This window comes from Rhodococcus sp. 05-2255-3B1, from assembly GCF_002258545.1.
Taxonomy (GTDB): Bacteria; Actinomycetota; Actinomycetes; order Mycobacteriales; family Mycobacteriaceae; genus Rhodococcoides.
This window is the reverse complement of the sequence record NZ_NOZC01000007.1, coordinates 571,034-628,704: the sequence shown is the minus strand read 5'-3', so window position 1 is coordinate 628,704 and position 57,671 is coordinate 571,034. Positions and strand designations below refer to the sequence as shown.

Genomic DNA, 57,671 nt, shown 5'->3' with positions numbered 1-57,671 from the left:
GACTTCCTCTACTACGACGGCCAGCGTGATCGCGGTCCGGTGATGAGCTTCATCCGCTGCGATCGTGGCAACACTCCGGCCGATCATCACACTCTCGCAATGACTCTCGGTCCGTCCAACCGGTACGTACACTCGGCCTACCAGGTGTCGGATCTCGATGCCATCGCCGCGGGCGGGGAGTACCTGACCCAGCGCGGGTACCGGCATTCGTGGGGTATCGGCAGGCACATCCAGGGCAGCCAGATCTTCGACTACTGGCGGGATCCCGACGGTTTCCTGGTGGAACATTTCAGCGACGGCGATATGTTCGACAGCTCCCTCGAGCCCGGCTGGGCACCGATGACCGCATCCGGCCTGGCTCAGTGGGGGCCGCCTGCGTCCAAGGACTTCCTCGGGATCGCGCCGAGCAAAGCGTCTCTGCACGAGCTCAAATCGATCATCTCCTCGCTACGCACCGACAACGAATTCGACACCGAACGCCTTCGCGGCCTGATGAAAGTGGCTTCCTCATGAGCATCGCTGTACTGCGCACCGCCGACGCCTGGTGGGTGGAGACCCCGGCCGGGGCGTCCCGAATCGACACCTCGGCCACCACCACCGCCGAGCTACTCGCCGATCGAGCGGCCATCGAGTCGGCGCGCGAGTCCACCGATGTCGTTGCCGTGGAGACATTGTCGCCGATCTCGCCGGTCACCGCGCCCTGCCGAATCATGGCGAACATGACGAACTTCGTCTCGCATGTGAAGGACTCGGGAATGAACCCCGAGACGGTGCCGCTGACGTTCTTCCGCAAGACCTCGGGCTCCATCAGTGGACCCACCGACGACGTGATCAAGCCCGCGCACGTCAAACTGCTGGACTACGAGATCGAGATCGGCTTGGTCTTCGGCAAGACCCTCACCGTCGGCACCAAGATCGACGCGTCCAACGTGGCCGAGTACGTGGCCGGGCTCGTGATCACCAACGACGTCTCGGCGCGCGATGTCCAGTTGCCCAAAACTCAGTTCTACGAGGGCAAGTCGTACCCCACCTTCACGCCGGTCGGGCCGCGCCTCGTACTGCTCGAGGCCGGCGAGTTCGACCGGTTCGGAGACCTCGCATTGACCTTGCGCGTCAACGGCTCGGTCCGACAGGACAGTACGGTCGCCGACATGATCTACCGTCCGGTCGAATCACTGAAGGCGCTGAGCAAGTTTCAGCGGATCGATCCGGGCGATCTACTGCTCACCGGTACGCCGGGGGGCACCGCACTGAAGGCCCCCGCCAAGCCGATCGAAATGATCGGATCGCTGGTTCCGCCGTCGGTCAAGTGGAAGGTCTTCTTCAAGAAGCAGGCCAAGAATCCGGCGTTTCTGAAGGACGGTGACGTGCTCGAACTGACGTGCTCCACTCCCGACGGAGCCCTCGATCTGGGAGTCCAGCGCACCCGGGTCTCCTACCGATGACCGAAAACACGTCCGACGGTCGCCACTTTCCCGTGGTGATCGTCGGCGCCGGTCCGACGGGCATGACCGCTGCGTTGCTGCTGGGTCGGTACGGCGTGCCCTGCCTCGTGTTGGACAGGTGGGAGGACGTCTACCCACAGCCTCGCGCGGTCCATCTCGACGACGAGGTGTTCCGCATTCTCGGCGATATCGGCCTGGCCGATGACTTCGCGGGAATCTCGCGCCCCGGTCGCGGACTGCGATTGTGCGACAAGCAGATCCGCACGCTTGCCGAGTTCGAGCGGGATCCCGACGATCGACCGCACGGGTATCCGCAGGCCAACATGTTCGATCAGCCCGATCTCGAACAGCTGATGCGCAAACACATCTCACAATTCGAGTGCGTGGAGATGCGCGGCAATTGCGAGATCACCGACGTCCAGAATCTGAAGAATTCGGTGCGGGTCCGGTACGACTCGACCGTGGACGGGACCCCACACTGGGTGACCGCCGACTACGTACTCGGCTGCGACGGGGCCAACAGCATCGTTCGAGCCTCCATCGGTTCGAAGATGCACGATCTCGGCTTCGCACAGCGATGGTTGGTGGTCGACATCGCCACCGATGCGGACCTCGATCAGTGGGACGGCGTGCACCAGGTATGCGATTCCGAGCGATCGGCGACCTACATGCGCATCGGCCCGACCCGCTATCGCTGGGAATTCCGTCTGCACGACGACGAGACCATGGACGCCTTCACCGACCTGGCGTCGATCGGTCCACTGATCGCGCCGTGGCTGGAGTCTGTGGACGAGCCCGAGATGGAGCTGATTCGCTGCGCCGAGTACACCTTTCGGGCACAGGTGGCCGACCGGTGGCGTGATCGCCGGGTTTTCCTCCTGGGCGATTCCGCGCATCTGACGCCGCCCTTCATCGGGCAGGGGATGGGCGCTGGGCTCCGAGATGCGCGCAACCTGGTCTGGAAGATCGTCGGCGTGCTCGACGGGCATCTGAAGGAAACCTCGCTCGACAGCTACGAGACGGAACGAAAGACGCACGCCAAGCAGATGATCGAGTTGGCGGTCGCGATCGGATGGGCCATGACCGGCGGCAGCCGACTCACCGGCATCATGCGCACGAACATCGCACCCGCTCTGGGGTATCTGCCGTTCATCGGCGCGAAGGTCACCGCCAGCACCACGCCGTCACTCGGCCGATCGCAGTACGTGTTGCGTTCGCCCGTGCCGGTTCGCACTCTGGCCGGAAAGCTCTGCCCCAACAGCACATTGGACAATGGAATGCGCCTGGACGACCTCGCGCCCGGCCAATTCCTGTTCGTCTCGTCGACGCCCTTGTCCATCGGGCACCGTCGAGAGGTCGAACGTCGCGGAGCCGTCGTCGTCGAGGTGGCGGCGTCGTCGGATCTCGGGGCCTGGCTGCGCAGCGGGCATGCTGTCGCTGCCATAGTCCGACCGGACCGCACCGTCATGGCGTCGGGCACCTCGGTACCTTCCCTGCACACCAAGGTACCGACCACCGCTTTTCGTCGGCAAGACTGCCCGGCACACGTTGCGACGAAGCCGAGACCTACCCGCACAGCAACAAAGAGGCGTAGATGAACACTGCACTTGTCACCGGAGCGACGTCGGGAATCGGCGAGGCCGTCGCCGAAACTCTCATCGCCCGCGGCTATCACGTCATCGGCACCAGCCGTAACAGCTCGAAGGTGGCCGCCCCGATCCCGGGCGTCGACTACCGCGATCTGGACCTGACGGATCCGCAATCGATCCGTGCGTTCGTGGACGAACTCGGCGACTCCCCGATCGATGTGCTGATCAACAACGCAGGCGAAAGCCAGTGCGGCCCACTCGAAGAACTCCCCATCGAGGCGATCACTCGGTTGTTTCAGCTCAACGTGTTCGGCGCGATCGAGTTGACCCAGGCCGTATTGCCGGCCATGCGTGAGCGCGGCCGCGGCAGAATCGTCAACATCGGCTCGATGCTCGCGAGCTTCCCCCTGGCCTACCGTTCCTCGTACGCCGCAACCAAGGCCGCGATCAAGGGCTTCAGCACGGCGGCACGGTTCGAGCTCGAACCGTACGGAATCGACATCACCACAGTCGAACCCGGCTCGATCGCCACCGGCCTGTCCGCCCGTCGCACCAAGTACTGCGGACCGCATTCGCCCTACCTACGCGATTTCACCACGGTGATCGCGAAGCTCGACGCCAAGGAGGCACAGGGCATCACGGCCGAGACGGTCGCGAAGACCGTGCTGAGAGCGGTCGAGGACAAGAAGACCCTCCCGATCTACGCCGTCGGCAGCAATGCGCCCGCAGTGTTTCTCGCCAAGCGGTTGTTACCACGCACCGTGCTCGAGAAGTTCACGGCCCGCGCATACGGATTGCCCGGCAAACGCCCGGTCGGCTAGCGAAGCAGTCCTGCGACGAACGGGATCGTGTCGGCCTGTGACTGGACGAGGGCTCCACTGTGGTCGGTGTTGTAGGCCCGGAACGTCACCGGCTGACCGTTGGCGGTCAGACGCGCGACGTAGGCCGCGGTGGTCGGAAACGGAACGTCGATGTCCTGGAGACCGTTTCCCATGAAGAAGGGCTTGTCGAATCCTGTTTCGGGCATCGCCATGTAATCGTCGAGCACGGCCGTGAAATTGGGCAGGCTCGTCAGTGGCGCGGTGAAGAAGTCGCCGATCGTCACACCGTCGAGTTGTTCCTCGAAGTCCGATACGCACTCCGTCTCGGCCAGGTCTGCGTACTTCTTTCCGAGCGGGGTCAGGATGTTGTCCAGTCCGAGCTCGGGATGCGCGTAGCGCAGTGATGCGCCGATGTACGCGACGTAGGCGGTCAGTCCCGACGGCAGCTCCACCGGCGGAACGCCCGGTGCACCGATCGAGACCAATTTCTCGATGTACGCGGGAGTACCGGTGCCGACCGCCCCTCGGTAGTCGAGCTCGGGGCCGCCGAATTCCGTTGCGTACCGCGCGGTGTAGATCGCTGCTCCGCCGCCCTGCGATTGGCCGACGGCCACCCAGGATCGCGACAGGGCTTCGCTGTGGTTGCGGCCCGCCTTGACCATGTCCACGACGTTGTGTGCCGTGGTTCGACCGTCGAGATACGTCGGCAAGCCGGGTGTTCCGAGGCCGGCATAGTCGCTGGCCACGATGGCGTAACCCTGCGCGAGCCAGTTTCCCAGGTACGGCAGATCGCGCTCGGCGTACGCCGGACCGATCATCGACGGCGCACACGAATCCCCAAGACCGGATGTGCCGTGGGCCCACGAGATCACCGGCCAACCACCCGCGGGCGGCGTGCCGGGCGGCAGGAAGACGGTGCCGGTGCTCAGCGCTTTGTCGCCGAACGTGTCGGTGGTGACGTAGGTGAGCACTTCGGCCGAGGCCGCGCCGGGAACCCACAGTTCCTGCGGCAGATCACGAGTCGAGACGACGTCGCCGATCTCCTGAGTGATCGCCGGTGCTGCGGAAGCAGGTGCGGCCAGCAGCACCGTCACCATGCTCGACGCGACAGTCGCGGCAACTGCGAGAGCACCGATCCGACGACGAGAGGTCACTGGGTCTCCATTCCGTTCGAGTGCGCGAAGCCACCGCGTTCGTCGATGCGCGCCACCTTGTAATACACGACCGCACCGATCCACACGACGAAGAACGTGCCGACGACGAGTTGGCCGGCCAGATTGAGATCGATGACGGCCAGCGCGTCCCACAGGCCGCCGGTCAGCTCGAACTGCTCGGCGAGCAGCGACAACAACTGCACCGTGCCGATCACCAATGCCACGAAGACGGACAGTCCCGTCATCGTCATGTTGTAGTAGATCTTGCGCACCGGCGTCACGAACGCCCATCCGTACGCCTTGGACATGAAGATGCCGTCGATGGTGTCCATCGTGGTCATGCCCGCGGCGAACAGAACCGGCAGCGCGATGATCGCCATCGGCGGAAGTCCGCCTGCCATGGCCGTCGTGCCTGCGATCGCAAGCAGACCGACCTGAGTGGCGGTGTCGAATCCCAGCCCGAACAGCAGACCCAGCGGGTACATCTGCCACGAGTGGTTGATCAGCTTGTCGTAGCGGCCGCGGAACAGTCGATTCATCAGCCCACGCTTGGCCAGCAACTCGTCGAGGCCGGCTTCGGTGAACTCACCTCGTTTCGCGCGTCGCCAGACTCCGACGATTCCCGCGAGCACGGCGATGTTCAACGCTGCGATGAGATACAGGAACGTTCCGGACACGAGCGTGCCGATGATGCCGCCGACTCCGGCGAATGCGTCCTGGAACGCCGTGGCCTGGGACGCGACGAAGGCGATAGCGGCGACGAAGACGAACACGACCGTCGAATGACCGAGTGAGAAGAAGAGCCCGACGGCCAACGGCCGCTTGCCCTTCTGCAGCAGAAAGCGGGTGGTGTCGTCGATGGCCGCGATGTGATCGGCGTCGAAGGCGTGCCTGAGCCCGAGTGTGTACGCCAACACGCCTGCTCCGGCGTACACGAGGGTGCCGTCGGCCCCGGTCAGTCCATGGATGCTCGGGATGGAGTCGTAGTGCGTGAACAACCCCCATCCGATCACGTGCAGAGCGGCTACGAAGCCGGCCATCGCCAACAGGCGGGGAATCTCGTCGAGAGTGAATCGACTCTGCCGTCGGCCGACCTCGGCGCGCGAAAGCTCAATCGTCATGGAGACATTGTGGCCGACGACAACGAATTACTCTTCCTGCGCGGCCGCGGCCAGGACGCGTCTCGCATCGGGTTCGACGGACCAGTAGGCAAGGAGAGCCAAGATCCCGCCGACGGCCAACAGCGGTAGCAGCGGAACCAGGCCGACGGTGAGTGAATCGGCCGCGTCGGACACCACGCCGACCAGAAGCGGCCCGACGGCACCGCCCGCGGTCGCGGCGATCTGAAGCATGCCGAATCCCAGACCCCGATCCCGGGCCGGGACCACGTCGGCGACACATGCGGTGAGCGTGGGGAGGGCAAAAGCCGAGAAGAAGGCGAAGACGGTGAGAAGTACGACGAACACCACCATGGCGTTCATGCCGAGCGCAATCGACATGAACACACTGCCGAGGAGAATTCCGCCACCACCCAGCACTACTCGCCACTGGGCGAGGCTGGTCCCGATCACGGCCCTTCGGGTTGCCATCGCCGCGACGAGCGTGCCGAGAACGATTCCTACAAGCGTCATTCCACCGCCCGCCGTCGCGGCTGCCGATTCGGACAGGCCGTACCGGCGTTGCAGCAGACTCGGAAGCCAGAAGGTCAGGCCACCGATCGACAGGCTCATGACCGTCAGAGCCGCACCGGTGAACCACAGCGTTCGGATGGGCAGAAGTCGGCGGAGCTGGGCGGCAAGCGGGCCGGACGGCGTGGGAGCCTCCAGGCTCGGGTCCGCGCGGGCCGCCAACCTGTCGGCGTATCCGCGTTCCGGTTCCTTCAGACGTGAGACGAGCACTGCGACAAGCAGTCCCGGGATCGTCATGACCATGAACGCCCCGCGCCAGCCCAGCCAGTCCGCCAGCACACCACCCAGAACGATGCCGGCACCGCCCAGATACGCCGAGGTTCGCCACCAACCGAACGCGGTGGATCGTGTTGCGGGCGGATAGAAGTCGGCAAGCAGGCTCGCGCTCGCCGGGTTGTCCACCGCCTCCGCGGCGGCAAGACCGACCCGCACGAGGTAGAAGATCAGGAACGTGGGCGCAAGCGCGGAACCCAGCGTCGCCAGAGACCACAGAACGACCACCCAGGTCACGATCCTGCCGCGATCGTGACGATCGGCGAAATACGCAGCCGGTATCGCCAGAACGCCCGCGGCGATCGCAGATGCACTGGGCAGCGATCCCGCCACTGCGTCGCCGAAACCCCATTCGGCCTGAAGCTGAGGGAGAACGGCGGCAACGAGGCTGAATTCGATCCGGTCCACGAAGGCCACGAGGACCAACACGATCGCCGGTCCCCAGCCGAAGGGAAGAAGAGCAGACCCGGGCCCGGACCGCAGCGTCCCGATGGTTCGCCAACGGCTGCCGCGATCGACCACTGGGCCTGGATCGATACCGGTCGCCATGCGTCGTCCCTCGATTCAGCGTCGTTCGAAACCAGTGTGCACCGCCGGGCACAATCTCAACATCGGTTGATGTCTCTGTCATTTCCCTCGAACGTGCTGACAGGTCACAACGCGGAAGCGGACATTCGACGCTTTCGTCACGGCAGGATGAGAAGGCCGAAGTCGAAAACAGTGGGGACGAAGTTCATGTCACGGGTGAGAATCGCGATGTGCCTGCTCGCAGGTCTGGGATCCTTCGCGATCGTCGTTGCGCTTCTGCTGCCCACCCTCGTGTACGACCGTCTGGCGGTCACTCCCCTCGACATCGCCGCCACGACAGTGGCCACCACGGCAGACGGAGCGGGCGGCGAGGTCCTCGACTCGAAGACGATCGCCGGCCCGGGGCCCTTGTCGATCGCAACCGATGTTCCCCTCGTTCTCCAGCGGTACATCACCGTGGAGGATCCCTCCGACGCAGACCGCGTCACCTTCCAGGTCGGAGCCACGGTGCGACGCGCCGACCGCGACGGCGATGAAGGCCTGCTGACCGCCTCGGTGGATCGAGTGACCAGCGACCGACGCACCGGCCTACCCGTCGAGCCGGCGGGATCATTGCAGACCACCGTCGATTCACCTGCTATTCCGCTGCCGCGCAATGGATTACAGCATCGCTTCCCCTTCGATACCCAGCCGATCACGTACACGGTCTACGACTCGACGGCGTGGACGAGCTTCGAGGCGAACTTCGTCGAGGAGATCACCATGGAAGGTCTGCCGATCTATCACTTCCGATCGATCGTGACCGAAGCCGACCTGTCGACCACGACGCAGTCACCGATCAACTCGGTCACCCTCCCGGCATCGAAGCGGGGACTGGGCGACGGGGACGAACCGATCACGATGAAGCGGTGGTACTCCAACGTTCGCGACATCTACGTCGAACCCAGAAGCGGAAGCCTGGTGTGGGGCAGAGAAACCCCGTACCAGTACTTCGCGAGAGATCCGCAGATCCCCGAGGTCACCATCTTCAAGGCGTCACTCGCTCTGAACGAGACGGGTCGCCTGGAGCAGGTGAACTCCGCACGCGACGCTGCGAACAGCCTGGCCTGGTTGACTTCTCGCGGACCACTCCTGGGATACGCGGTCGGTGGAGCCTGTCTCGTCGGTGCCGTCGCCGCCGGAGTGATCGGATCCCGTCGCGCGCGTTCGCCCGAGCCCACCCCACAGCAGGCGGACGAATCCGAGCGCGCGTCGGTGTAGGTGCGCTCGGCGTCCACAATTCGGATCCGAAAGCGGGATCGCGATCGTGTGGGCACATTGTGGACACTCAGGTCGGTGCGTCAGGCAGGAAGCCCCAACGCCCTCAGCGCCATTGCTCGCAAGACGGGCCTGGCAGTACGTGACGGACTGCGTCCCGCGCTGTAAGGCGTCGAATTGATCAGACCGAACACGCCGTGTGCCGCTGTGCGAGCGTCGGCTTCGTTCGACGTCGGGTCGACGGCGCACAGGACCTCGACCCACAGTTCGACGTACTCGCGCTGCATCCGGCGTACCTTGCGTCGAGCGCCCTCGGGCAGACTCTGCAGGTCGCGATCCTGGATTCTGATGAAGGCCGGTGTGTCGAAGGCGAAGTCGAGGTGGAACTCGACCAACGCGGACAACGCGTCCACGGCAGCCCCACCACGATGGACCACCGCACGGCCACCGTCGAGCAGATACCCCGAGATCCCGACCATCAGCTCGACGAGCACGGCCTCCTTGTTCGGGAAGTGACGGTAGACGGCGGGTCCGCTGACACCGACTGCCGCGCCCAGATCCTCGAGGCGCACCGAGGTGAATCCGCGTTCGGCGAACAGTGACGCCGCGGCGTCGAGCAACTGCTGCCGACGCTCGGCCTTGCGCTGCTCACGCACCGTGGTGGGCTTCGCCTCCAACTCCTGCACTGACTCCCCCTCGACCCTGGACTCTCGGTTAATCGTAGTTTACTATGATGTCAGTTATCAACCATTAACTGAACTCCTGTGACACCGGCGTCCAACCCCTAAGGCGTGCACCTCATGGCAATCGATATTGCTGCCAACCGGGCAGATCACGAGCTGCTCACCAGCGAGCTGGCCGAACGGCTCGCCGCGGCGGCGCTCGGCGGTAGCGAGAAATCCCGGGAACGACACATCGCGCGCGGCAAACTGCTCCCCCGCGACCGCGTCGACGAGCTGCTCGATCCAGGCAGCCCGTTCTTGGAGATCGCACCACTGGCTGCCAACGGTCTCTACGAAGACGAGTGCCCCGGCGCGGGAGTGATCGCCGGCATCGGACGCGTTTCCGGTCGCGAATGTGTGATCGTCGCCAACGACGCCACCGTCAAGGGCGGCACCTACTACCCCATGACGGTCAAGAAGCACCTGCGCGCGCAGGAGATCGCACTGCAGAACACCCTGCCGTGCATCTACCTCGTCGACTCGGGCGGCGCGTTCCTGCCACGCCAGGACGAGGTGTTCCCCGATCGCGATCACTTCGGCCGCATCTTCTTCAACCAGGCGACCATGAGCGCCAAAGGAATTGCGCAGATCGCCGCCGTCATGGGCTCGTGTACAGCAGGCGGCGCCTACGTGCCGGCGATGAGCGACGAGGCCATCATCGTCAAGAACCAGGGCACCATTTTCCTCGGTGGACCGCCACTGGTGAAGGCAGCGACCGGCGAGGTCGTCACGGCAGAGGAACTCGGCGGTGGTGATCTGCATTCGAAGATTTCCGGCGTCACCGACCACCTCGCCGAGGACGATCGAGACGCACTACACCGGGTCCGCCGAATCGTGTCGACGCTGGGGCCCCGCACTCCACGGCCGTGGGACGTCGTCACGACGCGTGACCCGGTAGCCGACCAGACCGAGCTCTACGACGTCGTACCCACCGATCCTCGCACGCCGTACGACGTGCGTGAGGTGATCACCCGGGTGGTCGACGGCGGCGAATTCGACGAGTTCAAGGCCGAATACGGCAAGACACTCGTCACCGGGTTCGCCCACCTTCACGGTCATCCCGTCGGCATCATCGCCAACAACGGTGTGCTGTTCGCCGAATCTGCCATGAAGGGCGCACATTTCATCGAACTGTGCGACAAGCGCAGTATCCCGCTCGTCTTCCTGCAGAACATCTCGGGCTTCATGGTCGGCCGCGACTACGAGGCAGGCGGCATCGCAAAACACGGCGCGAAGATGGTCACCGCGGTGGCGTGTGCCCGCGTCCCCAAGATCACCGTCGTCATCGGCGGTTCCTACGGTGCAGGGAACTACTCGATGTGCGGCAGAGCGTATTCACCGCGCTTCCTGTTCATGTGGCCCAACGCGCGAATCTCGGTGATGGGCGGCGAGCAGGCGGCGTCGGTGCTCGCGACGGTGCGCAGCGAACAACTCGATGCGGCGGGAAAACCGTGGAGCGACGAGGACCAGGAATCGTTCAAGGCTCCGATACGCGAGCAGTACGAGAGCCAGGGCAACCCCTACTATTCGACGGCCCGCCTGTGGGACGACGGCATCATCGACCCGGCCGATACCAGGCAGGTACTCGGACTGGCCCTCGCAGCGTGCGCCAATGCACCGCTCGAGCCGGTCTCCTACGGCGTTTTCAGGATGTGACGGACATGACCACGATAGACACCGTTCTGATCGCCAATCGCGGCGAGATCGCCGTGCGGGTGGCGCGAACGCTGCGCCGCATGGGGATTCGCACCGTTGCCGTCTACAGCGACGCCGACGTCGACGCCCGTCACGTCCACGAGGCCGATACCGCGGTACGCCTCGGTCCCGCCAACGCTCGCGAGAGCTACCTCGACATCGCCAAGGTGATCGCGGCCGCGAAAGCCACAGGAGCGCAGGGCATTCATCCGGGATACGGATTTCTCTCCGAGAACTCCGAGTTCGCATCCGCCTGTGCCGAAGCCGGAATCGCCTTTCTGGGGCCGCCGGCGAAAGCCATCGAAGTGATGGGCGACAAGATCGCCGCCAAGGCCGCGGTCAGCGCCTTCGGGGTCCCCGTCGTCCCCGGTATCTCCCGTCCCGGCCTCACCGACGCCGACCTCATCGCCGGCGCTCCCGACGTCGGATTCCCGGTGCTGGTCAAACCCTCCGCCGGTGGCGGCGGAAAAGGTATGCGTCTGGTCGAGCGTGCCGAGGACCTACCCGCCGCATTGACCAGCGCCCGCCGGGAAGCGGCGTCGTCGTTCGGCGACGACACCCTCTTCCTCGAGCGATTCGTGTTGCGGCCTCGGCACATCGAGGTGCAGATTCTCGCCGACGAACACGGCAACGTCATCCACCTCGGCGAACGCGAATGCAGCCTGCAGCGCAGGCACCAGAAGGTCATCGAGGAGGCACCGTCCCCCTTGCTCGACGAAGCAGCCCGTGCACGCATCGGTGAGGCGGCCTGCAACACCGCCCGCAGTGTCGACTACTCCGGTGCCGGCACAGTCGAATTCATCGTCTCGGCCGACCGCCCCGACGAGTTCTTCTTCATGGAGATGAACACTCGCCTGCAGGTCGAGCACCCGGTCACCGAGATGGTCACCGGCCTCGACCTGGTCGAATGGCAGGTGCGGGTGGCATCGGGCGAGCCCCTGACTCTCGCGCAGGACGACATCACGCTCACCGGACATGCGATCGAGGCCCGCGTCTACGCCGAGGATCCCGGCCGCGGATTCCTCCCCACCGGCGGCACCGTTGTCGGACTGCGCGAGCCGTCGGCGCCGGGGATTCGAGTCGACTCCGGTCTTGCCGTCGGCACGGAGGTGGGTAGCAACTACGACCCCATGCTCTCGAAGGTCATCGCTCACGGACCCGATCGAGCAACCGCACTGCGCAGCCTCGATCGTGCACTGGCCGACACCGCGGTACTCGGCGTCGTCACCAATATCGAGTTCGCCCGGTTCCTGCTCGCCGACAACGATGTTCGTGCCGGCAATCTCGATACCGGACTGCTCGACCGTCGCGTCGAGGACTTCGCAGCGGCCGAGGCGACCGACGAGGCGCTGATCGCCGCCACCGCCGTGCAGTGGCTCGACGCGTGGCAGGCTGCGGGACAGGATATCTGGGCAACACCATCGGGTTGGAGAGTCGGCGCGAAGGCTTCGTTCCACCGTCGCGTCGCGTCCGGAGGTCGGACGGCGCACGTGTCCATCGCCGGATCACTCGACGCGGCGACGGTCGTCGTCGACGACGGATTGCCGCGCACCCTCCGGGCAACGGCCACCGAGGATTCCGTGAATCTGGTGATCGACGGTCTACGCGAGTCGATGACCTTCGCCCGAAGCGGCTCGGCCACCTGGATTTCGAGTTCTCGCGGCACCTGGCGCATCGATCGGATTGCCGAGGCGAGCGTCCGCGAGGACGATGCGCACTCCGGTGACGCCGAAATCCTCTCGCCGATGCCGGGTTCGATCATCGCGATCGGAACGACCACCGGCAGTGCGGTCACCGCGGGCACCGCCGTGGTCGTCGTCGAGGCGATGAAGATGGAACACACTCTGACCACCCCGATCGACGGCACGGTCGAACTCACTGTCGCAGTGGGCGATCAGGTCCGCGTCGATCAGATCCTCGCCCGAATCGTTCCAACACCCACCGAAGAGGACCAGCCATGACCGATCACCTGTCATCCGCGAATCTGCCCGACGAGTACCAGCAACTGGTGAAGTCCGTCGCCGACTTCACCCGGACGGTCGTGGCCCCGGTCTCGGCGAAACACGATGCCGAGCACTCGTTCCCGTACGAGGTCGTCACCGGGATGGCCGAGATGGGCCTGTTCGGTCTGCCGTTTCCCGAGGAGTACGGCGGAATGGGCGGCGACTACTTCGCCCTCTGCCTGGCCCTCGAGGAGCTCGGCAAGGTCGACCAGAGCGTCGCGATGACGCTCGAAGCCGGCGTCTCGCTCGGTGCCATGCCGGTGTACCGCTTCGGCAACGACGCGCAGAAGGAGCAGTGGCTGCCCAAGCTCACCGCAGGCAAGGCCTTGGCCGCGTTCGGTCTGACCGAGCCGGGTGCCGGCAGCGACGCGGGCGGCACCAAGACCACCGCCAAGCGTGACGGCGGCGACTGGATCATCAACGGCAGCAAGCAATTCATCACCAACTCCGGCACCGATATCACCGAGCTCGTCACCGTCACCGCGGTGACCGGCGTCGACGAGGCGACCGGACGCAAGCAGATCTCGTCGATCCTCGTTCCCACGAACACCCCCGGGTTCGTCGCCGAAGCGGCATACAACAAGGTCGGCTGGAACGCCTCCGACACGCATCCGCTCAGCTTCACCGATGTGCGCGTACCCCAGGAGAACCTGCTCGGGCAGGAAGGTCGCGGGTACGCGAACTTCCTGCACATCCTCGACGAGGGTCGCATCGCGATCGCCGCGGTATCGGTCGGTGCCGCGCAGGGTTGCGTCGACGAGAGCGTGAAGTACGCCAAGGAACGTGAGGCGTTCGGCGCTCCGATCGCGCGCAATCAGGCGATCTCGTTCAAGATCGCGCGCATGGAGGCACGCGCCCACACCGCGCGCACCGCGTACTACGACGCGGCAGCACTGATGTTGGCGGGCAAGCCGTTCAAGAAGGCCGCATCCATCGCCAAGCTCGTCGCCTCCGAAGCGGCCATGGACAACGCGCGCGACGCCACGCAGATCCACGGCGGCTACGGTTTCATGAACGAATACGTCGTCGCCCGTCACTACCGCGACAGCAAGATCCTCGAAATCGGTGAGGGCACAACCGAGGTGCAGCTGATGCTGATCGCCCGGAGCCTGGGACTGTGAGCGACAAGCGGATTCGCCAGCGCGGCCTGTGGTTCGACGAGATGGAGCTCGGCACCGTCTACGAGCACCGGCCCGGCCGCACCATCACCGAGGCCGACAACACCCTGTTCACCACGCAGACGATGAACACTCAGGCCCTGCACCTCGACGCCGCCTACAGCGAGACGACAGCGTTCGGCCAGCGTCTGGTGAATTCGATGTTCACCGTCTCCACCCTTGTCGGACTGTCGGTGACGCAGTTGACCCAGGGCACCATCGTGGCGAACCTCGGCTTCTCGGAGGTGTCGTTTCCCAAGCCACTGTTCCACGGCGACACCCTGTACGCCGAGACCGTGATCTCGGACAAACGCGAATCGAAGTCCCGACCCGGCGAGGGCATCGTGACGTTCACGCACACCGGCCGTAATCAGCACGGGGACATCGTCGCAGTGGCGGTGCGCAAGACGCTCGTCCGCATGCAACCACCGGAGGACGCGTCGTGAGCTGGGTTCCGCCGGGGCCGGCGTGGCTGTTCTGCCCGGCCGACCGTCCCGAGCGCTACGAGAAGGCCGCAGCGCGAGCAGATGTGGTCATTCTCGATCTGGAGGATGCCGTCGGTGCAGCGGACAAAGCGGGTGCTCGTGAGTCCGTGGCCACTACCCCACTGGACCCGTCGCGCACTATCGTTCGAGTCAACGCACACGGCACCGACGAACAGGCTGCGGACCTCGAGGCGCTGACGCGCACCGGATACACGACCGTCATGCTCCCCAAATGTGAATCGGCCGAACAGATCGCGGCCCTGGCTCCGCTGAATGTCGTCGCGCTCATCGAGTCCCCGCTCGGTGCGATGACGGTGTTCGACGCCCTCTCCGCCGGCAATGCGATCGGTGTCATGTGGGGTGCCGAGGATCTGGTGGCCGCCATGGGCGGTAACTCGAGCAGGCAGGCCGACGGCTCGTACCGCGATGTCGCACAGCATGTTCGGTCGCAAACGCTACTGGCCGCGAAGGCACGCGGGGTGTTCGCGCTCGATTCGGTGTTCCTCGACATCCCCGACCTCGACGGGGTGCGCGCGGAGGCCGACGATGCCGTTGCCGTCGGCTTCGACGGAAAGGTGGCCATTCACCCGAGCCACATCCCCGTCATTCGCCAGGCCTATGCACCCACTGCCGAGGAACTCGACTGGGCCACCGCCGTGCTCGACGCCGTCTCCCGCAATCGCGGTGTCTTCACCTTCCGCGGCCGGATGGTCGATGCCCCGGTACTGGCGCATGCTCGACGCATCGTCGCGCGCAGTTCCCTCTCCTAGCCGAGTACTTGCACGCGCCGTTAATTGCCGGCGCGGTATGGTGGGTGGTCACGAGTACAGGTACCGAGAGGCACGACACATGAGCGCACACGACCCCGCCCTGACTGCCCTTGCGCAGAATTGGCTTGCGCTTTCCGTCCTGCACGGACGTATCGAAAGCCGCATCGAGCGTGCGCTACAGACCAACCACAATCTCAGCGCGCGCGAGTACTGGCTGCTCGACGTCCTGGGCAGACAGCACGACGGGGTCGGCGGCCACCTGCAAATGAAGCAGGTGGCCGATGCCGTCGTACTGAGCCAGAGCGCCACGACTCGCCTCGTCACTCGCCTCGAGGATCGGGGGCTGCTCACGCGATACCTGTGCCCCACCGATCGACGCGGCATCTACACCGACGTCAGCGAAGAAGGCCTGGCCCTGCTCGAGGCCGCGCGGCCGACCAACGATGCGGCGTTGCGCGAGGCTCTCGACGACGCATCCGACGAGCCGGATCTCGTTCCGTTGGTCGACGCCGTTCGACGCGCAGCAAGCTGATTCACTCCACCTGTTGCACGGCTGCTCTGGTCGCGTCGGCCACCAAGGGATTCATGGCCGGCGAGTCTTCCACCCCCGACGTCGTCGCACTGAGCACGACCAGCAGGATTCTCTGCCCGTCCGGCCCGAGCAGCAGTCCGGCGTCGTTGGATACGCCGTAGCTTCCGGTGCCGGTCTTGTCGGCCGAAGTCCATTGTGGCGCAATGCCCGCCCGGAACCGGGCGGCGGACGTCTCGGTGTCGCCCATCCACGCGAGTAGCTGCTTGCGCGAGGACTCGGTCAGAACGTCGCCGTCCAGCAGGGTTCGGTAGCCGGCGGCCAGCGAGTCGGGTGTTGTGGTGTCCCGTGGATCACCCGGGATCGCCGTGTTCAATTCCGGCTCGATGCGGTCGAGGCGAAACTCGGTGTCGCCGAGCGATCGTGCGAAGTCGGTGAGCGCCGCGGTGCCGCCTGCCTCGCGAATCAAGAGATTGCCGGATGTGTTGTCACTCTTGGTCAGTGCGGCCGCTGCCAAGTCTGCGATGGTGACGACCGAGCCGGGGTCCCAATCGACTGCGGATTCGGGCACCTTGTCCTCGGCGGTGATCGTTCGGGTATCGGTGAGCTGCAACCTGCCTGCATCGACGGCGGCGAGTACGGCACCGACGGCATACACCTTGAAGGTGGAGCAGAACGCGAAACGTTCGCCCCCGCGGTAACTCTGCGTGGAACCGGTCTCGAGATCGAGCACACTGACGCCGAGCCGCGCGGTATCCCTGGCCTCGAGCTCGAGATACGCCTGCTCGGCACTGGGCTGTTCGCTCGTGGACTGGGCACTGCCCGTGTCGGATCGCGGCGGTTCGGTGGAGGCCGTCGAGGAACAGGCCACGCCGGCGGTCAGCGTCGCCGCCGCAATCACGGTGATCAGTCGGGTGGATGTCGAGGTACGCATGGGGTCATGCGATCACACCCTCTTGCCTCCGGGCCAAGTCCCGAGGCATGGCATCGTCATTCCTCTTCGGTATCGCGGCTGGTGGACGTGTTTCAATAGGTCGATGGATCTTGTTCGCCATCTCGAGTATTTTGTCGCCGTCGCCGAGGAACGCCACTTCGGCCGCGCAGCGGCGACTCTGGGGGTGACGCAGCCACCCGTGTCTCGGGCGATCAAGACCTTGGAAAAGCACCTTGGTCTCGTACTCGTGGAGCGAACACCCGACGGTGCAGCCATCACCGAACACGGGGCTGCACTGTTGCCACGGGCTCGCTTGATCGTCGACGATGCACGCCGATTGACCACCACGGCAGAGTCGCTCACCGCGTCCGAGACGGTCCGCATCGGCCTCATTCCCCAACTGGACGATGCACTGGCCGCACGTATCGCCGCGTCCGTCGGAGTCCAAGCGCGGGTGGAGACAGGCGGAGCAGTGTCCTTGCTGGACCGTGTCAGATCACACGAACTCGATGTTGCCGTGATCGATCACCCGGTGGTACTCGATCGACTGGTGGCCGGACCAGTGATTGCGCTACCCCGGCGGGTCAGCGTTCCAGTCGGTCACAGGTCGGGCCGAGCGGCGCGGCCGCGACTGACCATGTTGTCCGACCTCGTCTTCGCCACCACACCGCGGGCTGCGAATCCACCTGCACACGACCTGCTGCTCGATGCGTTTCGGCGCCACGCCCTCGATCCAGAGGTGTTCGTTGCGAACACCTTTCGCGCCGCCACGATCGGGGTTGCGTCAGGTCGATGTTTCGGGCTCGTACCTGCCGGGAGTCCGGTACTGCCTGGCACCGAACATCTCGACCTCTCTTCCGACGACGTTGCCCTGCGGGTGCGTATCGTGCGCCGCAACGACGAGGCCGAGTCTCTGGTGAATCTCATCGACCGAATCCTGTTGCAGGCCGGCAAGTGACTACGACCGACGAACAGCTGCGCGCCGTATTCGCCGACGCAGGCTGTCGTGGTTGGGTGCGCGCCGAGCGGATCGACGGCCCGGGCACGGTCGTCGACTACGAGGGAGACGACCCCGTCGTCGCCGCGTCGGTGTGGAAGATCGTGCTGCTCGTTGCCACGGCCCGCGCATTCGACGAAGGATCCTTGACTGCAACCGATTCGGTGCGACTCGTTCCGGCACAGTGCAGTCCCGGGCCGACCGGTATCGCAAGTTTCGCGGATCCGGTGAGCATGAGTTGGCGAGACATCGCACGCTCGATGATCACCGTCTCCGACAACGCCGCTGCCGACGCACTTCTCGGCGCAGTGGGGCTCGATGCAGTTGCCCGAGTGATCGACGATCTCGGACTCGAACACACGCGCATCGTCGGTGGCACGAAACAACTGGGTGATCAGATCGTCCGTGATACCGGCCGGTTGAACGCGGACGAAGCGGTGGGTCTACTGGCCAGCAATTATACAGTGGTCGACAGCTCGGGCTTCGATCCGGCGTACACCTCCTGCACCACACCCCGTGACAGCAACACCGTTCTGCGCTCGGTCTGGCTGGGCACCGCGGCATCGCCGGCGCAGTGCCGGTACATGAAGGAGGTTCTGTCTCAGCAGGTATGGCCGCACAGGATTCGTAGCGGAATCCCGTACCCGGATGTGCAGGTCGCGGGCAAGACCGGCACCATCGGGCCCATTCGCAACGAGGTCGCCGTGGTGTCGTTTCCAGGCGAGACGCCCGTCGCGGTGTCGGTGTTCACCAGGGCAGCGCGGATGGACCTGAACCTCCCGCTGGTCGATCAGGCCATCGGCCATGCGGCCAGAATCGCAGTGACAGCAGTACGTCAGGCTTCGCGCTGAGTAGACCCCAGTGGTTCGCGGGTCCGAGCGGTCACTGCGCGGTCCATGTCGGATCGCGTTTCTGCAGGAATGCGGTGATTCCTTCGACGACGTCCTTCGTGGTGGCGAGTCGATCCAATTCCTGACGGTTCTGCTGCCACGATTGTTCCTCGTGCGCGATGGTGCCGTCGGAGATACGTCGAGCGAGCCGCTTGGATGCGCGCACCGCGAGCGGCGCACCCTCCGTGCACAGGTGAGCGAGACCGAGTGCCGTATCGAGGACGTCGTCGGGCGCGACCACCCGGTTGACCAACCCCCATCGCGCGGCTTCCTGCGCAGAGATCGGCTGGCCCGTCAGGATCATCTCCAGCGCAATGTGTTCCGGTACCGCAGTCATGAGCCTGAAGGCTCCCCCAGCACCGGCGACGAGTCCGCGGCGAATCTCGGGTAGGCCGAATACGGCCGTGTCCGAGGCGACGACCATATCCGAGACCAGAGCGATCTCGGTTCCACCTCCCATCGCCGACCCGTTCACCGCCGAGATGATCGGAACCGAAATCGGGTGTTGGACAATCCCGGCGAACCCCCAATGCTCGGTCTCGGGCGGGGTCACGGCGCCGGGGCCTCCGGCGCCGAGGGCTTTCAGATCGGCACCCCCGCAGAAGGTCGCCGATCCCGCACCGGTCAAGACGATGGCACGGATGTCGCGGTCGGCCTCGGCCGACTCCCAGGCCTGCCCGAGCAGCGTGTGCACGCGTGCGTCGATGCTGTTGGCAGCTTTCGGTCGGTTGATCGTGACGACGAGAACATGACCTTCACGCCTCGCCAGTACAACAGGTTCGATGCTATCGGCCTCGGACACGAATGTTCCCCTCGTTCGACTCGACACTGACTGTTGCTCCGATGATTTCGCGTGCAGGTTCGCTTCGATAGAGGGACAACGCATGCGCACTGGCCGTGTCTCCGGGTGCCGTCTGCGCGGCAACGCGTCGTCCGCGCTCGTCCCTCCCGACGAGGAAGGCCTGGTTCGGTTCCTGCTGCCGTGAATGCTCGACGGAGACAGTCTCCACCACGAGATCCCCGTCCTCGACAGGTGCTCGCGCTGGCGGATTCGATTTCAGCACTGCGGGTTCGGGATTTCCGGTGTAGCCGAGCGGATGTTGGTCGCCGGCCAACAGCACGGAGTGGTGGTAGGTCAGATACCCACCGTTCGCGTGCACCAGCGCAAGGCTCTTCCCGCCACGAATCTCCCGAACCGACGCGGTGATCGAATGCAGCGAATGACTGCTGAGCGGCCCGCCGAAAGAGGAGTGCCCGCCGGTCACGCTGGGAATCAACGACTTCGGCGTCCCGAGGTGGCGTGTTGCGAGGGTCGGCACGATCGGGAAGCAGCTGTAGACGTCCAACACGTCCAGTAGCTCGACCCCGATCTCCGCGCCGTGCAACGCCCGATCCATCGCATCTTCCATCGCTGCGGACCGGCCGAAACTACTGCGGTCGAGGATGTCGACCGTGTCCTCGGCACCGGCACCGCCCCAGACGTAGACGATGTCGCTCTCGGGCACGCCACGTTCGCGGGCTTCGGCCAAGCTCGTCACAACGATGCACGCCGCCTGGTCGACGAACGGCATGGCGTTCATCGACAGCGGATACGGCTCGCACACGATGCGGTTCTTCGGCGACGGCGCTCCGATGTCCACAGCCGTCCTCGCTCTTCCGTTCCACGAGTACGGATTCTTCTCGGAGACAACGGAGAATGTCGCATACAGCTCGCTGCACTCGGCCTGCCGCGTTACCGGATCCACGCCGGACTCGAAGCGAAATCGGCTCTCGAACAACGGATAGATCCGGACCGGTGAGATCAGACCGGCTTCTTGCATTGCAGCGCTGCCGAGTTGATCGAGGTCGAAGGTGGGCGGACCGCCCGGATCGGTGCTCCACCCGCCGTCGTCGACGGGGTCTCGACCTGCCTTGACCAGTGCGCTCATCGAGGCCTGGGCTTCACCGCCTGCGATCACCGCCACCGTCGAGTCTCCGGAAGCGATGCGTGCGGCCGCGCGATCGAGGAGTCGGGCCGGCCATTGTCCACCGATCGGAGCGTCGAACACGTCTGCTGGTGTGGCACCGAAGATACGTGCCAGCGCCGCGGCGGGACTGGCGTAGGCCCAGCTGGCGATATGGCAGAACGCGATGCTGTCCGCGCGGCGAATCCACGGCTCCGAGGTCGGCGAGTCCTGAACTGCCGCAGTCGCAGCGAGCGTGATCAGTTCCATGGGTTCGACGCCCACGGGTTCGCCGCGGCCGCTTGTTTCACCGACAGCCACGATCACCGGAATACGCGTCGGATCTACCGTCGACGCCTCCTGGCGCACAGCACTCATGGACGCAAACATATTACAGACAGAGATTGTCCGCAATGCCGCCAGGTGCGACAATCCGGGGGTGACCGACGAAGCCAAGAGCCGACGAGGACGTCCTCGCGATCCGCATCTGGAAGACCGCGTCTACGACGCGGTGCTCGAGGTGTACTGGGAAAAGGGTTGGTCCGGTTTCACACTCGACGCCGTTGCCCGCCGTGCTTCGGTCGGTAGAGCCGCGCTCTATCGTCGCTGGGAATCCAAGGGGGCCTTGGTCGTCGATGCGCTGGAAGCCAGGAGTCCACTCGCGACGCCGATCGACCTCGGCACGCTGCGGGCGGATCTCGTCGAACTGGCGGTGCAGCTTCTGCACGGTTACAGAGGGACAGCTGGTCTGGTCAGTCTGAGGGTCGCCCTCGATGCGCGGGTGCACCCCGATCTTCTCGGACACATGATCGACACTCTCAACCGGAGCCGACTGGTCGCAGCGCGCCTCATCGTTCACCGAGCTCAGGCTAGAGGTGAACTACCGGAGTCCGCCGATACCACCCGAATCCTCGAACTGGTGACCGGAGCGGTATTCAGCCATGTCATCTTCTCGCATCGCTCCGATGCCGACAGAGCCGAGACCGACTGCGCCTACGCCGAAAACCTGGTCGACGCGGTCCTGGATGGCATCGGCACGACATGACACGTACGGCCGCCGAGTCCGGTGGACTCGGCGGCAGCACATGAGCTGGTCTACTACTCGTTGTAACCGAAGATCGCGTTCCAGGCCTCCTGGTCGTCGGCGGAGTTCTCGATCGACTCGGACTGCGTGATTCGGTTGACCTTGGGGTCGGTGAACTTCGGCAGTTCGATTCCGCGGATCACCGGCGGGTCGATATCGTTGCGCACCGAGTACTCACCGAGATCACTGAAGACCTGCTGTCCCCTCTTGGAGAGGTTCCAGTTCATGAAGACCTGCGCGGCCGCAATGTTCTTCGCTGTGGATGCAACCCCGGTGTAGTAGTCGTAGGCGGTCAGTCCCTCCTCCGGTACCACGAAGTTGACCGGCGCATTCTCGTTGTTGGCGATGTTGACGCTGCTCACCACGACGGTCCCTGCCTCGATCTCACCGCGGGCGAGCGCATCGAGCTGAGCTCCGATGGAGTCGAACACCCTTGCCTCCGAGGAGTACTCGCGGAGGTAGTCGTCGCCGAGTACCTCGCGCTGGAACCGAGTCAGCGCCAGTGCACTACCGCCGGCTCCGGCCTGAGCGATACCCAGATTGCCCTTCCACCGGTCGTCGAGAAGATCTGCCCAGGACGCCGGCCTGTCGTCGCCCTCGATGAGCGCACTGTTGTAGCCCATCGTGTAGATCGGATCGAAGGTGCGGTAGTAGTTGCCACCGTCGAACACCACGTCGTCCTGCAGCTCGCCGGCCGTGGGCGGTGTGTACGGCTGGAACACACCACGCTCGCTGAGTCCGCTGACGAAGCCGGCGTCGGAAATCCTGACGACGTCCGCATCGAGGCGACCGGCACCGTACTCGGCCACCAGGCGCTCGTAGAGCCGGTTCGGGGTGAGGCGCACGAGCTTGACGTCGAGTCCGGTGTCCTTCTCGAAGTTCTTCAGCACCGTGGCCTCGGTGACCGCGGTGTAGCCGCTGTACAGGGTGATGCCACCCTCGGCCTGGGCCCGCGTCCACAGATCCGGATCGGCGATCTGTTCGCCGTCGATCACGAGGCCGTTGTCGGTGACGATCTCCTCCGCCGCTCGAGCCAGAGCGGGGCGTTCGGGTGGCGGTGAGCAGGCCGTGGCCGTTGCCACTGCGATACCCAACGCGATTGCTGAAACCAATTTTCTCATCAGACAGTTTCCTTGGATCCGAAGCGACGCGAGAGGATTGCGAGCACACCGATCACGACGCAGTACAGCAGGCTCAACTCGGCAGCCGACTGGAACGAGCCGTTGTCGTATGCGTCGAAGATCGCGATCGACAGCAGCCGCGTGTCGGAGGTGAACAGGAACAGCGCGGCGGTGAGCTCACGCATGGACAGCATGAGCAGCAGCAGGAAGGTCGAGGACAGACCGACCTTGAGCAGCGGAGCGGTGACGAAGGAGATCGCCCGGTGCCGCCGTGCACCCAACATGACAGCGCTGTCTTCCAAGTCCTTGTCCAGCTGGATGATCGACGCAGAGACACCGCGGTAGCCCTGCGGAATGGTGACAGCGACGAAGGCGATCACCAGCACCGCGAGTGTTCCGTAGATCGGCAGCGGAAGCGCCAACCACGTCCACAGCAGACCCAGGCCGAGCACGATGGCAGGAACAGCCAGCGGCAACATCGCCAGGTACTCCAACAGCTTTCGGCCCGGAGCGTTCGTACGGTACCTCGTGTACGCCAAGGCGAAGCAGAACGCGGTACCGATCGCGGCGGTCGCGACACCGACGATCACGCTGTTGGTCATCACGCTGTGAAAGTCGGCACTGCGCAACGTTTCTCCCAGTCCCCAGAACGACAGGGCACCGGAGTCGAAGAGCTGACCGATGTTCGCGACGTACGGGCTGGTCTGCAGGGCCGCCAACACCAGGGCGATGAGCGGCAGGAGAACGGCGAGGGTGAAGTACACCCACGCGAACACTGCAGCCGGGATACGCCATGCCCGCAGCGGAACCTGTCGTGCCCGAACACCTTTGCCGCTGACGGTGGTGTATTCCTTGCTACTCATCGCGCGCTGCTGGAAGGCGACGACGGCGACCAACAGGACTGTGAGAACCACTGCGACAGCGGCGGCATCGTTGCCGCGGGCAGGCGATGCGTTCATCAATCGGTAGATCAGGGTCGGCAGGGTGTCGACTCCGCCGGGCACACCGATCACCTGTGCCACCGGGAAGTTCTCCACGGTGAGCGCGAAAACCAGGATTCCCGAGCCGATCACGGCAGGCATGACGAGCGGGAACGTGATCTTGCTCAGCATCTTCGTCAACTTCGCACCGTGCAGACTGGCGGCGTCTTCGAGGTCCGGATTCATCAACGAGAGCGCAGAGTGGACCATCAGGAACGGATACGGCGCGTAGTAGATGCCGAGGATGAAGATCATTCCGCCGAAGCTGTAGATGTCGATGAAGCCGGGCAGACCGATGGCAGTCAGAATCAGGTTGATGTAACCGGTGGCCGGGCCGGCCAGCAGTGCCCAGGCAAGTGCCCCGACGAGCGCCGGGAGAAACAACGGCGAAATACCGATGCCGTAGATCATCTTTCGACCCGGAACGTTGGTCCGTGCTGCGAGGAAGGCGAGCGTGCACCCGATCGCCAGCGCGACGATGGATGACCCGATACCCACCAGTGCCGAATTCCACAGGGCACTGCGTGCCGTCGAGGATCCGAGCAGTGCGAAGTTGTCGAGGGTGAAGTTACCGAAGTCGAACAGCGATGTGCGCTCGGCGTTGTCGGTGAATGCGCCCATCACGATGAAGAACATCGGGAACAGCACAATCACGGTGAGCAGAGCCAACTGCAGAAGCGTCGGAATCCACTTCTTCGGACCCGGCCTGCGTTGGGGTGTCGGGGTGTCGACCGGCGCCTTCGTCGTGGTGACGGGCCGATTGTCGGTGGGGGCGCTCATACCGGCACCGCCTCGGAGGCGACGCGATCGTCGACGAGAACCTGAGCTCCGCCGGCTACTGCTGTGACCCGTGCGCGTTCTCCCATTCCCAGGATTCGGCTGGCGTGTCCGGTGGCGACGGCTTCGATCTCGGGGCCGTCGTCCAGTGTGACGCGGTATCGAATGGACGCACCCTGGTAGCTGGCGACATCGACTGTGCCCATCCAGGACTGGCCCTCGGGCTCGGCATCGTCCAGCGGGGTGACCAACAGATCCTCGGGCCGCAGGCACACCACGACGGGCCCGTCGGACGCCGACGCTGCATCGACCGACACTGCAATCTGCCCGAAGTCCGTCAGCTCCATCGTCGAGCGCGGGCCCGAGGCAGGCGTGGCGCGGAAGATGTTGCCGACACCGAGGAACTCGGCCACCGAGGCGGACATCGGCGAGGTGTAGATGTCCTCGGGGGTACCGATCTGCACGATTCGGCCGTTCTGCATCAACGCGATTCGGTCGGCAAGGGCGAACGCCTCGACCTGATCGTGCGTGACGTAGACGGTGGTCAGTCCGAGTCGGAGCTGAAGCTCTCGCAATTCCATCCGAAGTCGTTCGCGCAGTCGGGCATCGAGGTTCGACAGCGGCTCGTCGAGCAGGAGCACGCTGGGGCGCATCACCAAGGACCGAGCCAGCGCCACCCGCTGCATCTGACCACCACTGAGCAAGCTCGCTCCGCGGTGGGCCATTTCACCCAACCCGACGAGGTCGAGGGCCTCGAGAACGCGCTGGTTCATCTCGGTCTTGTTGACCTTCTGCATCTTCAAGGAGAACGACACGTTGTCGAACACGGTCCGGTGCGGCCACACTGCGTAGGACTGAAAGACCATACCCACGTTGCGTTTGTGCGGCGGGATCGTCTTGTTCTTGTCGGAGTCGTGGACGACGCGGTCACCGATCGTGATGCGCCCGGCGCTTGGGGTTTCGAGCCCTGCCACACAGCGCATCGTGCTGGTCTTACCGCAGCCGGACTGCCCCAGCAGCACCAGGGATTCTCCGTCGGCGATCTCCAGGTCGAGGTCGCGGACAACAGTGTTTCCCGAGTAAGCGAGGCTCAGATTCTCGATGCTAACCTTCATGATCTTCCTTTTCTTCAGTCGTCGAAGCCGTGTTCACAGGTCGAGCTATCCGATCGAAAGTGCCGTTGCCGCAGCGGAAACGAACAGTTCTGCTGTCGCGATACGTCGTGCAGCGCGGTGCAGGGTCACGCTGGTGAGGTTGCCGTCCGAAGCGATATCGACATCGACGGCCAACACACCTGCCGGCGTCCCCAGTCGCAGCGTCGAGGTGGTGGCACCGTGGACGACCCGATCCACCACACCGCCGCGTACGGTTGCGGCAGCGGCCACCGCGACCGCCGACGTCAGGCCGATGGACGGATGCGGTGCCATCATCGAGAGCATGCGCACGCACACGTCGTACTCGCCCGCCGAGACGAGCGTTCCGTCTTCGAGGTGGTAATCCACCGGAGGCGCGATGATGCCGACCTTCGGCACTGCGTGCGTGATCGGATCCTGCGGGCGCGACAGCCCCATGAGCAGTGCTGCACTACGGCGCAATTCGACCAGTAGCGGAACACGTTCGGTCAGTTGGGCGGCGGTCTCGGCTCCGGTCATACCCAGGTCGGATGCATCGAACAACGCAGCGGGGGCGCCGGCGACCACCATGGTGCCGCGGTACTGCGATCCATGTAGCTCCACGGTGTCCTCCACCGCCCCGGTGGGGAGCAGCCGAGTGCGATCGGCACCCAGGTCGATGAACGTCAGCCCGACCGGAACGCCGAGGGCCGATGTTCCGGCAACCTGGGCCGACCCCTCGGTCGGAACCACGCCGCCCGGGGTATCGATCTCGGTGAGCAGCACCGCACCGGTGTTGCGGTTACGAAGCCGTACGACGGTGGTGATCGGATCGATCGGCACCAGTCCTTGCTGGAGTGCGTACAGGCCGATCGCGGTGGCACAGTTGCCACAGTTGCTTCCCCACTCCACCTTTCGGTCACCGATGGCAACCTGAGCGAAGAGGTAGTCCACGTCGATTCCGTCCTCGGAGGACCTGCTGACGATGGCCGCCTTCGAAGTGGTCGAGCTGCCGCCGCCGACGCCGTCGAGCTGGCGGGGGTCGCCGGATCCGAAGGCGGAGACCAGAATCTCGTCCAGAGATCCTGCTTGTTCGATCAGTGGCTCGACGTCGACGGAGCTGAAGAGCCAGCATTTGCTGGTCCCGCCCCTCATCCACGTGCCACGCAGTGAATACATCCTCGGATACCTTCCGATCGTTACTCTCGAAAACGTTCTTGGAGTTGAACATTCGAGGGAGCCATGCGGTCATGTGACGCAGCTCTCGTGCGGTTGCTGTTCATAGCCTGCATCACACAGCCGTCGAGTACAATTACGAAAAAGTCGAGATCCCTTAACTTTCACTTAAAGGTGGTTCGATCATGTTCGACACCCGACGCCTGCTGCTTCTGGTGGAGGTCGTGCGAACCGGATCCATCACGGCGGCCGCAACTCGCTTGAGCTTCACCACATCTGCGGTCTCGCAGCAGTTGAGCAAGCTCGAGATCGAAGCCGGGCAACCACTGCTCGAGCGCCACGCCAGGGGAGTTCGACTGACCGAGGCGGGTGAGGTTCTGGTGCGTCATGCAGAACGAATCGAGACGCAATTGCTCGCTGCACGAAACGAACTCGAAGACCTCTCCGGCCTGCGCGCCGGGACGCTGCGAATAGGAACCTTCCCCACCGCAGGGGCCAGTCTGCTACCGCCCGTGGTGAAGCTGTTCAAATCTCGTCATCCTGCGGTGGCACTGACGGTGCGCAGCTCGCGATTCGCCGGGCTCCGGGGAATGCTCGACACCCGTGAGGTGGAGCTGTCCCTACTCTGGGACTACGAGTGGGCCAGAATCACCGACTCGGACCTGACGGTGCACCAACTCATGATCGACCCACCCATGCTCGTCGTATCCGTCAATCATCATCTGGCCGAGCGTAGTTCGATCCACATGAACGAGCTGGAACACGAGCAGTGGATCACCAGAGAGGACACTCATCCGGTGGGTGCAGCGCTCGAACGGGCATGCCATGCTGCCGGGTTCTCGCCGTCGGTGTCGTTCGCAGCGAACGACTATCAGGAGGCTCAGGCCATGGTGGCGGTGGACCTCGGCGTGTCGTTCGCACCCCGGATGGCGCTGTCCAATATTCGAGACGATGTGCGATTGGTCCCGTTGACGGGCGCACCGTCGCGTCGGATCTTGCTGGCCCACTTGGCGGAACAGAAGCTCTCGCCGAGTGCGACCGTGCTACTGAAGATGTTCGAGGACGTCGCCGCCCGATTCTGAGAAGCGATGTCGCTCAGGGCCTACTGTGCACCGACGAGAGTGGGCATGGGCACGACGAACAGATCGGCGGTGGCGATACGACGCACCGCTCGATGAAGAGTGACCGATAGCAGAAATCCGTCCCGATCCGTGACGTAGTCGACGTCCAGCACACCTGCCGCTGTGCCGATGCGGAGCGATCCGGGCCAGCCGATGCGGGCGTTGGCAATGACCACACCACCCGTGACCGTGGCGGCCGCTGCGACAGCAACCGCCGACGTCAGTCCTATCGCCGGGTGCGGTGCCATCATGGAGAGCATGCGCACCGAGATGTCGTAGTCCGCAGCGGCGACGCGCTCACCGGTGGTCGTGGTGTAGCCCACGGGAGGTCCGATGATTCCGACCTTCGGAACGGCATGCGAGACGGGCTCTTCGGGCTTGCTCAGTCCCATTCTCAGCGCTGCCAGCCTACGCAGCGCAATGAGTGTGGGGACGTGCGCGGCGACGACATCGTTGCTTTCCGAACCGTCCAGCCCGAAATCGGCAGCATCGAAGAACGCGGCGGGTGCACCGGCACGAACGAATGTTCCTCGGAACTCACGGTCGCCGAGCGTAACTCGATCTATCTCTGCGCCGGTGGGAAGCATCGTCGGTCGGTCAGGGGCAGGGTCGGTGAAGGTGAGCCCCACCGGCACACCGAGGGCCGTGGTTCCGGGGACAGCCGCGCCGCCCTCGGCAGGAATGCGTCCGCCCGGGGTCGAGATCTCCGCGGTGAGAATTGCACCGGTGTTCTCGTTGCGCATGCGCACGACGGTGACGCGATCGTCGACGGCGACGAGACCGGTCTGCACGGCGTACAGCCCGATCGCCGTCGCACAGTTTCCGCAGTTGCTGCCCCACTCGACCGTGCGGTTCTCGATGGCGACCTGAGCGAAGAGGTAATCGACGTCGATACCCGGAGCGCTGGAGCGACGAACGATCGCGGCCTTGGAGGTCGTCGAACTGCCCCCACCCACTCCGTCGAGTTGCCGTGGATCGCCGGAACCGAACGCGGCAGTGAGGATGTTGTCGAGCCCGCCGGCCTCGGCGACGTACGGGTCGATGTCGACCGCGTTGAACAACCAGCACTTGCTGGTCCCCCCACGCATCCAGGTTCCACGAAGAGTGAACATCTGCTGTGCCTTCCGATCAGGATCCGATGCTTCCACCCTGGGCCAGAGGATGATCAAGCACAATTACGAAATATGTTCATGCCGTGCAGCAACACTTAACGCACTGGTACCGGTTCAGAACAGGGCGGGGACGACAACCAGGATCAGCCAGCACAGAGCCGGCGCGATGGCCACGACGACTCCGGCATTGAGCAGCAACTGGCGATAGAAGCGTGGGCGTTCGATGTTCTGCGCGTTGGCCAGCACGAGCGCACCGTTGGTCGAGAAGGGCGAGACGTCGACGACGGTGGCCGAGATGGCCAGAGCAGCGACGACACCGACGACCGGCAGTGCACCGGTTCCGAGCAAGGGCATGGCCAGCGGAATGACCGCGGCCAGCAGGGCGGTGGAGGACGCGAATGCCGAGGTGATGCCGATGACGTAGCAGAGCACCACAGCCACGATGATCGGAGCGCCGATAGTGATGGCCATCTCGGCGAGATGGTCGATGGTGCCTACCTCCTGCAGGATCGAGATGTAGGTGACCATGCCCGCGACCAGCAGAACCGTCGACCAACTGATGTCTGCGATGGCCTCGTTCTGCTTCTTCAGATCCGTGAATGCAAGCACAGCTCCGGCGGCGATGGCGATGAAGCTGATCGGCAGGTGCAACACCAGAACGAGCACCAGAAGCGCGCCGATGAGGAACAGAGTGAGCTTCTGTACGAACGTGACCGGGGCGGGAGCGTCGACCAGCGTGGTTGTGGTCGGGCGAGTGAGCACCGCAGTGCTGCCGCCTGCCGTGCTGCCACCGCCGGTGCTTCCGGTGCTGCCACCGGTGGGGACGGACGCCCCGATCGGTGATCCGCCCACCGGGCCGCTGCCGGGTGCGGGATCGGTGGATCCTGTTGCGGTGTACTCGAAGCCCTTCATCCGGGCCAGGGCCGCGTAGCCCGTCACTGTGAGAACCGAGAGCAGCAGGTTGATGCCGTAACTGGCGAAGAACAGCGTCCACGGGTCGAGCGCGAGTCCGTTGTTCTCGACGATGTCACGAACCAGAACGCCGGAAACGGAGATCGGGGAGAACGCCCCAGCGTGCGCACCGTTGATCACCATGATGCCCATGACCAGGGGACTCATGCCGGTTCGTGCTGCGAACGCCATGGCTGCAGGCACGATCAATGCGACCGCGGCGGGGCTGAATGTGCCGAGCGCCGTCAAGACCGAGGCGACGAAGAAGAACACCCAGGGCACCACCGTCACCCGACCGTGCACCGCCCTGATGCAACTGTTCACCAGCAGATCGATGGTGCCGTTGCGTTTGGCCATACCGAAGAAGTAGGTGACGCCGACGATGGTCAACACGATCGAGCTGGGGAACTCGTTCAAGATTTCCTTGTCGTCGAATCCCAGCGCGAAGTATCCGACCACGAAGGCACCGATGAATCCGAGGATGCCGATATTGATCGGAAAAAAGGTTGCGATCACGAACATCGCAACCAACGCGATGAGCGGGAGGATCTCGATGGAAGTCATGGGCGTCTTTCGGGTGGCTGGGTAAGTGCTCGGTTACATCCGCACTCGAACGTTGTCCCTGTCACATTATTGACGCGACACTTTTAGGACAATATCGTTTTGCTACCCGGTCGTTTAGCTGAGCTGAAAGATGTGCGCATGAACCACACGTTCGACGTCGTGACGTTGTTCCTTCTGCTCGACATCGCCGAGGCCGGCTCCCTGACCGCAGGTGCCGAGCGAGCGAACATGACTCCCTCGGCAGCGTCCCAACGCATCAGCAAACTCGAACACGGCATCAAACAGCCGGTCCTCACTCGCCTGCCGCGCGGCGTACAGCTCACCGAGGCCGGCGAGATCCTGACCAGCCGGGCCCGCCTGTTTCGCCGCGAGATGCGTGCCGCGAGCGGCGACCTGGAGGCCATCCGGGGCCTCGAACGTGGATCGGTCCGGCTCGGCTCGTTTCCCACGGTCAGTGCGTCGCTGCTCTCCGACGCGTTGAAGGACTATCACTCGCGATGGCCGGGGGTGGACGTTCGTGTTCGGTCGGCCGTTCGACCGCAATTGCTGGACATGCTCCATTCGAGCGAGATCGACCTGGCACTGCTGTGGAGCTACGCCTGGACGGAAGAGGCAGAACGATCGCTGTCACTCGAGCCACTGATGGAAGACCAGACCGTGCTGCTGCTTCCGATAGACGACGATCGCCGGGGACGGGATGTGTCCTTGCACGACCTCCGAGGCGCGCGGTGGATCATTCGGAGCAACGACCACCCGGCAGCGGAGGTTCTCTATCGCAGTTGCCGCGTAGCAGGATTCGAGCCCGACGTCGTGTACGAAGCCCACGACTACCAGGAAATCGAGGCCATGGTGGCCGCAGGCGTCGGCATCGCCATGGTCCCCCGACTGTCGGTGGTCCACCACCGACCCGACGTCACCACCATCGCTTTCCTCGACACCGATCGTGTTCCGACCCGGGTCATATACATCGCCTCACTCGCGCGGCGCCAGTACACCCCGGCTATGTACGCGATCTCGAACGCTTTACGCGGTGCTGCCGAACGCAGTGCGCAGACGCCCGCGGGGTCGGATCGAACAGCTGTCGGCACTGCAGACAAGGATCAAAGAAGTTCCAGCACCAGAGCTCGGTGATCGGACACTTCCGGCGCGGCGACGATCTCGAAGCTTCGTACGGCGGTCGGTGACGACACCAACACGTAGCTGGCACTGCGAATTGCTTTGGTGTAGATGGATGTTCGAGTGTCGGCGTCTCCCACGAGGTCGGTCATCCCATGTTCGGCCAGCAGTGCGAACGTCTCGCTGGTCGGCAGCAGGTTCAGATCGCCACAGAGCACAACGACGTCAACCGACGGACGAACATGCTCGACCATCTCCGCCAATTTCCTGGCCTGCTCCAGCCGAATGGGACTGTCGCCCTTACCTGCTGGATCGCGCAGACCGTGACATTGGATGACGGATACGGACTTACTTGCGACGCGATCCCGAACGGTGACCGTCAGAGCAGCTCGTGGGCGATCGGTCGCGCTCCACTCGGCGTGATCGACGAACCGGGAATGGACGAACCGCGCGTCGAGCCCTACAACGGGAACGTCGTCACGCACCCACGTCGCGATCCCGAAGTCCTGACGCAATTCGACGCCCTCACCGTCGGTGACAGGTCCGGCGTCGTTGGCGACGAAATACGGCGTGTACCCGGGGAGCGCGGCCGACACGTCGTCGAACAGGTTGAGCCGCTGCGGCAGTGTGCGCTCACCGTCGGCGAACGTTGCCCAGCCCGATCGATTCGGAGTACGAGTGACTTCCTGAAGGCAAATGATCTCGGCATCAACGGCTTTCAGCCATCCCACGAGTTCGTCGTACATGGCGCCGCCCCATGCATTGATCGAGATGATCTTCACAGCCCGATGATGTCAGACGTGGCGTGACTCGCGCGCTTCATTTTCGGCTGCGCCGAGTGGACCCCTGGCTCGACTGCCGGACGGACCGGACGTAACGTCATCGGCAATACGCACTGTCCGTGCGAATAGCGCACCGAAGGAGACGCCGATGCCCGATCCAGATGCGGGAACCATTGCCGAGGTCCAGCTTTTGTACGGCAGGCAAAGCCACGCAATCGATTCCGGACGCGCAACGGAATGGGCAGGGACCTTCACCGCAGACGGCGTCTTCGATTCACCCAGTTACCCCGAACCCGAGGTCGGTAGCGACCAGCTGACCGCCTTTGCCCAAGGCTTCTTCGACAGCGCGGCCGACGCGAACGAGAGGCGCCGGCACGTCATCACGAACATTGCCGTCGATCTCGTGAGCGTCGATGAACTCGCAGTCGACTGTTACCTCCAGATCATGGCAACACCGCGTGGCGGCGAGACCCGGCTCGTCCGATTCACCTCGGTCCGGGATCGTGTTGTGCGAGTCGATGATCAGTGGCGCATCCAGCACAGGACCGTGTCACGCGACGACGCCTGACACGACCCGTCGTCGCTGACTAGCGCAGCAAACGCCCCAACCGCGCCGCTGCAGCGACGACGGCCGCACCGAGCTGTTCTTCGTCGCCGATCTCGAACACCGACGCACCCAAGCTCGCCATCGCGTCTCCGCGGCGACCCGGCACGACGGCGGACACTCCTCCTACCGATGGAATCACTTCGCCGTGGGTGACCGCGTATCCAACGCTTCGCGCCCGCGCCACTTCCGCACGTTCGCCATCTTCCGGGGGCAAGGACGCGAGCATTGCCAGGCCTGCAGACCCCCGGTCGATCGGGTCGACCTGCCCTCCACGAAATGCCACGTGGACCTTCGCCCCTCGTGGCTCGACAACCATCAAAGCTCTTACTTCCGTTGAATTCTCGCGAACGACGAGATGGACGGTCGCGCCCAGTTGATCCGCCAGTTCTTCGAGTACCGGGCGTGCCACGGTTCGCAGATCCTGCTCGACGGGTTCGGCGAGTGCCACCAGCCCGGCACCGAGGGCAATTCGCTTGAACTCGTCTCGCCGACACAGATGATGAGCCTCGAGCGTGCGAACCAGCCGATGCGCAACGGTGCGGTGCACACCGATCCCGTCGGCGATCTCTGTGATCGACAAGCCGTTCGGATGCTCGGCCAACAGCTCGAGCACGACGAGGCCGTGATGCAGCGTTTTGGACATCCCCGAATCGATGGACACCGTGGTTTTTCCGTCGGTCATGCACTGCCCCCTGTTGACGACTGTGAGGTGGACCACCTACAGTTCGATCTGAATCGCACACTGCGTGCGATTATCGCACATAATCGAGGTCGGTGCAAACGGACCCGGCCGAGATCTTTTGCACGAGGAGAGCGCCATGAACAACCCCAATCCAGGACGCGTCGTCGATCGCACGATGACTGCGGTGTACCCCGAACTGGCGGGCAAGGTTGCCGTCGTCACCGGGGCCGCCCAGGGCATGGGATCGGTGTTCGCCAAGGGACTTGCGGCGCGCGGCGTACACGTCGTCGGTGCCGACATCAACGACGCCCGGATGAAAGAGACGGCCGAGCAACTGAATACGGAGCTGAGCACCGACTCACTGGTCGAGCGACCCGGGACGATCATCGGCGCTCGAGCCGACGTCACCGTCGCCGATGATCACGAGGCTCTCGCCCGGACAGCCCTGGCCGAATTCGGCCGGATCGACTTCTGGATCAACAACGCGGGAATCTTCCCGTTCGCCTACGCCGCGGACATCACCCCCGAGCAGATGGGTGCCACGCTCGGCGTGAACGTCGAAGGCGTTCTGTACGGCTCGCAAGCAGCGGGTCGTCACATGCGCGAAGGCGGCGCGATCGTCAACATGTCCTCGGTATCCGCACTTCGTGTCCGTAAGGGCCGCGGTGCCTACTGCACGTCCAAAGCAGCCGTCGCCCACCTGACGGAATCCCTTGCCGTCGAGTTCGGAGATATCGGTATTCGCGTCAATTCCATTGCACCCGGCTACATCGACACCGAAATGACGCGGTGGGTGCAGGAAGATCCCGAAGCGCTTGCCAAAGCTCTGGATTCGGTTCCTCTGCACAGACTCGGAGCACCGGAAGAAGTCTTCGGGCCTCTTCTGTTCTTGCTGTCGGACAGTGCTCGCTACGTGACCGGGCACAGTATCGCGGTGGACGGCGGGTCGCGTCATGTCTGACACCGATTACGACGTCATCGTCATCGGTGGCGGTGGAGCTGGGCTGGCGGCGGCGGTGACGGCGGCCGAGAACGGTGCGTCCGTGATTCTCTTCGAGGCGCGCAAAGAACTGGGTGGATCGACGGCCCTGTCGGCCGGATTGTTCACCGCCGCAGCGACGAGCGTTCAGCGCGACCTCGGAATCGACGACAGCGCAGAGAAGTACTTCCAGCATTACATGGATCTCAACCAGTGGATGCTCAAGCCCGGCCTGATCAGGACCTTCTGCGAGCAGGCCGGACCGACACTGGAGTGGCTTCTCGGACTCGGATTGGACGTTCCCGCAAAGATTTCCGGTAACGCGCATCAACCGGGACTGAGCCAGGCGGGCGTCGAGGACGTCTGGAGGGGTCACGTCCCGAAGGACCAGGGATACGGACTCGTCCAGGTTCTGGACGCAGCGCGCCGCAGGCACGGAATCGAGGTCGTTCTCGACACTCGCGTGCAAGCGCTCCTCACCGAGGGCGACCGGGTCGTGGGTGTCGTAGCCGACGATGTCGAACTCCGTTCTGCAGCAGTCGTCGTGGCCTCCGGTGGTTTCGCCCGAGATCCCGAGCTGGTCGATCTTCATTTTCCGGCAGCCAATCGAGCCGGCTCCGCTGCCTTCGTCGTTGCTGCCGAGGGTAGTCGCGGCGACCACCTGCGCTATGCACCGTCGGTGGACGCGTCCATAACCGGTGACGGGTGGGGACTCATGCTGCCCACCGTCTACTTTCAGCGATACCACCACTGGCAGTCCGGGTTCCCCCCGAAATCACGTATTCACGTCAACGCTGCGGGGCGTCGATTCATGGACGAGGACGCCTCGTACGCCGTCTCGACCGGAATCATCGACGGTCAGGGTGGCTCCGCCTGGATGATCTTCGACGACAACGCTCGACAGAATCTGCCTGCGGGATATGCCGATTGGGCACCCGATCGCATCGAGGACGAGGCAGACGCCGGCCGGACGCTTCGCGCATCATCCCTCGCGGAGCTGGCCGTACTCATGGCGGTGCCCGCCGCGGCCCTCGATTCCACGGTCGAGCGATGGAACGCGCATCTGCCCCACGGCGAGGACCCCGACTTCCTTCGCCACCGAACACTCGCCAACAAGGGCAGTACGTCGAATCCCGAACCTATCGACACCGCCCCCTTCTATGCCGCACGAATCTTCCCCGCCGAATTGGTCTGCACACATGCAGGTTTGGAGATCGATTCCGATTCCGCCGTGCTCTCGACACGAGGCACCCGCGTACCCGGCCTGTTCGCTGCAGGCGAGGCAGGAGCGGGAGTTCTCGGGCAGCGCTACGTCGGTGGCGGCAACGCTGTGGCCAATGCACTCACCATGGGCCGGATCGCCGGTCGAAACGCCGCCCTCCACTCCGTCGATGCACAGCCACTGACGGCCTGACCACCCTGACTTCGAGGACACCGATGACTACGAACGAACCTGCCGTGCAGCCCGACTCGGACGCACACACACCCGGGACGAACCCGAAGCAATCCCCCCTGACAGTAATCCGTGCCGCCGTCGTCGGGACCGTCGTCGAGTACTACGACTTCGGTATCTACGGCTACATGGCCACCACCATCGCCGCGTTGTTCTTCGTGTCCGACGATCCGACGGCCGCGCTTCTCGGCACGTTCGCCGCGTTCGCCGTCGCCTTCTTCCTGCGAGTTCCGGGCGGCATCTTCTTCGGACACATCGGCGACAAGTACGGCCGAAAGAACGCGCTGTCCTGGACCATCCTGCTGATGGTGATCGCCACCGCCGGAATCGGATTGCTCCCGACGTACGTCACTCTGGGAGTGTGGGCCACCTCGGTTCTCGTCCTGTGCAGATGCCTGCAGGGCTTCGCTGCAGGTGGCGAACTAGGAGGAGCCAACGCGTTCGTTTCCGAGTCCGCGCCGACGCGGTGGCGCGCGACCCAGACGTCGATGGTCAACACCGGCACCTACATCGGATCGCTGCTCGCCTCGCTGTGCGCACTGGCACTGAACTCGGTGTTCACCGACGAACAGATCCTCTCCTGGGCGTGGCGGATCCCGTTCCTGCTGAGCCTGGTGATCGGCGGTGTCGGCATCTGGATCAGGAACCGCCTGGACGACACCCCTGAATTCAAGGAACTCGAGAACAAGGGAGAGACGAAGAAGCTTCCCCTCTCGGAGCTACTGAGCACGTCCGGCGGCAGTGTCGTGAAGATCATCCTGCTCGGCGCGCTCATCACCGGTGGTTACTACATCGCATCGGTCTACGCGGCCACGTACCTCAGGACCGAGGGCGGCCAGACCTCTCAGGCAGCGTTCCTGTCGACGTCGCTTGCCTTGGTTCTCGGAGTGATCACCCTCCCCATCTCGGGCTACATGGCCGACAGGTACGGCCGAAAGCCCGTGCTGTTCGCAGGCAGCTTCGCAGCCATCGTTCTTGGTGTCCCGATGTTCATGATGATGGCCGGTGGCACTCTGTGGCAGGCCGTCGTCGGACAGTCGGTGTTGTTCATCGCGGTGTCCGTGGTGAACGGGGCCTCGTACGTGACATACGTGGAGATGCTCAAGACCTCGGTGCGGTACACCGGCCTGGCTCTGGGGAACAACACCACGAACATGTTGCTCGGTGGCACAGCGCCCTTCATCGCCACCTACCTGATCTCGCTCACCGGTAATCCGCTCGCACCGGCCGGCTACTTCGTGTTCTGCGCCGTCGTCACCTTCGCCACGGTCTTTTTCGTGACCGAGACGAAGGGGACCGAACTGAAAACAGAGTGAGAGGCCCTCGCATGAACTTCGAGAACAAGACCATCGTCGTCACCGGCGCAGGCAGCGGCATGGGCCGAGTCGAATCGGAGATGCTGGCAGGCCGGGGAGCGAAGGTCTGGGTCACCGACATCTCGACGGCCACAGGTGAAGCCGTCGTGGCCGACATCCTCGATGCGGGCGGCCGGGCAGAGTTCTTCCAGCTCGATGTCACCGCACCGCAATCGTGGACGGCGCTGGCGAAGGCAATCGAGTCAACGGACGGTGACCTCGACGGGCTGGTGAACAACGCCGGGGTCAGCCACCGAGCGGGTATCGAGGACACGACCGTCGACGACTGGCACCGCGTCATGAACATCAATCTGAGCTCGGTGTTCTACGGAATGAAATCCTGTGCGCCACTTCTGAAACAAGGTGGCGGCGGTTCGATCGTCAACGTGTCCTCCATCGCCGGGATGCTCGGCTACTTCGCGGCAGGATACGGTGCCAGCAAATGGGGAGTGCGTGGTCTGTCCAAGGTGGGCGCGCTCGAATTCGCCGAGTACGGGGTCCGAGTCAATTCGATCCACCCCGGTCTGGTCGATACTCCCCTACTGCATTCCGGCTCATCGGCTTTCGTGGAGACCAGTCTGCAATCGGTACCCGCGGGGCGCGTCGCGGACGCCGACGAAATCGCAGAATCGGTCGCGTTCCTGCTGTCGGATTCATCGCGGTACATCACCGGCACCGAAATCGTCATCGACGGTGGACTGACGTCGGGCGGCATCTATCACCGCATCACCGACGAGTTGAAGGCGACCATTTGACACCTGCCACGCCGCGGCCGCTATGCGCGCAGCATCGCCCACACTTCGGGTCCTCCGTCGGGGAGTTGCACAGACGCGGTCACCCGGAATCCCAACCCTTCGTACAAGGCGAGGTTCGCTGTCGACGACGTCTCCAGGTAGGCCGGACAACCGTGCTCGCGGGCCTGCTGAAGACCGGGTTCGAGGACGGCGCGCCCCAAGCCCTGCCCTTGCACGGATGGATCGACGCCTACCGTCGCCAACAGCCACACCGGCTCCGACGGCTTCAACGATTCGGTGGCTTCGTCTGCTCTTCGCGCGATATCGATGCGGTCACCATGCAATTGCTCGATGCGTTCGGCGACGGACTCGAATGCGTCGCCTACGCCAACCGAAGACGGGGTGAGCCATACCGCCACCGCCGCAACATCATCGGAGACCCACACTCGGCCGCATCGCAAGCCGATCGTATCGAGATAGATGCGTTGCAGCGATGTCACCCGCTCGTGGTGATCATCGGCCGCGACGGTGTGCCGAGTGAACGGATAGTCCGAGAAAGCAAGGCCCAGTGACTTGGCAGCACGGTCCACGTCTGCCGGAACTGCAGGACGAATTGTCGGTTTCGCGTTCACATGCAACAACTCTAGCTACAACCCGATGGGTTGCATCGATGCGCCGTCCCACGCGCCGTCGAAGAGCCGAAGTATGTCTCGGGTCCTGTGCTGTGTCTACACCGGTTCGCCAGGTTGCCTCCCCTTCACCTCGCATGTGGGAAAGTGTGGCGGTGGAACCCATGCGACCGGTCGACTACGTGGAGCAGTCGACTTCGGGAGCCGAAAGGCGCAAGCAGCGTTGGTGGCGAGTGCTTTTCGGATGCCTGGTGATCTATCAGTTCATTGCCTTCGTCGTGTACGACGTCGGGTCTTGGTGGGTGGCTCTGACGAGTGTTGCCCTGTGCGGATTGTACGAACTCCTGTGGGCCGTGCTCGACCGCTCCAACTCCCGCAGGAGGTAGCCGTTGAGTACGGCCGATCGAATCGCAGGAAGTCAGCGCTTGGATCGCTCGCCGATCACGGACGCGGCTGCCCCGACGACGAAGACGAGCGCCGTCAGCAGGATGTTCGACCACAAGCTGAAGCGGCTGTCGAATGTAAGCGTTTGTGGCACAAGATTCTCCACGTTGTAGAGGTTCGACACCAGACTCGCCGCGACGGCCGCGACTCCTACTGCGACCACTCCTCGCGACCGCAGGGCAACGCCCCAGACCAACACCGCTACCGACATGGTCAACAGCGGAAGAAGTCCACGAATCGTCAAGTTGCCAATGTAGAACAGCAGTCCGCCCTGCACGACAACGACCGTGGCAACACACAATCCAACACTGACCGCGAGCCAGACACGAACGCGCAGTTCGGTGCCCGATCTACGTTCACTCCATGTGCAGTAGAGAGCGACTGCCCCGATGCACACCGGCAGTGCAATCAGCCAATAGAGACCCGCTGCCGGTGATGCGAGATACGCAGATCCGCCGAACCACATCGGACTCGATACCGATTCCCCGGAACCGAACGGCTGCCGAACGTAGAACGGCAGGGCGCCGATGAACGTCACCGCGATGATCAACAGCGGGACGGACAACCGCGCGGGCACGGCATGCGGTCGAGGATCGGCCCCAACCCCGCCCAGCCGACCGCGTTCGCTCGAGATTCTGTCCGGTCGATCGCTCACGCGCCCTCCCTCGAAGGTTTCAGCAAACCCTACGCCCGGTTTGTTTCGATTGTCCAAGTATCTGCCGAGTCGGCCGCACACGCCGCGCACAACGACAGAGCCCCGAACCGCATCGCTGCAGTTCGGGGCTCGTCGTCTCTACGCCGAAGGGATTGAGATCTCGAGCGGCCCCTAAGCCACCTTGTCTTTCTTGCGGTGAGGTGGCGGGTTCAGAACCATCGGATCGTTACTGAGGTCCCGGTACAACGAGACACACAATCCGATCATGACGACCACGAAGGGTGCCGCTGCAATGATGGTCATCGTTTGGAGGCCGTTGAGCGCGTCGGAGCCTCCGGTCCACAGGATGATCGCCGCTGTTGCGCCGGTCAACGTGCCCCAGAACACCACGACCCACTTGCTCGGCTCGAGCGTTCCGCGCTGCGACAGCGATCCCATCACCATCGACGCGGCGTCGGCACCGGAGACGAAGAAGATACCGACGAGCACCATGACGAGAACGGTCGAAATGCCGAACAGGGGCAGGTTTTCGAGCATCCCGAACAGCTGCGACTCGGTGCTGTCGCGGGTCGCGAGGTCGATGCCGTCCTGCTGTTCACCGATACCGGCACCGCCGAAGATCGCGAACCACACCAGTGACACAGCACTCGGGATCAGGATGACACCGACGATGAATTCACGAATGGTGCGGCCACGGCTGATGCGCGCCAGGAACATTCCGACGAACGGGGTCCACGAGATCCACCACGCCCAGTAGAAGATGGTCCACGACGAGAGCCACGAAGCCGTCTCGGGATCCGAGTTCGCCGCCGACCGGGCGGACATGTCGAACAGTTGAGACGCGTAGTCGCCGATACTCGTCGGAATGATGTTGAGGATGAACACAGTCGGGCCGACGACGAACACGAAGATGGCAAGGACCAACGCAAGCACCATGTTGGTGTTGGAGAGCCACTGAATGCCCTTGGAGACGCCGGACACCGCCGATGCCACGAACGCCAGCGTCAACAACGCGACGATGGCGACGAGCAACAATGTGCCGCTCTCACCGATCCAGCCGACCACCTCGAATCCGGAACCGATTTGCAGCGCACCGAGTCCCAGCGATGCTGCAGTACCGAACAGCGTCGCGAAGATGGCCAGGATGTCGATGATCTTGCCGATCGGGCCTTCGGCGCGGCGACCTATCAAAGGAATGAACGCAGAGCTGATGAGTTGCTTGCGACCGCGTCGATACGTGCCGTACGCGATGGCCAGGCCCATCACCGCGTAAATGGACCACGGGTGCAAGCTCCAATGGAACATGGTGGTGGCCATGGCAGTTCCGACGCCACCACCCGTTCCCGGAGGCGGTGTGACGAAGTGAGTCAGTGGCTCGGAGACGCCGTAGAACATCAGGCCGATGCCCATGCCTGCACTGAACATCATCGCGATCCAGCTGACGGTCTTGAATTCGGGCTTCTCGCCGTCTGCCCCCAGCGGGATACGTCCGAACTTGGACACCGCCAGATAAAGCGAGAAGATCACGAACCCGGTGGCGGCGAGGATGAAGAGCCAGCCGAGGTTGGTCACGAGCCAGTTCAGTGTCGAGGACGAGACGGACTCGAGATTGTCCGGCACCACCAGGCCCCACACGATGATGGCAACCACAACGACGGCTGCGACACCGAAGACCACTCTGTCGAGTCGAGGCGGGCGGATGGCGGAGGTCGACGTCCCGTTCTGCCCGGCGTCGACCTCGTGACGGTCAGGGTCGGAAGAGCCGACCGGGATGTGAGTTCGGGAAGTCATAGATGCCCAGGTAACGCCGTATTTCGACTGTTGGCAACTCGGAACACCGAGTCGTACCTGGAATGTGCCGCGACAACACCGACGAAGAAGCCCCGAACCGCATCGCTACAGTTCGGGGCTTCTTCTTCTGTGCGCCCGAAGGGATTCGAACCCCTAACCTCTTGATCCGTAGTCAAGTGCTCTATCCGTTGAGCTACGGGCGCATGTTCAGTTATCCAACTGGTCTAGCTGAACGGTAACGATCTACCGTTCGTGGCGGAGGCGAGAGGATTTGAACCTCCGGTCCCGGTGAAAGGACAAGTCATTAGCAGTGACTCCCATTCGGCCGCTCTGGCACGCCTCCTAGGCTGCCGGCCCTCTCGGACCGCCGAGGAAAGAGATTACACACGGCAAAGGCCAGAAGGCAAAACGGCTGGTCGACGCCTCTGGTTCGCGCGGCGTTCGCGTAAAAGATGCTTGTTGCTCTTCAGCGCATGAAGCTGTCGAACCAATCGAAGATTCGGGTCTGCGCGTCGACGAGCGCCGCCGCTGCCGGGTCGCTGTGATCGGAGCTGCCGGGTTGTTCGCGGGGATGGTCGGCTCGATGCTTCAGCCCCGAATAGCTGACGACGTTCGTGGCCACTGAGGCGCGCGTGGCGGCGTCGCGAAGGGCTTCGATGTGATCGGGTGGGGTGTGCGGGTCATCCTCGCCGTAGAGACCGAGCCAGGGGGCCTGCAGCTTGGGTGCTGCCTCGACCAACGCGACTGCGTCGGAGTTGAGCGGTTCGACGATTCCGGCCGCAGCGACACTGACCGCCGCCCCGACCGGACGACTGGTGGCCACGATCAACGCTGCCGTCCCTGCGTCGTCGAACCCGATGACTCCGACACAATCGGGATAGACACCGCGTTGGACGAGCCAGTCGGAGGTGGCGTCGAAGTCCGCGAAGAGGTCGTCGCCGAATACTTCCTTGTCGTCGCCGTGGCCTCGATGGAACAGGTTCGGAGCGACGGCCAGCCAGCCTTCCAACGCGAGTGCGCGCAGCAGGTCGAGCAGAGACTCGGGCACCTCACGGGCCTCGTGCAGCACGACGATTCCGCCACGAGGCGGCCCATCAGGTTCGACGGCCGTCAACGGCACTTTCTCTCGCGGGGGTGATTCGTGCGCGGACGTGTCCACCACGTCGTCCGCGCCGACCGTGGGCGCGGAGGCGGACCGAAGAACTGCGACGTCGCTCAATATTCCCGACATACTTATCGAAGATAGGACGATCGGTCCGGTCGTGCACAGCAATATCACGGACGCGTAGAAGTCAACCCCGAATCTGGGCGCATAATGGCAGCCGTGACCGCGCGCATCCGCCCCGACCTCGACGCCATCCCCGCCTACGTTCCCGGCCGCACCTTTCCGGGTGCGATCAAACTGGCGAGCAACGAGACGACGCAGGGACCGCTGCCGAGCGTGCGCGACGCGATCGCGGAGGCCGTCGGCGGCGTCAACCGCTACCCCGACAATCGAGCGACCGCCCTCGTCGAGTCACTGGCGAAGAAACTCGGCGTTGCGACGGAGAACGTCGCTGTCGGAAGTGGTTCCGTCTCGCTGTGCCAGGAGGTCGTTCAGATCACCTGCGGCCCCGGCGACGAAGTGCTGTTCGCCTGGCGCTCGTTCGAGGCGTACCCCATCGTCACCAGCGTCGCAGGCGCGACACCCGTCTTGGTTCCGTTGACCGCCGACCATGTGCACGATCTCGACGCGATGCTCGCCGCCGTCACCGACCGCACCCGGCTGATCTTCGTCTGCAACCCGAACAACCCGACCGGAACCGTGGTCCAGCGCGAGAAGCTCGAAGCGTTTCTCGACGCGGTGCCGTCGAACATTCTCGTGGTCCTCGACGAGGCCTACTTCGAGTACACCCGACCCGACGCAGGCAATCACACCGACGGAGTGGAGTTAGCACGCGGACGACGCAACGTGATCGTGCTGCGGACGTTCTCGAAGGCCTATGGGCTCGCCGGCTTGCGAGTGGGTTATGCGGTGGCCGATCCCGAGGTGATCACGGCGTTGTCGAAGGTGCGGATCGCATTCGCCGTCAGCACCGTGGCACAGCAGGCGGCGGTGGCGTCGTTGGAGGCGTCGGCGGAGCTGCTGGCCCGGACCGATGCACTCATCGTGGAACGGGACCGGGTACGCGATGCTCTGGTTGCGGGCGGCTACGACGTCGGCGCATCACAGTCCAATTTCGTCTGGCTGCCGCTGGCCGAACGCTCGGGTGAATTCGCCGCTGCTGCTGCCGAACAGGGCGTACTGCTGCGCGCCTACGGAAACGACGGAGTGCGGGTCACCATCGGCGACCCGCACGAGAACGACGCGTTTCTGAAGTTCGCTCTACAGCCCTAGCGCGCGCTCGAGCGTCGGCCAGGATTCGCGCAGGTCGTCCTGCCAGTACGGCCACTGATGGATGCCGTAGGGGCGATAGACGACCGTCGCGGGGATGTCCAGCGACCGGAGTCGAGTATCGAACACGGTCGTGCAGTACAGCGCGGCGGCTTCGAGTGGTCCGCCCATCAGCGCACCCTCGACTCCGCTACCACCGGGGCCGAGCTCGTACGGACCGGGCAGGCCGGTGCCGACGGACAGATAGACGTCCTTGCCGCGGAGTGCTTCGGCGTTACGTGACGGATCGTGCTCGACCCACTGCGGATCGGTGTTCTCGCCCCACATGTTGGTGGCATTGCCGCCGTTGGTGGCGACGGTGGCGCGCACCGCATCCTTGAAGTTGGTCTGCGAATTGTCGTAGCAACCGCTCAGTCCGGCGACGCCGGTGTACAGGCTGGGGTGACGGGTGATCAGGTCCATCGCGGCCTGGGCACCCATCGAGACACCCGAGATCGCGTTGGTGCCGTTGCCGTTGAAGCGCGCATCGATCAGCGGCGGCAGCTCCGACGTCAGGAAAGTCTCCCACTTGTTCACACCGAGCACCGGATCCGGAACATTCCAGTCGGTGTAGTAGCTGCTCGATCCACCGACCGGGAGCACGACGTTGACCTGCTTGTCCGCGAAGAAATCGACGATGTCGGTCTTCTGTGTCCAGGTGCTTTCCTTGTAATCGGATTCCTTGCCGGCACTCACACCGTCGAGCATGTAGAGCGTCGGGCGGGACACGGCCTGCGCGGCCGGAAGAAGAACCTGAACCTGGATGGCGCGGCCCATGGCAGGCGACTCCACCCACACCGCTGCGCGGCGGTCGGTCAACATGTCCACACGATCGATCCGTGCCGATGCCAGAGGCAGGGACTGAGCTGTGATTCCGGGAGCCACACCGCCGCCATCGGAACTGCCGGTACCGGGGAGCGGCTGCGCCCCGGCGAGACCCGACCCCAGCAGCGACACTGCCAGAGCAGTGCCCGCTACTGCCAACACTCCGCGGTGCATCAGATTGCCCATCCTCCCCCGGCGCACCCTCACGGGGCGCAACACGAACAACATCCGTCACTCAACGTACCCACCGATATGCGCGCACGCTAAAGCTGTGGGTTCGCTCACAATAGCCGCGCACATGCAGGTCCAAAAGTCCGCGTGATCCTTTGTTACATGTACTCGAGACAGAACGGTCTACCTGGTCGGATGCACTCGTGGACACACTTCCCACGGGGTCACTCGATGTGACATTCGGTGGACTTTCGGGGGGTCGATGTCACATCGAGTGGACCTTTGGGGGTCGATTCAGCCGCGGCCGGTTTCGCCCTGCAACTTGTCGATCATCTCCGAAGCCTGCGCCTTGTTGAGACCCTCGGGAACTTCTTCGCCGGCTTCCTGCGCGAGGGTGCTCAGGTAGCTCTTCTGTGGGCCGGTCATCGGCTCGTCACCGGTGACCCAATCGTCGGGATCCTTCTCGGGGTTCTGGTTGACCTGCTCGTTTTCGCTCATACGTTCGTAGATACGCCGATTCCACGGGTTCCAAACACCGCCGCCCCTTCCGAGGCGCGACGTAGATCACCCGAATGACTTGATTGACAGTTCAATAAATGGTCGAGGATGCTCCAGATCACACCCCCTCGATTGGAGTTCCATGAAGACGAAGAATCTGCTGGTCAAGCTCGGTATCAGCAGCGCTATCGCTGCAGCCGCCCTGGTGACCGCACCGGCCGTCGCCTCGGCCGATCCGATCACCGATTTCCTCTGCAACAGCGGTTCGGCTCAGTTCTGCCCGGTGCTCCCACCGCCTCCGGCCCCGCTGGCGGCACCCGCTCCTGCACCACAGCCTCAAGGTGCTCCTGCCCCGGCACCCCAACAGGGCGGCGCCTTCCAGTACGAGAACTGCGATGCGGCCCGCGACGCCGGTGCCGCTCCGGTCTATCGGGACGAGTACGGCTACGGGCCTCATCTCGATCGCGACAACGACGGCATCGGCTGCGAGTAGCGAATTCGCACTTATGCGGGCAGATCATCGCGAAATGCCTGCATAAGTGCGATCTCGGCGGGCGGATACGCTCACTCGGTGAGACGACGCCAGCAACCACCCCTGGCGAAGCGGCACGGTCTCGATCCCGCCCGACTCCGGATGCCGGAGGACGGAACCTGGCGCACCGTCCGCGACTTTCTCACCGCCACCGAGTCACGGATTCCTCCACAACGGATCGACGCCATGTTCGCGGCCGGTGACATCGTCGACATGACAGGCCCCATCTCACCGGATGCACCGTACGTTCCCGGTGAGGCGGTCTGGTTCCACCGCGATCTGCCGTCGGAAACCGTTGTGCCCTTCGATATCTCGATCGTGTACCGCGACGACGCGCTGCTGGTGATCGACAAGCCACACTTTCTTCCGACCATCCCCCGCGGCGGCCACATTCTGCAGACCGCGCTCGTGCGATTGCGTCTCGAACTCGACCTGCCACAACTGGTGCCCGCTCACCGACTCGATCGCGTCACCGCGGGCCTGGTCCTGTTCGTCGTCGATCCGACCCTGCGCGGCGCATATCAAACGCTCTTCCAGGATCGAAAGGTCCACAAGGAGTACGAGGCGATCGCTTCGTACGACCCCACACTGACCCTGCCCACCGCCGTTCGCAGCCGAATCGTCTCCGAGAGAGGACAATTCACCGCCCGCGAGGTGGCCGGAGAACCCAACGCGCACACCACCGTCGAACTATTGGACCATCGGGCCGGACTCGGCCGCTATCGACTGACACCGTTGACCGGCCGCACTCATCAACTGCGACTGCACATGAATTCGCTCGGGGTGCCGATCCTCGGCGACGACCTCTACCCGACGGCCACCAACCGGGCCGTCGACGACTTCACCGATCCACTCCAATTACTCGCCGGTGCAATCGAATTCATCGATCCTATCTCCAAATCCGTGCGACGCTTCGAGACCGGATCGAGCCTGGGGCGTTGGGTGTCGGATGGCAGACCCTGACTGCCGTCGCCGCTGACTACTCGGGATTCCGGTCACGTTCGGACTTCACCAGTTCCTTCGTGCGCACCAGGCGCAGCGCGGTGACCAACACGACGCCCCCGATGATGTTGAACAGCATTGTGTATCCGAACCATTCGATCCAGGCGACGTAGCTCACGTCCGCACCCGCGTGGATGGCCCCGAAGATCAGCAGGGAATCGAGAATCGAGTGGAACAACTGCAGACCGGCCAGAAGGAAACCAGCCGCCATCGCCGCGATGATCCGTGCGACGTCGGAGGTTGTTCCCTGCTGCATGCGGGTCAGCAGGGTCATCGTGCTGCCACCGAGAACAGCCAGGCAGATCGACTGAAGATTCAGTGGCGCGTCGACGAAATGATGTGCCGACTCGGACAACACCTCGAGCCACTGCGGAAACGCGTGCGCGATCAACCACATCACGAACCAACCGCCCAACAGATTGGCCAGTAACGTCCCGACCCACAGCCTCGCCAGCTGCAACGGTGTTCCGTTGCGGGCCACCACCGCTGCGATCGGCATCAGGAAGTCCTCGGTGAACAGCTCACCATGGGCGAGATAGATAGCCACCAGGCCGATGCCGAACGCCAGGCCTGCGAGTAGATGACTGTCGGTCTCGTCCAGCACCGCGAGATACGCCATCACACCCAGAGAAACCTCGAGCCCGCCGAAGCATCCGGTGATCAGAACGGTGCGCACGGTGCGGTGCAATCGCTCGGCACCTTCGGAGACGACAGCGTCGAAACTTTCCTCGAGTTCCTCTTCCAGAGGTCCCTCGTTGTCGCCGTCGTTGCGCCGCGCTTCTTCACCCATTCGCAGGTAGTACCCACTGAGCCGGGATCGATACCAGCCCGTCGGCTGTCACTGACGATCGAGGGCTGCACCGTAAGGAGCCAGGCCACCACGTCGTCCGGTAGGCACAGGAACCGACAATCCGACGACACACGCACCGATGACACTGGCCCGGAACGCCGCGGCCAATGACGTCGCGACGCTTCTCACGAAACGAAAAGACCCGGCTCACCCTTGCGGCTGGACCGGGTTCGACAACGAACATGTGGCGGAGGTAAGTGCATGGCATTCAAACCTGTCGAAGGAGACGCATCGGATGTTAGGCAAGTGGTCTGACCTGCAGCTCTAAGCGGCTGAGCCCTGCCGGTCACTCTGCCCGATTGAGTCCAGTTCGGCCGAGACGGTCCCACGACCAGCAAGGCTGCGAGCAACGGTCTCTCCGCCCACGAGAGGGTGATGCGCCATGCAGGGATGCGCACACCCGCGCTGTCGTAGAGGTAATCAGTTTTACCTGGTGTCATTAGGATGTGGTCGTCTTCCATCGGGATGCGGTAGGCACATAGCCATGATCAGTGATCAGGGCGAACGCATAGCCGCCATCGAAGGCGTAGATCCCTGATCTGTCAGCTTGCGGGGCTTGCCGCATCGTGGAGGGTGCAGTGCGTTGGTCCTCGTGAGACGGAAGACTCGATGCTTCGACAGTCGGATCGACGGCAGGCGGGGGCACCGACGGTGACTGGCCGAGCCCACCTGATCGCTGCATGTCACGAGCGATGGCGATGTTTGCACGGGCGATGGTTCGGATGCTGCGCTTCGCCTGTGCCAGCTGGCCGTCTTCGCGGTGCTTTTCTAAGCGTTCTTCGTCGACTACTTATCTCTTAGGCTTGTTCATCGGTCACCTCCTTAAATCTAAAAATTCGTATTACCCCACCGAACACGCGGCACTCACTGCGCAGATACTAGAAAAGCTCGCACCTGAGAGTATAATTAAAGAAACAGTAATATTAGTCAATTTGGAGGGGCGAGATGAGCGACCAGAGTGGACAAACAAAATTTCCAATATATTTGGATGAGCCGGCAGAGATTGATCTCTTATCATTCGATGCCGTGGCAGGCGCGGTGGCCGACGCGCTTCTTGATGAAAGCCTTGATCCTATCGCTCTCGGACTATCGGGCACCTGGGGCAGCGGGAAGACGTCCGTTCTCCGCCTCATTGCAAACAATCTACGACCTGCGTCAGGCACGAAGACGTCAACGCTGGTAGTGCCAACCGATCCGTGGAGATACGACCCACAGATGGGGGCAAAAGAGTCACTTATTAGTGAAATTCTTACCGCACTCGGAAGCGAGATCGACGAAACGACGGACACCGAAGGGAAGGCTAAAAAGCTGCTCGGACGACTCGTAAAGAGAGTCGACTGGGGGAAAGCTATCCAGGTGGCAGCTAAATCATCTATCACGATGTCCGTACCGGACATTGATACGCTCATGGCTCTTGTGAAGCCGAAGCCAGACGATGAAGATCCTGAGCCGATCACTGATATGGTGCAGTTTCGTGCCGAGTTTGCCAAGCTACTTCAGTCCGACGGGCTGAAACACCTACAAAATGTAGTGATCCTCGTCGACGATCTTGATCGCTGCCTTCCGGAGACTGTTGTTGAGACTCTTGAGACAATTAGATTATTTCTATCCGTGCCGAAAATGTCATTCGTCATTGCCGCAGACGAGGTCCGCATAGCTGAAGCAATCGCCACAAGGTTTCCACAAAACGCAGAAACTACACCCGATGGCGAAGAAGATCCGTCGAAACTTTACCTACATAAGATTGTACAGACGTCAGTACCCGTTCCCGCGCTAAGTGATTTCGACACCGAGGCATACCTCATCATGTTGCAGGTACAAGCCCAAACCGATCCGACCGAGTTCACCTCTATCGTTCTGCAAGTATCGGAGCTTCGTAAAGTCGGCAAAACTCTCGATGACTCGCCACTCGTGAATATTGCAAAGTTTGCACCTGCGCGGATGATCGCCACCCGCCTCAAACCAATCATCCATGAGAAGACCAAAGGTAACCCTCGTCGTATTAAGAGATTTCTCAATGATCTTTCGATTCGACAGAATGTCGCAGATCGTCGTGGCATCACACTGAACACCGCCGCCATCGCAAAATTGATGGTTCTAGAGTCATACTTTCCAGAAGAATTTCGCAAGGTTATCGGCTGGCTAGCCGATAATACACTTCGCGAGAACATGACTGCTCTCGAAAAAAGCGTAGGCAGTACAGGTGCCACCCAGTCAGGTGCAGCAGCGACCGAAGCGCCGCAAGATTCAGATGCGAAGCCCAAAAGCGCGAAGAAAGGTACACAGTCTAGCCAAGCGGCCTCGCCGGAGGCCACACCTCAGCAAAAGTACGGTGGATCGCTCATTCGATGGGCACAGTTGACGCCGTCACTGAGCGGCGAGGATCTCGCGGCCTACCTTGTCTTCGCCGCGTCATTTGGTGATGATGTTTTTCTGTCCACAAAGGGTCTATCCGAACAAATTAAAGATCTTGCTACTAGATTCCTATCGAAGTCCAGCTCTGATAATCGTAGCGTAACGAACGAAGTTATATCCGCGCTTCCCATTGATGATGCCAGGTCGCTTATACAGCACATCGGCTCTGTTATTACCGATCAACCAGGCCGGCAGACGCAGGGGGTCATTGCACTTCTAAGGTTTGCAAGATTGCGGGACGACCTTGTCGATACCGTCTGCACCACTTTGCGACGTATCCCACCGAACGAACTAAAAGCCGGTGCGGTCTTGCAACTCCAAAAAACTGACCCACAGTCAATCCGAAAAGAAGTTACACAACTCGTTGAAGCCAACGGCACGGCCGAACTCACGGGATCGTTGTCAACTGCATTGGAACTGGCGTAGTTATGGGAACGAGTTCGTCATATAAGGGGTCATCCGGTAAGGCACCCAAAGCAATACGCGAAGGCCTTGAAGACTGGGCGGGAAGCCAGACTGACAAAAACCACACTGATCTCCCCAAGCAGGTTGTTGCACAGGCATTAAATATTCCTAGCTTCTCACGTTCTTCAGGCAGCGGTGGCGGATCGGGCGGTGGCGCGTCAGGCGGTGGGTCTACGAGTGGAGGAAGTCAGAGTTCACCGCAGAGGAGTATTGGCTCATACGCCAGAACAGCAGGCCGCGCCGCTTCCATAGCAGGAGCATTCCGAAGTGGAGATCGCACTGAGCTAGAGCGTGCCGGTCTTGATTTCGATACACTTGGCGCGCTCAGTAGCAATGCTGAACGAGTTCGAGCCATCGTTGACGTGATCTGTGCCGCCGACCCTAATAGTGACATTGCGAGCGAGGAACAGCGTGCAATTGCCGGTAAACTAGTCGATTGGATGTTGGATGACACCGTGAATCAGTCAATCCCCGATTCAGCTGACGCAGCCGAACATGCAATCGGTCTCATTGCTGCTGAGATATTTCTTTCGGAAGCCGGTGACAGCCTAATAGGTAGCGACGGAGTTTCTAGAGACGAGATGATCGACAGGATCAACGAAACTTCCCAGGCCATTGCAGCACAGGCAGACATCGGAAAAACTGGCACAGAAGCTAAGTCAATTGAGAAGGCTATCACTACAGGAGTCAAGAAGCTCAAAGGCATCTACTCTCGGGGGAAGAAGTGAGTAGCTCCTTCAAACTAAGTGTCGATGACGTCCCATCCGATCCAACAGGGACATCAAATACATTCTTTTGGCCAAAGCAGGGAACCTCTCCATGGTTTACCTCGAATGTAGGCCCAAATCTTGGCGAACTTGGCCGCGTTAACGATCGAAATATTGATTTCGTACGAATCGCCTCCGCGATATTGTCGGCAGACCGTTCAGTCCGTCGTTCAGGGCGGATGTCGGCCTGGAATACACGGGTAATCTCAATTGACGTCGATGTTATCGCTGTGGAACCGTGGCTGGTTGCTAAGACCGAGCTGGAGAACTTACTCGGCTTCCTGACGGGTGATACCTGGACCTTAGATTTCAGTGAGACCAAGGGCGCGTCCGAACAGATCGCAGCCCGCGCTATCGGTGCATCGCGGGTCGTCCTGTTCAGTGGTGGCGCAGATTCGGGTGCCGGAGCCATCCTGTCAGCGCATGGGCTTCACGGATCCAGCTCACACGCACTGGTGTCGCACTTTTCCGAGAAGAACCTTGCACCCCTCCAACGCAAACTCAAAGATGAGACAGTCCGGCTGTTTCCCAACAGTTTGTCAGACTTCGTTCAGGTGCATCATTCGCGTGGCCGAACAAGTCCAGAAGGAAAATCTTACAAGAAAGAACACTCTACACGTTCTAGATCCATCCTCTTTATAGCAATCGGATTAGCTGTCGCTTCAGTCAATAAGTTACCACTCTGGATACCAGAGAATGGTTACGCGTCGATCAATCCACCAATTTCTAGTAACCGACGCGGGAGTTTATCTACGAAAACAACACATCCGGCCTTTTTACAGGGTCTGGTTCAGATACTGGGTAAAGTTGGCGCACACAACGAACTCTCCAACCCTTTTGCGGACGCGACGAAGGGTGAGATGTTCACCAAAGTCAGTGAAGCCATCGGAGTCGAAGCAGCCTCCAAGTATCTCAGCGCAACCACCTCGTGCTCTCATACTGGTGCACGATCGTTTGGGTTGAAGGGGCGTATACAGTGCGGCGTCTGCTTCGGTTGCATCCTGCGCAAGGCATCTTTTGCAGCAAGCTCCATACCAGACCAAACGCAGTATCTAGTTTCTGCAGGCAATGAACGAATCGAGCGATGGCTAGAAAACAAATCAGTCGTACCTGCAATGCGCGACTTCCTGGCCCGCGATCTGTGCGATCAGGACCTTGCCACACTCCGAGTACCAAGCAACCTAGAGTTGGCGAAAACGACTGAACTATGCAACCGAGCGATGGCCGAGCTCAGGGGTTTGTCGCTGTGACAAGTCAACTGCTCCCGCTGGATACTCACGCACACATCGACACAGGAATCGCAGCACCGGATGTAGCCGAACTCTGTGCTTTTGTTTTTGCCATGACGCGATCCTTGGCTGAGTTTACATCCCTGACCAGGCATGATACGCGCGCTATATGGGGTCTGGGAGCTCATCCAGCCCTGATGCGCTCTCAGAAGTCGTTCGACAGCGTCCTGTTCCGTCAGCACCTCCCAAGTGCCGTCATAGTGGGCGAGGTAGGGCTTGACGGCAAGAGCCGAGTCCCAATGGAATTGCAGCGTCGTACATTCCGCGAGATACTTGAAGCCGTTGCAGAGATGCCACGGATAATGAGCATTCATAGCACTGGAGCGCAGGCGGCGGTGATACACGAGTTGAACCGTGTTCCAGTCGACGGCGCAGTGCTCCATTGGTGGACAGGGAGCGCAGGCCTAACCGAGGAGGCAATCCGTCTAGGATGCTATTTCTCCGTCCCTCCTGGCTCAACTGGATCGGCGCACATAAATACACTTCGCCAGATACCAAAAGAGCTCGTACTTCCCGAAACAGACCATCCAAGTGGTGACCGACGCGGTCCTCATCCACGTAGGCCAGGAAATGTTAGTGAAGTCGAGAAGAAGCTCGCGACCATCTGGTCTATGAGTGAAGCGAAGGTACGAAAGCAGCTCTGGCTCAACCTCGCTAAACTTGCGGAGGGTACAAGCACACTAGGCCTGTTCAACCGAGCTTGGCAGGACTCGATGTCAATCGCTCGAAACCCTGGCTGATCAAGCGAGATTGGAACCCTATGACCTCTGGACAGCAAAAGTGCGCCGAGTTGGACTTAAAAAGTTCAAACTCGACGCACCTCTGTTATTTCAAAATGATTTTCACTTGGCGGAGCTAAGTGCATGGCATTCAAACCTCTCGAAGGAACACGTCGGATGAGGTCGTCGTGCCGCCACACACAAACCCCGCCTACATCCCACCGCCACCTCCACCTCCGCCACCGTCAGTTGCTGCACCGGTGCCCGCACCTGCACCGACGCGCAATTCACCGTCCGTCTTCTATAAGAACTGCACCGCAGTGCGAGCCGCCAACGCGGATCCGATCTATGCCGGAGACCCCGGCTACAGCCGCGACCTCGACAAAGATGGAAACGGCGTCGCCTGCGAGTAGCAAATTGTTCACTGCACAACCAAACCAACGAACTGGAGATCATCGTGGCCGGAAAATTCGAACGACCGGATACGGTGGGTTAAAGGGTATCGACAACAACACAGCCCGGCAGGCCTTGACCATGAGCGAATCGGACGGCACATGCACGAGCAAGCCAGTGCCGCTGGTGCATGTACCCTGATGAGATGCGCGCTCTCGCCGCAGTTGGGTCGACGGCGCACAGATCGAGACCAAGGTCGACGCTTCCGCCAAGAAGTCCTGTGTTAGTTCGAGCGCACCATACTTGTGTTCTGACACGCCTCGCCTCCTACCGGCGTGAAAGCCCGAGGCTAGGTCAATGTCACGACAACTGAAGAACCGCGGCGGACCTTGGACCCGGCGACAGGTGTCTGTTTGGTGACTTTCCCAGTGTCGGCATTTGTGCTTGAGGGGTCAATCACGAGCTGGAGCGACGTCATGCCAGCCAACTGCGCAGCTTCGGTCTGCTCTTTCCCGGACAACTCCGGAACCGTATCCGTTCCAAAAGCTGCATCCAGGATGTCGCGCCGGCCCTGATCTGAGGATTGCGAAGAGAAGTAGAAGGCGACCGCGGCTCCAGCGCTCGCCGTCAATCCGCCGACCAACGTACTGCGCATACCTGCGTCATTTACGGCGAGCGAAAAAGCACAGAACATGATCAGTCCGAGCACCAACGTAATCGCAATCCAACTTCGCGCAAGGCTCGCGCCTGGTTCCTGACTGGGAAGGTTTCCCCGCGCGACCGCGACGATGACACCGACTAGGAGAACAGAGGCCGCCGCGACACCAACTGCAATGAGTGTCTGGTTCCAAGACAGAGTAGTTACAGATGTCTCCTGGGCGATCAAATCGATCATAGCGAGTCCTTTGAGGAATGAAACGCCAACGCAATGAGGGGTGTGAAGCCAACTCTGTTTGCCCGACACATGCGCTCTACTTAGAAGACGCAGATCTGTGCATCGTCGGGCGATCCCGGTCTAGCTGCTGAATGAAGACGTCGCGTTCTTTGGTAGTGCTACAACGTATCACTCATAGTTGCAGCCGTCCGGGAAATGGGTCTGCCACATAGGAATCTCATCCGAACGCAGCACCCGTCATCAGCCGACCTACGGGGTGTCACGCCGCTAGTTGTCGACGGTGAGCTGCCGCCGCTACGACCCGCCGGTCGTTGCTCGACGTGATCCTCGTGGCTTATAGCCGGAAATGCTTCGATCGCGATCCTCGATTCATCTCGTCTGCAGCACACCCGCGTGCGCGCTGCAGACGTAGAAACGCATCTGGACCTAGAACCCACGCACGGGTTTTCCAGGTCCAGATGATTTACTTGCGCAAACTAGCCCTTACACACCGGACTCGTTCTTCGATTGGTGCGCTGGCGATGGCGAAGACGTTGGCCAGAGCTGAACTAAGTAGTCCTCGACTGGTTCGCCCAACACTGGGCCATCGCATTCAAGAGCGCGCCCGCGAGCACAGATCCGTACACGGTACCGATGCGCTCCTCCAGGAGTTAGCTTCCGAGCACTATCCTGCGGGATGGCCTGATCGAGGTTCCAGTGCCATACGGCCGCGCCCTCCGGAGAGTCGTAGTGTATGTCTCCCTCGGCGACGTCTTCCCAATCCACCGCATTGTCTGGTGGTTGGGTGTCGTGCACTTCTAGCTCGACGTTGACCGGTCCAACACGGCAACCTGCATAGACGACGACCGTCTCTCCAGTGAATACACCCAGGTTAAACTCTGGGTACTCGCTGAAATTCAGCTCTCGAAGCGAGCTCGGACCAATTGTGAACTGATGATAGTCCGACTTCACGACTGCGCGGTCACGATACTCAATCATTGCCGCCCCATCTCAGTTGTTCAGCGGTTCTGGACCAGGAACAGGCGCAACTCCTTGGTAAGTCCTGACGATAAATGGCTGGTCGATGTCGATGAACGTACCGGAGAGATCAATTTCAGTGTCGCACGACGGCTGGGTATTCCCGCGTAGCGGGGTAGCGTTCGTGTGGGTCGGGAATAAAGACCCACAGTAGGCATGCTGTCCCGGAAAGACGGGGCTGGGTGTGTGAGGGCGGGCGCATCAACGGGAGGGTCTGACAATCCCGGATGCCGCAAACGTCCCCGGACTGAAAACCACAACACTTAGGCCTGGCACGCCGAACAGACTTAAATGCCGCGGGTCGAAGTTACGTGCGTGTAATTTCAGCCTCAGTATCCTGGCTATCGAGTGGGGGTGATTAAGACATCTCTGTGAGATTGCGCTTGATGCTCCGTAACGGTTGCGCCGGGTTGACGGGGCATAGATGATGGTGTAGCCCGAACCGAGGAGAGCCACAGGGGTCGCGCAGGCGACCGCCAAAATGGCCTTGACCTGGAGGAATAAGTGAGTATAACTAAGATGTATGGAACAACTGAATACGAACACCCCCCAAGATCATCATCCAGTGCCGTCGCTGGACACCCGCCAGCAGATGCCTCAGCGCGCAATACAAGCCGTAACAATCGCGGAAGCGGCTACTGAGGTGGCAGGGTCAGGTACTGCGGCGGCCAACACTGCCGACTCGTCTGATGAAGATTTGGTGCTGTCCGACTTTTACAAACGAGCAAACGTTCATGGCGAAGACGTACTCGTTGGCGCATCTCCGCGCATAGGCGACCAGAGTTCAATTGGCACCTTGATCCGCGAATTTCGCAAGTCGAAGCACAGCGCTGACTGACTAATACCATTACAAATAATACCCGGACCGTCAATAGGCAGTCCGGGTATTATATTGTCTTAAGTTAACGGACTATCCACCACCTCCTGCGCGATAGCAATCAATTCTCTTTCAATTTGACTAGTTTCATCTTTCGTCAAAGCAGACAGAATTGATCGTTTTGTTCCAGGCTCCCAGTTCCCGTCTTTGGGAGGCACTGCCCGACAAGTTGAATTTAGAGTAATCACTCCTATATCGATAGCGTCAAGAAACGTATTACCGAAGTCGAGGTTATCATTTTCCGCATGCCTGCTAAACGGCACCGCCCAAATCGATCGCCAAAGTTGCCATTGGTCCACTTCCTTAACGTCAGCTAGAGTGAACCGACCGGAATAGGCGGCTCGCGCGCAAATGAACTCCGAATTTGCACCAACTTCCGCTTCGCGATTTAATGACCAACCTTCACGATGAGTGTAGACCGACGTGCCCAGCAATTTT

54 protein-coding genes and 2 tRNA genes (2 of these 56 running past the window's edge) are annotated in these 57,671 nt (G+C 62.4%); 30 read left to right on the top strand and 26 right to left on the bottom strand.

Annotation, left to right across the window (positions count from 1 at the left end):
- The 4 genes in view from CH249_RS07255 to CH249_RS07240 are tightly spaced (each overlapping or abutting the next) and all read left to right on the top strand, a layout consistent with a single transcriptional unit that may run on beyond the window.
- Positions 1-513: the end of a VOC family protein gene (locus tag CH249_RS07255; RefSeq protein WP_032395479.1), read on the top strand. It extends 621 nt beyond the left edge of the window; the window shows 513 of its 1,134 coding nt (coding positions 622-1,134); its start codon lies beyond the left edge, outside the window; the stop codon is at positions 511-513.
- Positions 510-1,445: a fumarylacetoacetate hydrolase family protein gene (locus CH249_RS07250; protein ID WP_032395480.1), complete on the top strand. Its 936-nt coding sequence runs from the start codon at positions 510-512 to the stop codon at positions 1,443-1,445. The genes CH249_RS07255 and CH249_RS07250 overlap by 4 nt, the downstream gene beginning before the upstream one ends.
- On the top strand, positions 1,442-3,043 hold the full coding sequence (locus CH249_RS07245; protein WP_094681647.1) for a bifunctional 3-(3-hydroxy-phenyl)propionate/3-hydroxycinnamic acid hydroxylase: 1,602 nt from the start codon (positions 1,442-1,444) through the stop codon (positions 3,041-3,043). Before CH249_RS07250 ends, CH249_RS07245 begins: the two co-directional genes overlap by 4 nt.
- Positions 3,040-3,855 carry an SDR family oxidoreductase gene (locus CH249_RS07240; RefSeq protein ID WP_094631926.1) on the top strand — a complete coding sequence of 272 codons (816 nt, stop codon included), beginning with the start codon at positions 3,040-3,042 and terminating at the stop codon, positions 3,853-3,855. The genes CH249_RS07245 and CH249_RS07240 overlap by 4 nt, the downstream gene beginning before the upstream one ends.
- Here the strand turns inward: CH249_RS07240 and CH249_RS07235 are convergent.
- From CH249_RS07235 to CH249_RS07225, 3 genes are read right to left on the bottom strand one after another with little or no spacing between them, the layout of a single operon-like run.
- Positions 3,852-4,952 (bottom strand): lipase family protein, encoded by a 1,101-nt coding sequence (locus CH249_RS07235; protein WP_094646589.1) that lies wholly within the window; start codon positions 4,950-4,952, stop codon positions 3,852-3,854. The two genes, CH249_RS07240 and CH249_RS07235, sit on opposite strands and share 4 nt — an antisense overlap.
- Before the next feature lie 53 nt (positions 4,953-5,005).
- Positions 5,006-6,130, bottom strand: coding sequence for a HoxN/HupN/NixA family nickel/cobalt transporter (locus CH249_RS07230; protein ID WP_082073880.1), 1,125 nt, complete (start codon positions 6,128-6,130; stop codon positions 5,006-5,008).
- Between the two features lie 27 nt (positions 6,131-6,157).
- Positions 6,158-7,519, bottom strand: a complete 1,362-nt coding sequence (locus CH249_RS07225; RefSeq protein WP_094681646.1) for an MFS transporter — start codon at positions 7,517-7,519, stop codon at positions 6,158-6,160.
- A gap of 186 nt (positions 7,520-7,705) precedes the next feature.
- Between CH249_RS07225 and CH249_RS07220 the strand changes: the two genes are divergently transcribed.
- Positions 7,706-8,758, top strand: coding sequence for a DUF3068 domain-containing protein (locus CH249_RS07220; RefSeq protein WP_179273164.1), 1,053 nt, complete (start codon positions 7,706-7,708; stop codon positions 8,756-8,758).
- 80 nt (positions 8,759-8,838) lie between these two features.
- Here the strand turns inward: CH249_RS07220 and CH249_RS07215 are convergent, their stop codons facing one another.
- Positions 8,839-9,441, bottom strand: coding sequence for a TetR/AcrR family transcriptional regulator (locus CH249_RS07215; RefSeq protein ID WP_094681644.1), 603 nt, complete (start codon positions 9,439-9,441; stop codon positions 8,839-8,841).
- Between the two features lie 114 nt (positions 9,442-9,555).
- On the opposite strand from CH249_RS07215, the gene CH249_RS07210 reads away from it, so the two are divergent.
- The 6 genes from CH249_RS07210 (at position 9,556) to CH249_RS07185 (ending at position 16,119) form a co-directional block, all read left to right on the top strand.
- Entirely contained in the window at positions 9,556-11,133 is a 1,578-nt protein-coding gene (locus tag CH249_RS07210; protein WP_094681643.1) for a carboxyl transferase domain-containing protein, read from the top strand.
- Between the two features lie 5 nt (positions 11,134-11,138).
- Entirely contained in the window at positions 11,139-13,133 is a 1,995-nt protein-coding gene (locus CH249_RS07205) for an acetyl/propionyl/methylcrotonyl-CoA carboxylase subunit alpha (RefSeq protein WP_094681709.1), read from the top strand.
- Entirely contained in the window at positions 13,130-14,296 is a 1,167-nt protein-coding gene (locus CH249_RS07200; RefSeq protein WP_094631921.1) for an acyl-CoA dehydrogenase family protein, read from the top strand. The genes CH249_RS07205 and CH249_RS07200 overlap by 4 nt, the downstream gene beginning before the upstream one ends.
- Positions 14,293-14,778, top strand: a complete 486-nt coding sequence (locus CH249_RS07195; RefSeq protein ID WP_369597439.1) for a MaoC family dehydratase — start codon at positions 14,293-14,295, stop codon at positions 14,776-14,778. The genes CH249_RS07200 and CH249_RS07195 overlap by 4 nt, the downstream gene beginning before the upstream one ends.
- Positions 14,775-15,587 (top strand): CoA ester lyase, encoded by an 813-nt coding sequence (locus tag CH249_RS07190; RefSeq protein WP_094681642.1) that lies wholly within the window; start codon positions 14,775-14,777, stop codon positions 15,585-15,587. The genes CH249_RS07195 and CH249_RS07190 overlap by 4 nt, the downstream gene beginning before the upstream one ends.
- 79 nt (positions 15,588-15,666) lie before the next feature.
- Positions 15,667-16,119 (top strand): MarR family winged helix-turn-helix transcriptional regulator, encoded by a 453-nt coding sequence (locus CH249_RS07185; RefSeq protein ID WP_045198085.1) that lies wholly within the window; start codon positions 15,667-15,669, stop codon positions 16,117-16,119.
- 1 nt (position 16,120) lies between these two features.
- On the opposite strand, the gene bla is transcribed toward CH249_RS07185, so the two are convergent.
- Positions 16,121-17,050, bottom strand: coding sequence for a class A beta-lactamase (gene bla / locus CH249_RS07180; RefSeq protein ID WP_094681641.1), 930 nt, complete (start codon positions 17,048-17,050; stop codon positions 16,121-16,123).
- 103 nt (positions 17,051-17,153) lie between these two features.
- On the opposite strand from bla, the gene CH249_RS07175 reads away from it, so the two are divergent.
- Positions 17,154-18,008, top strand: a complete 855-nt coding sequence (locus CH249_RS07175) for a LysR family transcriptional regulator (protein ID WP_179273163.1) — start codon at positions 17,154-17,156, stop codon at positions 18,006-18,008.
- On the top strand, positions 18,005-18,898 hold the full coding sequence (locus CH249_RS07170) for a serine hydrolase (RefSeq protein ID WP_179273153.1): 894 nt from the start codon (positions 18,005-18,007) through the stop codon (positions 18,896-18,898). Before CH249_RS07175 ends, CH249_RS07170 begins: the two co-directional genes overlap by 4 nt.
- Before the next feature lie 31 nt (positions 18,899-18,929).
- On the opposite strand, the gene CH249_RS07165 is transcribed toward CH249_RS07170, so the two are convergent.
- Together CH249_RS07165 and CH249_RS07160 are read right to left on the bottom strand one after the other, a co-directional pair.
- Positions 18,930-19,739 (bottom strand): enoyl-CoA hydratase-related protein, encoded by an 810-nt coding sequence (locus CH249_RS07165; RefSeq protein WP_256988167.1) that lies wholly within the window; start codon positions 19,737-19,739, stop codon positions 18,930-18,932.
- The gene (locus CH249_RS07160; protein WP_094681637.1) at positions 19,723-21,258 is read right to left on the bottom strand and encodes a hypothetical protein; all 1,536 of its coding nucleotides are present in this window, start codon (positions 21,256-21,258) and stop codon (positions 19,723-19,725) included. The genes CH249_RS07165 and CH249_RS07160 overlap by 17 nt, the downstream gene beginning before the upstream one ends.
- Positions 21,259-21,319: 61 nt before the next feature.
- Between CH249_RS07160 and CH249_RS07155 the strand changes: the two genes are divergently transcribed.
- Positions 21,320-21,925, top strand: coding sequence for a TetR/AcrR family transcriptional regulator (locus tag CH249_RS07155; protein WP_094681707.1), 606 nt, complete (start codon positions 21,320-21,322; stop codon positions 21,923-21,925).
- A 53-nt stretch (positions 21,926-21,978) separates the two neighbouring features.
- On the opposite strand, the gene CH249_RS07150 is transcribed toward CH249_RS07155, so the two are convergent.
- From CH249_RS07150 to CH249_RS07135, 4 genes are read right to left on the bottom strand one after another with little or no spacing between them, the layout of a single operon-like run.
- A complete protein-coding gene (locus CH249_RS07150) occupies positions 21,979-23,085 on the bottom strand; it encodes an ABC transporter substrate-binding protein (protein ID WP_094646494.1) in 1,107 nt (368 codons plus the stop codon).
- On the bottom strand, positions 23,085-24,845 hold the full coding sequence (locus CH249_RS07145; RefSeq protein ID WP_094681636.1) for an iron ABC transporter permease: 1,761 nt from the start codon (positions 24,843-24,845) through the stop codon (positions 23,085-23,087). The genes CH249_RS07150 and CH249_RS07145 overlap by 1 nt, the downstream gene beginning before the upstream one ends.
- The gene (locus CH249_RS07140) at positions 24,842-25,957 is read right to left on the bottom strand and encodes an ABC transporter ATP-binding protein (protein ID WP_094681635.1); all 1,116 of its coding nucleotides are present in this window, start codon (positions 25,955-25,957) and stop codon (positions 24,842-24,844) included. The genes CH249_RS07145 and CH249_RS07140 overlap by 4 nt, the downstream gene beginning before the upstream one ends.
- 45 nt (positions 25,958-26,002) lie before the next feature.
- Positions 26,003-27,133 carry a PrpF domain-containing protein gene (locus tag CH249_RS07135; RefSeq protein ID WP_094681634.1) on the bottom strand — a complete coding sequence of 377 codons (1,131 nt, stop codon included), beginning with the start codon at positions 27,131-27,133 and terminating at the stop codon, positions 26,003-26,005.
- A gap of 182 nt (positions 27,134-27,315) precedes the next feature.
- Between CH249_RS07135 and CH249_RS07130 the strand changes: the two genes are divergently transcribed.
- A complete protein-coding gene (locus CH249_RS07130) occupies positions 27,316-28,212 on the top strand; it encodes a LysR family transcriptional regulator (protein ID WP_032395496.1) in 897 nt (298 codons plus the stop codon).
- Positions 28,213-28,232: 20 nt separating this feature from the next.
- On the opposite strand, the gene CH249_RS07125 is transcribed toward CH249_RS07130, so the two are convergent.
- Together CH249_RS07125 and CH249_RS07120 are read right to left on the bottom strand one after the other, a co-directional pair.
- A complete protein-coding gene (locus CH249_RS07125; RefSeq protein ID WP_094646585.1) occupies positions 28,233-29,363 on the bottom strand; it encodes a PrpF domain-containing protein in 1,131 nt (376 codons plus the stop codon).
- 114 nt (positions 29,364-29,477) lie between these two features.
- Complete coding sequence (locus CH249_RS07120; RefSeq protein WP_094631911.1) at positions 29,478-30,878, bottom strand: SLC13 family permease; 1,401 nt, start codon at positions 30,876-30,878, stop codon at positions 29,478-29,480.
- A 138-nt stretch (positions 30,879-31,016) separates the two neighbouring features.
- Between CH249_RS07120 and CH249_RS07115 the strand changes: the two genes are divergently transcribed.
- Complete coding sequence (locus CH249_RS07115; RefSeq protein WP_094646584.1) at positions 31,017-32,009, top strand: LysR family transcriptional regulator; 993 nt, start codon at positions 31,017-31,019, stop codon at positions 32,007-32,009.
- Here CH249_RS07115 and CH249_RS07110 read toward each other — a convergent pair.
- On the bottom strand, positions 31,979-32,776 hold the full coding sequence (locus CH249_RS07110; RefSeq protein ID WP_094681633.1) for an endonuclease/exonuclease/phosphatase family protein: 798 nt from the start codon (positions 32,774-32,776) through the stop codon (positions 31,979-31,981). The two genes, CH249_RS07115 and CH249_RS07110, sit on opposite strands and share 31 nt — an antisense overlap.
- Before the next feature lie 148 nt (positions 32,777-32,924).
- On the opposite strand from CH249_RS07110, the gene CH249_RS07105 reads away from it, so the two are divergent.
- Positions 32,925-33,344 carry a nuclear transport factor 2 family protein gene (locus tag CH249_RS07105; RefSeq protein ID WP_094681632.1) on the top strand — a complete coding sequence of 140 codons (420 nt, stop codon included), beginning with the start codon at positions 32,925-32,927 and terminating at the stop codon, positions 33,342-33,344.
- A 19-nt stretch (positions 33,345-33,363) separates the two neighbouring features.
- Here the strand turns inward: CH249_RS07105 and CH249_RS07100 are convergent, their stop codons facing one another.
- Positions 33,364-34,026, bottom strand: coding sequence for an IclR family transcriptional regulator (locus CH249_RS07100; protein WP_176459432.1), 663 nt, complete (start codon positions 34,024-34,026; stop codon positions 33,364-33,366).
- A 175-nt stretch (positions 34,027-34,201) separates the two neighbouring features.
- Here CH249_RS07100 and CH249_RS07095 point away from each other — a divergent pair, with 175 nt between their 5' ends.
- From CH249_RS07095 to CH249_RS07080, 4 genes are read left to right on the top strand one after another with little or no spacing between them, the layout of a single operon-like run.
- A complete protein-coding gene (locus CH249_RS07095) occupies positions 34,202-35,026 on the top strand; it encodes an SDR family NAD(P)-dependent oxidoreductase (RefSeq protein ID WP_254924417.1) in 825 nt (274 codons plus the stop codon).
- Positions 35,019-36,458 carry an FAD-dependent oxidoreductase gene (locus tag CH249_RS07090; protein ID WP_094681631.1) on the top strand — a complete coding sequence of 480 codons (1,440 nt, stop codon included), beginning with the start codon at positions 35,019-35,021 and terminating at the stop codon, positions 36,456-36,458. The genes CH249_RS07095 and CH249_RS07090 overlap by 8 nt, the downstream gene beginning before the upstream one ends.
- A 23-nt stretch (positions 36,459-36,481) precedes the next feature.
- A complete protein-coding gene (locus tag CH249_RS07085) occupies positions 36,482-37,813 on the top strand; it encodes an MFS transporter (protein WP_094659076.1) in 1,332 nt (443 codons plus the stop codon).
- An 11-nt stretch (positions 37,814-37,824) separates the two neighbouring features.
- The gene (locus CH249_RS07080; RefSeq protein ID WP_094646487.1) at positions 37,825-38,607 is read left to right on the top strand and encodes an SDR family NAD(P)-dependent oxidoreductase; all 783 of its coding nucleotides are present in this window, start codon (positions 37,825-37,827) and stop codon (positions 38,605-38,607) included.
- Between the two features lie 20 nt (positions 38,608-38,627).
- Here CH249_RS07080 and CH249_RS07075 read toward each other — a convergent pair whose 3' ends face one another.
- From CH249_RS07075 to CH249_RS07045, 6 genes are all read right to left on the bottom strand, one after another.
- Positions 38,628-39,218: a GNAT family N-acetyltransferase gene (locus tag CH249_RS07075; protein ID WP_094681630.1), complete on the bottom strand. Its 591-nt coding sequence runs from the start codon at positions 39,216-39,218 to the stop codon at positions 38,628-38,630.
- Positions 39,219-39,633: 415 nt separating this feature from the next.
- Positions 39,634-40,314, bottom strand: coding sequence for a hypothetical protein (locus CH249_RS07065; protein ID WP_094681628.1), 681 nt, complete (start codon positions 40,312-40,314; stop codon positions 39,634-39,636).
- A gap of 171 nt (positions 40,315-40,485) precedes the next feature.
- Positions 40,486-42,105 carry a BCCT family transporter gene (locus CH249_RS07060; RefSeq protein WP_094681627.1) on the bottom strand — a complete coding sequence of 540 codons (1,620 nt, stop codon included), beginning with the start codon at positions 42,103-42,105 and terminating at the stop codon, positions 40,486-40,488.
- Between the two features lie 130 nt (positions 42,106-42,235).
- Positions 42,236-42,308, bottom strand: a tRNA-Arg gene (locus CH249_RS07055).
- 50 nt (positions 42,309-42,358) lie between these two features.
- Positions 42,359-42,448: transfer RNA gene (locus tag CH249_RS07050), tRNA-Ser, on the bottom strand.
- A 123-nt stretch (positions 42,449-42,571) separates the two neighbouring features.
- Positions 42,572-43,336, bottom strand: a complete 765-nt coding sequence (locus CH249_RS07045; protein WP_037187291.1) for a dienelactone hydrolase family protein — start codon at positions 43,334-43,336, stop codon at positions 42,572-42,574.
- 93 nt (positions 43,337-43,429) lie between these two features.
- On the opposite strand from CH249_RS07045, the gene hisC reads away from it, so the two are divergent.
- Positions 43,430-44,482 carry a histidinol-phosphate transaminase gene (gene hisC / locus CH249_RS07040; protein WP_094659172.1) on the top strand — a complete coding sequence of 351 codons (1,053 nt, stop codon included), beginning with the start codon at positions 43,430-43,432 and terminating at the stop codon, positions 44,480-44,482.
- Here hisC and CH249_RS07035 read toward each other — a convergent pair.
- Positions 44,471-45,517, bottom strand: coding sequence for an alpha/beta hydrolase family protein (locus tag CH249_RS07035; RefSeq protein ID WP_094681706.1), 1,047 nt, complete (start codon positions 45,515-45,517; stop codon positions 44,471-44,473). The two genes, hisC and CH249_RS07035, sit on opposite strands and share 12 nt — an antisense overlap.
- 291 nt (positions 45,518-45,808) lie before the next feature.
- Positions 45,809-46,012, bottom strand: coding sequence for a DUF3072 domain-containing protein (locus CH249_RS07030; protein ID WP_032395510.1), 204 nt, complete (start codon positions 46,010-46,012; stop codon positions 45,809-45,811).
- 142 nt (positions 46,013-46,154) lie between these two features.
- Here CH249_RS07030 and CH249_RS07025 point away from each other — a divergent pair, with 142 nt between their 5' ends.
- Both CH249_RS07025 and CH249_RS07020 read left to right on the top strand, forming a co-directional pair.
- A complete protein-coding gene (locus CH249_RS07025) occupies positions 46,155-46,505 on the top strand; it encodes an excalibur calcium-binding domain-containing protein (protein WP_094681626.1) in 351 nt (116 codons plus the stop codon).
- A gap of 78 nt (positions 46,506-46,583) precedes the next feature.
- The gene (locus CH249_RS07020; RefSeq protein ID WP_179273161.1) at positions 46,584-47,507 is read left to right on the top strand and encodes a pseudouridine synthase; all 924 of its coding nucleotides are present in this window, start codon (positions 46,584-46,586) and stop codon (positions 47,505-47,507) included.
- Positions 47,508-47,523: 16 nt separating this feature from the next.
- Here the strand turns inward: CH249_RS07020 and CH249_RS07015 are convergent, their stop codons facing one another.
- Positions 47,524-48,336 (bottom strand): formate/nitrite transporter family protein, encoded by an 813-nt coding sequence (locus tag CH249_RS07015; protein WP_094681624.1) that lies wholly within the window; start codon positions 48,334-48,336, stop codon positions 47,524-47,526.
- Positions 48,337-49,341: 1,005 nt separating this feature from the next.
- On the opposite strand from CH249_RS07015, the gene CH249_RS07005 reads away from it, so the two are divergent.
- From CH249_RS07005 to CH249_RS28620, 5 genes are all read left to right on the top strand, one after another.
- Positions 49,342-51,237, top strand: a complete 1,896-nt coding sequence (locus CH249_RS07005) for a P-loop NTPase fold protein (RefSeq protein ID WP_094681622.1) — start codon at positions 49,342-49,344, stop codon at positions 51,235-51,237.
- A gap of 494 nt (positions 51,238-51,731) precedes the next feature.
- Positions 51,732-52,004, top strand: a complete 273-nt coding sequence (locus tag CH249_RS07000) for a hypothetical protein (RefSeq protein WP_143544371.1) — start codon at positions 51,732-51,734, stop codon at positions 52,002-52,004.
- Positions 52,001-53,293, top strand: coding sequence for a hypothetical protein (locus tag CH249_RS27515; RefSeq protein WP_143544370.1), 1,293 nt, complete (start codon positions 52,001-52,003; stop codon positions 53,291-53,293). The genes CH249_RS07000 and CH249_RS27515 overlap by 4 nt, the downstream gene beginning before the upstream one ends.
- Positions 53,251-54,072 (top strand): TatD family hydrolase, encoded by an 822-nt coding sequence (locus CH249_RS28705; RefSeq protein WP_094681620.1) that lies wholly within the window; start codon positions 53,251-53,253, stop codon positions 54,070-54,072. Before CH249_RS27515 ends, CH249_RS28705 begins: the two co-directional genes overlap by 43 nt.
- Positions 54,073-54,191: 119 nt before the next feature.
- Positions 54,192-54,464 carry an excalibur calcium-binding domain-containing protein gene (locus CH249_RS28620; RefSeq protein ID WP_094681619.1) on the top strand — a complete coding sequence of 91 codons (273 nt, stop codon included), beginning with the start codon at positions 54,192-54,194 and terminating at the stop codon, positions 54,462-54,464.
- 329 nt (positions 54,465-54,793) lie between these two features.
- On the opposite strand, the gene CH249_RS06985 is transcribed toward CH249_RS28620, so the two are convergent.
- Positions 54,794-55,339, bottom strand: a complete 546-nt coding sequence (locus CH249_RS06985; protein WP_094681618.1) for a PASTA domain-containing protein — start codon at positions 55,337-55,339, stop codon at positions 54,794-54,796.
- 1,540 nt (positions 55,340-56,879) lie between these two features.
- On the opposite strand from CH249_RS06985, the gene CH249_RS27510 reads away from it, so the two are divergent.
- A complete protein-coding gene (locus tag CH249_RS27510) occupies positions 56,880-57,194 on the top strand; it encodes a hypothetical protein (RefSeq protein WP_143544369.1) in 315 nt (104 codons plus the stop codon).
- A gap of 59 nt (positions 57,195-57,253) precedes the next feature.
- On the opposite strand, the gene CH249_RS06980 is transcribed toward CH249_RS27510, so the two are convergent.
- A protein-coding gene (locus tag CH249_RS06980) for an SIR2 family protein (RefSeq protein WP_094681617.1) crosses the window boundary here: on the bottom strand, positions 57,254-57,671 show its end. Its footprint extends 1,349 nt past the window's final position; 418 of the gene's 1,767 nt are visible here — the last part of the coding sequence; the start codon falls outside the window, past its right edge; the stop codon is at positions 57,254-57,256.

Excerpts from the sequence above, each read along its gene's own strand:
- CH249_RS07090 (WP_094681631.1), top strand. The coding sequence starts at position 35,019 with ATGTCTGACACCGATTACGACGTCATCGTCATCGGTGGCGGTGGAGCT.
- CH249_RS07120 (WP_094631911.1), bottom strand. The coding sequence starts at position 30,878 with ATGACTTCCATCGAGATCCTCCCGCTCATCGCGTTGGTTGCGATGTTC.
- CH249_RS07095 (WP_254924417.1), top strand. The coding sequence starts at position 34,202 with ATGAACAACCCCAATCCAGGACGCGTCGTCGATCGCACGATGACTGCG.
- CH249_RS07200 (WP_094631921.1), top strand. The coding sequence starts at position 13,130 with ATGACCGATCACCTGTCATCCGCGAATCTGCCCGACGAGTACCAGCAA.
- CH249_RS07250 (WP_032395480.1), top strand. The coding sequence starts at position 510 with ATGAGCATCGCTGTACTGCGCACCGCCGACGCCTGGTGGGTGGAGACC.
- CH249_RS07045 (WP_037187291.1), bottom strand. The coding sequence starts at position 43,336 with ATGTCGGGAATATTGAGCGACGTCGCAGTTCTTCGGTCCGCCTCCGCG.
- CH249_RS07080 (WP_094646487.1), top strand. The coding sequence starts at position 37,825 with ATGAACTTCGAGAACAAGACCATCGTCGTCACCGGCGCAGGCAGCGGC.
- CH249_RS07015 (WP_094681624.1), bottom strand. The coding sequence starts at position 48,336 with ATGGGTGAAGAAGCGCGGCGCAACGACGGCGACAACGAGGGACCTCTG.
- CH249_RS07025 (WP_094681626.1), top strand. The coding sequence starts at position 46,155 with ATGAAGACGAAGAATCTGCTGGTCAAGCTCGGTATCAGCAGCGCTATC.
- CH249_RS07220 (WP_179273164.1), top strand. The coding sequence starts at position 7,706 with ATGTCACGGGTGAGAATCGCGATGTGCCTGCTCGCAGGTCTGGGATCC.
- CH249_RS07105 (WP_094681632.1), top strand. The coding sequence starts at position 32,925 with ATGCCCGATCCAGATGCGGGAACCATTGCCGAGGTCCAGCTTTTGTAC.
- CH249_RS07005 (WP_094681622.1), top strand. The coding sequence starts at position 49,342 with ATGAGCGACCAGAGTGGACAAACAAAATTTCCAATATATTTGGATGAG.
- CH249_RS07030 (WP_032395510.1), bottom strand. The coding sequence starts at position 46,012 with ATGAGCGAAAACGAGCAGGTCAACCAGAACCCCGAGAAGGATCCCGAC.
- CH249_RS07160 (WP_094681637.1), bottom strand. The coding sequence starts at position 21,258 with ATGAGTGCTGTGCGCCAGGAGGCGTCGACGGTAGATCCGACGCGTATT.
- CH249_RS07235 (WP_094646589.1), bottom strand. The coding sequence starts at position 4,952 with ATGGTGACGGTGCTGCTGGCCGCACCTGCTTCCGCAGCACCGGCGATC.
- CH249_RS07245 (WP_094681647.1), top strand. The coding sequence starts at position 1,442 with ATGACCGAAAACACGTCCGACGGTCGCCACTTTCCCGTGGTGATCGTC.
- CH249_RS07140 (WP_094681635.1), bottom strand. The coding sequence starts at position 25,957 with ATGAAGGTTAGCATCGAGAATCTGAGCCTCGCTTACTCGGGAAACACT.
- CH249_RS07225 (WP_094681646.1), bottom strand. The coding sequence starts at position 7,519 with ATGGCGACCGGTATCGATCCAGGCCCAGTGGTCGATCGCGGCAGCCGT.
- CH249_RS07060 (WP_094681627.1), bottom strand. The coding sequence starts at position 42,105 with ATGACTTCCCGAACTCACATCCCGGTCGGCTCTTCCGACCCTGACCGT.
- CH249_RS07135 (WP_094681634.1), bottom strand. The coding sequence starts at position 27,133 with ATGTATTCACTGCGTGGCACGTGGATGAGGGGCGGGACCAGCAAATGC.
- CH249_RS07115 (WP_094646584.1), top strand. The coding sequence starts at position 31,017 with ATGAACCACACGTTCGACGTCGTGACGTTGTTCCTTCTGCTCGACATC.
- CH249_RS07145 (WP_094681636.1), bottom strand. The coding sequence starts at position 24,845 with ATGAGCGCCCCCACCGACAATCGGCCCGTCACCACGACGAAGGCGCCG.
- CH249_RS07035 (WP_094681706.1), bottom strand. The coding sequence starts at position 45,517 with ATGCACCGCGGAGTGTTGGCAGTAGCGGGCACTGCTCTGGCAGTGTCG.
- CH249_RS07100 (WP_176459432.1), bottom strand. The coding sequence starts at position 34,026 with ATGTCCAAAACGCTGCATCACGGCCTCGTCGTGCTCGAGCTGTTGGCC.
- CH249_RS07205 (WP_094681709.1), top strand. The coding sequence starts at position 11,139 with ATGACCACGATAGACACCGTTCTGATCGCCAATCGCGGCGAGATCGCC.
- CH249_RS06985 (WP_094681618.1), bottom strand. The coding sequence starts at position 55,339 with ATGATCGATTTGATCGCCCAGGAGACATCTGTAACTACTCTGTCTTGG.
- CH249_RS07175 (WP_179273163.1), top strand. The coding sequence starts at position 17,154 with ATGGATCTTGTTCGCCATCTCGAGTATTTTGTCGCCGTCGCCGAGGAA.
- CH249_RS27510 (WP_143544369.1), top strand. The coding sequence starts at position 56,880 with ATGGAACAACTGAATACGAACACCCCCCAAGATCATCATCCAGTGCCG.
- CH249_RS07130 (WP_032395496.1), top strand. The coding sequence starts at position 27,316 with ATGTTCGACACCCGACGCCTGCTGCTTCTGGTGGAGGTCGTGCGAACC.
- CH249_RS07085 (WP_094659076.1), top strand. The coding sequence starts at position 36,482 with ATGACTACGAACGAACCTGCCGTGCAGCCCGACTCGGACGCACACACA.
- bla (WP_094681641.1), bottom strand. The coding sequence starts at position 17,050 with ATGCGTACCTCGACATCCACCCGACTGATCACCGTGATTGCGGCGGCG.
- CH249_RS07230 (WP_082073880.1), bottom strand. The coding sequence starts at position 6,130 with ATGACGATTGAGCTTTCGCGCGCCGAGGTCGGCCGACGGCAGAGTCGA.
- CH249_RS07185 (WP_045198085.1), top strand. The coding sequence starts at position 15,667 with ATGAGCGCACACGACCCCGCCCTGACTGCCCTTGCGCAGAATTGGCTT.
- CH249_RS07125 (WP_094646585.1), bottom strand. The coding sequence starts at position 29,363 with ATGTTCACTCTTCGTGGAACCTGGATGCGTGGGGGGACCAGCAAGTGC.
- CH249_RS07210 (WP_094681643.1), top strand. The coding sequence starts at position 9,556 with ATGGCAATCGATATTGCTGCCAACCGGGCAGATCACGAGCTGCTCACC.
- CH249_RS28705 (WP_094681620.1), top strand. The coding sequence starts at position 53,251 with ATGCAACCGAGCGATGGCCGAGCTCAGGGGTTTGTCGCTGTGACAAGT.
- CH249_RS07240 (WP_094631926.1), top strand. The coding sequence starts at position 3,040 with ATGAACACTGCACTTGTCACCGGAGCGACGTCGGGAATCGGCGAGGCC.
- CH249_RS07150 (WP_094646494.1), bottom strand. The coding sequence starts at position 23,085 with ATGAGAAAATTGGTTTCAGCAATCGCGTTGGGTATCGCAGTGGCAACG.